The organism is Caballeronia sp. EK (assembly GCF_014384845.1).
Taxonomy (GTDB): Bacteria; Pseudomonadota; Gammaproteobacteria; order Burkholderiales; family Burkholderiaceae; genus Caballeronia; species Caballeronia jiangsuensis.
Window position 1 is genome coordinate 55,581 of record NZ_JACSUE010000017.1, and the last position, 56,586, is coordinate 112,166.

At 63.4% G+C, this 56,586-nt stretch carries 52 protein-coding genes, 2 tRNA genes and 1 pseudogene (2 of these 55 running past the window's edge); 33 read left to right on the forward strand and 22 right to left on the reverse strand.

What is annotated here, in order from left to right:
* Together IAG25_RS41695 and IAG25_RS34230 are read right to left on the reverse strand one after the other, a co-directional pair.
* Positions 1-242, reverse strand: partial view of a hypothetical protein gene (locus IAG25_RS41695; protein WP_074168913.1) — the 5' portion only. Its footprint begins 13 nt before the window's first position; 242 of the gene's 255 nt are visible here — the first part of the coding sequence; the start codon lies at positions 240-242; the stop codon falls past the left edge of the window.
* 268 nt (positions 243-510) lie between these two features.
* Positions 511-1,749, reverse strand: a complete 1,239-nt coding sequence (locus IAG25_RS34230; RefSeq protein ID WP_187608828.1) for a cupin domain-containing protein — start codon at positions 1,747-1,749, stop codon at positions 511-513.
* A 33-nt stretch (positions 1,750-1,782) separates the two neighbouring features.
* On the opposite strand from IAG25_RS34230, the gene IAG25_RS34235 reads away from it, so the two are divergent.
* A complete protein-coding gene (locus IAG25_RS34235) occupies positions 1,783-2,331 on the forward strand; it encodes an FKBP-type peptidyl-prolyl cis-trans isomerase (protein WP_187608829.1) in 549 nt (182 codons plus the stop codon).
* A gap of 47 nt (positions 2,332-2,378) precedes the next feature.
* Here the strand turns inward: IAG25_RS34235 and IAG25_RS34240 are convergent, their stop codons facing one another.
* The 5 genes from IAG25_RS34240 to IAG25_RS34260 all read right to left on the reverse strand — a co-directional run bounded on the left by IAG25_RS34240 (position 2,379) and on the right by IAG25_RS34260 (position 9,470).
* Positions 2,379-3,707, reverse strand: coding sequence for a hypothetical protein (locus IAG25_RS34240; RefSeq protein ID WP_187608830.1), 1,329 nt, complete (start codon positions 3,705-3,707; stop codon positions 2,379-2,381).
* Positions 3,670-6,378, reverse strand: a complete 2,709-nt coding sequence (mutS, locus tag IAG25_RS34245) for a DNA mismatch repair protein MutS (RefSeq protein WP_187608831.1) — start codon at positions 6,376-6,378, stop codon at positions 3,670-3,672. The genes IAG25_RS34240 and mutS overlap by 38 nt, the downstream gene beginning before the upstream one ends.
* Positions 6,379-6,637: 259 nt before the next feature.
* Entirely contained in the window at positions 6,638-7,006 is a 369-nt protein-coding gene (locus tag IAG25_RS34250) for a DUF883 family protein (protein ID WP_187608832.1), read from the reverse strand.
* Positions 7,007-7,205: 199 nt separating this feature from the next.
* Entirely contained in the window at positions 7,206-8,504 is a 1,299-nt protein-coding gene (gene lplT / locus IAG25_RS34255; RefSeq protein WP_187608833.1) for a lysophospholipid transporter LplT, read from the reverse strand.
* A gap of 162 nt (positions 8,505-8,666) precedes the next feature.
* On the reverse strand, positions 8,667-9,470 hold the full coding sequence (locus tag IAG25_RS34260) for an inositol monophosphatase family protein (RefSeq protein WP_187608834.1): 804 nt from the start codon (positions 9,468-9,470) through the stop codon (positions 8,667-8,669).
* A 128-nt stretch (positions 9,471-9,598) separates the two neighbouring features.
* Between IAG25_RS34260 and IAG25_RS34265 the strand changes: the two genes are divergently transcribed.
* Together IAG25_RS34265 and cysE are read left to right on the forward strand one after the other, a co-directional pair.
* A complete protein-coding gene (locus IAG25_RS34265) occupies positions 9,599-10,489 on the forward strand; it encodes an RNA methyltransferase (protein ID WP_255504149.1) in 891 nt (296 codons plus the stop codon).
* A gap of 188 nt (positions 10,490-10,677) precedes the next feature.
* Positions 10,678-11,472 (forward strand): serine O-acetyltransferase, encoded by a 795-nt coding sequence (gene cysE / locus IAG25_RS34270; protein WP_187608836.1) that lies wholly within the window; start codon positions 10,678-10,680, stop codon positions 11,470-11,472.
* On the opposite strand, the gene IAG25_RS34275 is transcribed toward cysE, so the two are convergent.
* From IAG25_RS34275 to IAG25_RS34290, 4 genes are all read right to left on the reverse strand, one after another.
* On the reverse strand, positions 11,469-12,269 hold the full coding sequence (locus IAG25_RS34275) for a UDP-2,3-diacylglucosamine diphosphatase (protein ID WP_187608837.1): 801 nt from the start codon (positions 12,267-12,269) through the stop codon (positions 11,469-11,471). The genes cysE and IAG25_RS34275 overlap by 4 nt on opposite strands.
* 13 nt (positions 12,270-12,282) lie before the next feature.
* Positions 12,283-12,774 (reverse strand): peptidylprolyl isomerase, encoded by a 492-nt coding sequence (locus tag IAG25_RS34280; RefSeq protein ID WP_187608838.1) that lies wholly within the window; start codon positions 12,772-12,774, stop codon positions 12,283-12,285.
* A gap of 75 nt (positions 12,775-12,849) precedes the next feature.
* Positions 12,850-13,431, reverse strand: a complete 582-nt coding sequence (locus tag IAG25_RS34285) for a peptidylprolyl isomerase (protein WP_035503040.1) — start codon at positions 13,429-13,431, stop codon at positions 12,850-12,852.
* Between the two features lie 51 nt (positions 13,432-13,482).
* Positions 13,483-14,160, reverse strand: a complete 678-nt coding sequence (locus IAG25_RS34290) for a tetratricopeptide repeat protein (RefSeq protein WP_187608877.1) — start codon at positions 14,158-14,160, stop codon at positions 13,483-13,485.
* Between the two features lie 559 nt (positions 14,161-14,719).
* Here IAG25_RS34290 and cysS point away from each other — a divergent pair.
* The 7 genes and pseudogenes from cysS to IAG25_RS34325 form a co-directional block, all read left to right on the forward strand.
* Positions 14,720-16,117 (forward strand): cysteine--tRNA ligase, encoded by a 1,398-nt coding sequence (gene cysS / locus IAG25_RS34295; protein ID WP_187608839.1) that lies wholly within the window; start codon positions 14,720-14,722, stop codon positions 16,115-16,117.
* 47 nt (positions 16,118-16,164) lie between these two features.
* Positions 16,165-17,178 carry a DNA-3-methyladenine glycosylase family protein gene (locus IAG25_RS34300; protein WP_187608840.1) on the forward strand — a complete coding sequence of 338 codons (1,014 nt, stop codon included), beginning with the start codon at positions 16,165-16,167 and terminating at the stop codon, positions 17,176-17,178.
* A gap of 129 nt (positions 17,179-17,307) precedes the next feature.
* Positions 17,308-18,279, forward strand: a complete 972-nt coding sequence (locus IAG25_RS34305; RefSeq protein ID WP_035503035.1) for an acetyl-CoA carboxylase carboxyltransferase subunit alpha — start codon at positions 17,308-17,310, stop codon at positions 18,277-18,279.
* A 38-nt stretch (positions 18,280-18,317) separates the two neighbouring features.
* A complete protein-coding gene (gene tilS, locus IAG25_RS34310; protein WP_187608841.1) occupies positions 18,318-19,745 on the forward strand; it encodes a tRNA lysidine(34) synthetase TilS in 1,428 nt (475 codons plus the stop codon).
* Between the two features lie 324 nt (positions 19,746-20,069).
* The gene (locus IAG25_RS34315) at positions 20,070-21,320 is read left to right on the forward strand and encodes an aspartate kinase (RefSeq protein ID WP_035503032.1); all 1,251 of its coding nucleotides are present in this window, start codon (positions 20,070-20,072) and stop codon (positions 21,318-21,320) included.
* A gap of 162 nt (positions 21,321-21,482) precedes the next feature.
* Positions 21,483-21,575: transfer RNA gene (locus IAG25_RS34320), tRNA-Ser, on the forward strand.
* 303 nt (positions 21,576-21,878) lie between these two features.
* Positions 21,879-22,310, forward strand: a pseudogene (locus IAG25_RS34325) (outer membrane beta-barrel protein); the annotation flags it as partial.
* A 160-nt stretch (positions 22,311-22,470) separates the two neighbouring features.
* Here the strand turns inward: IAG25_RS34325 and IAG25_RS34330 are convergent.
* The 9 genes from IAG25_RS34330 to IAG25_RS34370 form a co-directional block, all read right to left on the reverse strand.
* The gene (locus tag IAG25_RS34330) at positions 22,471-23,229 is read right to left on the reverse strand and encodes a M48 family metallopeptidase (protein WP_304502698.1); all 759 of its coding nucleotides are present in this window, start codon (positions 23,227-23,229) and stop codon (positions 22,471-22,473) included.
* A 169-nt stretch (positions 23,230-23,398) separates the two neighbouring features.
* On the reverse strand, positions 23,399-24,334 hold the full coding sequence (gene mdcH, locus IAG25_RS34335; RefSeq protein ID WP_187608842.1) for a malonate decarboxylase subunit epsilon: 936 nt from the start codon (positions 24,332-24,334) through the stop codon (positions 23,399-23,401).
* A complete protein-coding gene (locus IAG25_RS34340; protein ID WP_222946772.1) occupies positions 24,331-24,972 on the reverse strand; it encodes a malonate decarboxylase holo-ACP synthase in 642 nt (213 codons plus the stop codon). The genes mdcH and IAG25_RS34340 overlap by 4 nt, the downstream gene beginning before the upstream one ends.
* Positions 24,972-25,787 carry a biotin-independent malonate decarboxylase subunit gamma gene (gene mdcE, locus IAG25_RS34345; protein ID WP_187608844.1) on the reverse strand — a complete coding sequence of 272 codons (816 nt, stop codon included), beginning with the start codon at positions 25,785-25,787 and terminating at the stop codon, positions 24,972-24,974. The genes IAG25_RS34340 and mdcE overlap by 1 nt, the downstream gene beginning before the upstream one ends.
* Positions 25,784-26,626 (reverse strand): biotin-independent malonate decarboxylase subunit beta, encoded by an 843-nt coding sequence (locus IAG25_RS34350; protein ID WP_187608845.1) that lies wholly within the window; start codon positions 26,624-26,626, stop codon positions 25,784-25,786. The genes mdcE and IAG25_RS34350 overlap by 4 nt, the downstream gene beginning before the upstream one ends.
* A complete protein-coding gene (locus tag IAG25_RS34355) occupies positions 26,623-26,925 on the reverse strand; it encodes a malonate decarboxylase subunit delta (protein WP_187608846.1) in 303 nt (100 codons plus the stop codon). The genes IAG25_RS34350 and IAG25_RS34355 overlap by 4 nt, the downstream gene beginning before the upstream one ends.
* Positions 26,926-26,948: 23 nt before the next feature.
* A complete protein-coding gene (locus IAG25_RS34360) occupies positions 26,949-27,815 on the reverse strand; it encodes a triphosphoribosyl-dephospho-CoA synthase (RefSeq protein WP_187608847.1) in 867 nt (288 codons plus the stop codon).
* Between the two features lie 5 nt (positions 27,816-27,820).
* On the reverse strand, positions 27,821-29,497 hold the full coding sequence (mdcA, locus tag IAG25_RS34365) for a malonate decarboxylase subunit alpha (RefSeq protein ID WP_187608848.1): 1,677 nt from the start codon (positions 29,495-29,497) through the stop codon (positions 27,821-27,823).
* The gene (locus tag IAG25_RS34370; RefSeq protein ID WP_187608849.1) at positions 29,494-30,294 is read right to left on the reverse strand and encodes a GntR family transcriptional regulator; all 801 of its coding nucleotides are present in this window, start codon (positions 30,292-30,294) and stop codon (positions 29,494-29,496) included. Before IAG25_RS34370 ends, mdcA begins: the two co-directional genes overlap by 4 nt.
* Positions 30,295-30,438: 144 nt before the next feature.
* On the opposite strand from IAG25_RS34370, the gene IAG25_RS34375 reads away from it, so the two are divergent.
* The 3 genes from IAG25_RS34375 to IAG25_RS34385 all read left to right on the forward strand — a co-directional run bounded on the left by IAG25_RS34375 (position 30,439) and on the right by IAG25_RS34385 (position 32,936).
* Positions 30,439-31,752, forward strand: coding sequence for an MFS transporter (locus IAG25_RS34375; protein ID WP_187608850.1), 1,314 nt, complete (start codon positions 30,439-30,441; stop codon positions 31,750-31,752).
* Between the two features lie 186 nt (positions 31,753-31,938).
* Positions 31,939-32,292 carry a hypothetical protein gene (locus tag IAG25_RS34380; RefSeq protein ID WP_187608851.1) on the forward strand — a complete coding sequence of 118 codons (354 nt, stop codon included), beginning with the start codon at positions 31,939-31,941 and terminating at the stop codon, positions 32,290-32,292.
* Positions 32,293-32,561: 269 nt separating this feature from the next.
* Positions 32,562-32,936, forward strand: a complete 375-nt coding sequence (locus tag IAG25_RS34385; protein WP_187608852.1) for a hypothetical protein — start codon at positions 32,562-32,564, stop codon at positions 32,934-32,936.
* A gap of 90 nt (positions 32,937-33,026) precedes the next feature.
* Here the strand turns inward: IAG25_RS34385 and fabI are convergent, their stop codons facing one another.
* The gene (gene fabI / locus IAG25_RS34390) at positions 33,027-33,824 is read right to left on the reverse strand and encodes an enoyl-ACP reductase FabI (protein ID WP_187608853.1); all 798 of its coding nucleotides are present in this window, start codon (positions 33,822-33,824) and stop codon (positions 33,027-33,029) included.
* Between the two features lie 147 nt (positions 33,825-33,971).
* Here fabI and IAG25_RS34395 point away from each other — a divergent pair, with 147 nt between their 5' ends.
* The 6 genes from IAG25_RS34395 (at position 33,972) to IAG25_RS34420 (ending at position 42,431) form a co-directional block, all read left to right on the forward strand.
* Positions 33,972-35,927 (forward strand): extracellular solute-binding protein, encoded by a 1,956-nt coding sequence (locus IAG25_RS34395; RefSeq protein WP_375336555.1) that lies wholly within the window; start codon positions 33,972-33,974, stop codon positions 35,925-35,927.
* 13 nt (positions 35,928-35,940) lie between these two features.
* A complete protein-coding gene (locus tag IAG25_RS34400; RefSeq protein ID WP_187608855.1) occupies positions 35,941-36,981 on the forward strand; it encodes a microcin C ABC transporter permease YejB in 1,041 nt (346 codons plus the stop codon).
* Position 36,982: 1 nt separating this feature from the next.
* On the forward strand, positions 36,983-38,104 hold the full coding sequence (locus IAG25_RS34405; RefSeq protein ID WP_375336556.1) for an ABC transporter permease: 1,122 nt from the start codon (positions 36,983-36,985) through the stop codon (positions 38,102-38,104).
* On the forward strand, positions 38,101-39,699 hold the full coding sequence (locus IAG25_RS34410) for an ABC transporter ATP-binding protein (protein ID WP_035503015.1): 1,599 nt from the start codon (positions 38,101-38,103) through the stop codon (positions 39,697-39,699). Before IAG25_RS34405 ends, IAG25_RS34410 begins: the two co-directional genes overlap by 4 nt.
* A gap of 147 nt (positions 39,700-39,846) precedes the next feature.
* Positions 39,847-40,506 (forward strand): C40 family peptidase, encoded by a 660-nt coding sequence (locus IAG25_RS34415; protein ID WP_035503013.1) that lies wholly within the window; start codon positions 39,847-39,849, stop codon positions 40,504-40,506.
* Between the two features lie 380 nt (positions 40,507-40,886).
* Positions 40,887-42,431, forward strand: a complete 1,545-nt coding sequence (locus IAG25_RS34420) for a 2-isopropylmalate synthase (RefSeq protein ID WP_187608856.1) — start codon at positions 40,887-40,889, stop codon at positions 42,429-42,431.
* A 75-nt stretch (positions 42,432-42,506) separates the two neighbouring features.
* On the opposite strand, the gene IAG25_RS34425 is transcribed toward IAG25_RS34420, so the two are convergent.
* On the reverse strand, positions 42,507-43,022 hold the full coding sequence (locus IAG25_RS34425) for a hypothetical protein (protein ID WP_187608857.1): 516 nt from the start codon (positions 43,020-43,022) through the stop codon (positions 42,507-42,509).
* Between the two features lie 195 nt (positions 43,023-43,217).
* Between IAG25_RS34425 and IAG25_RS34430 the strand changes: the two genes are divergently transcribed.
* The 14 genes from IAG25_RS34430 to nuoG form a co-directional block, all read left to right on the forward strand.
* Positions 43,218-44,507 carry a branched-chain amino acid ABC transporter substrate-binding protein gene (locus tag IAG25_RS34430; RefSeq protein ID WP_187608858.1) on the forward strand — a complete coding sequence of 430 codons (1,290 nt, stop codon included), beginning with the start codon at positions 43,218-43,220 and terminating at the stop codon, positions 44,505-44,507.
* 159 nt (positions 44,508-44,666) lie between these two features.
* Entirely contained in the window at positions 44,667-44,936 is a 270-nt protein-coding gene (gene rpsO / locus IAG25_RS34435) for a 30S ribosomal protein S15 (RefSeq protein WP_035503009.1), read from the forward strand.
* A gap of 353 nt (positions 44,937-45,289) precedes the next feature.
* Positions 45,290-47,413 (forward strand): polyribonucleotide nucleotidyltransferase, encoded by a 2,124-nt coding sequence (pnp, locus tag IAG25_RS34440; protein WP_187608859.1) that lies wholly within the window; start codon positions 45,290-45,292, stop codon positions 47,411-47,413.
* A gap of 186 nt (positions 47,414-47,599) precedes the next feature.
* Positions 47,600-48,616, forward strand: a complete 1,017-nt coding sequence (locus IAG25_RS34445; RefSeq protein WP_187608860.1) for an NAD(P)H-quinone oxidoreductase — start codon at positions 47,600-47,602, stop codon at positions 48,614-48,616.
* Between the two features lie 165 nt (positions 48,617-48,781).
* Positions 48,782-49,555 carry a triose-phosphate isomerase gene (gene tpiA, locus IAG25_RS34450; protein WP_035503004.1) on the forward strand — a complete coding sequence of 258 codons (774 nt, stop codon included), beginning with the start codon at positions 48,782-48,784 and terminating at the stop codon, positions 49,553-49,555.
* A gap of 88 nt (positions 49,556-49,643) precedes the next feature.
* The gene (gene secG, locus IAG25_RS34455) at positions 49,644-50,018 is read left to right on the forward strand and encodes a preprotein translocase subunit SecG (RefSeq protein ID WP_187608861.1); all 375 of its coding nucleotides are present in this window, start codon (positions 49,644-49,646) and stop codon (positions 50,016-50,018) included.
* A gap of 127 nt (positions 50,019-50,145) precedes the next feature.
* Positions 50,146-50,230: transfer RNA gene (locus IAG25_RS34460), tRNA-Leu, on the forward strand.
* 214 nt (positions 50,231-50,444) lie between these two features.
* Positions 50,445-50,804, forward strand: a complete 360-nt coding sequence (locus IAG25_RS34465; protein ID WP_187608862.1) for an NADH-quinone oxidoreductase subunit A — start codon at positions 50,445-50,447, stop codon at positions 50,802-50,804.
* 61 nt (positions 50,805-50,865) lie between these two features.
* Positions 50,866-51,345, forward strand: a complete 480-nt coding sequence (locus IAG25_RS34470; RefSeq protein WP_006052903.1) for a NuoB/complex I 20 kDa subunit family protein — start codon at positions 50,866-50,868, stop codon at positions 51,343-51,345.
* Positions 51,346-51,366: 21 nt separating this feature from the next.
* Positions 51,367-51,969 carry an NADH-quinone oxidoreductase subunit C gene (locus tag IAG25_RS34475; RefSeq protein WP_187608863.1) on the forward strand — a complete coding sequence of 201 codons (603 nt, stop codon included), beginning with the start codon at positions 51,367-51,369 and terminating at the stop codon, positions 51,967-51,969.
* A gap of 9 nt (positions 51,970-51,978) precedes the next feature.
* The gene (locus IAG25_RS34480) at positions 51,979-53,232 is read left to right on the forward strand and encodes an NADH-quinone oxidoreductase subunit D (protein ID WP_187608864.1); all 1,254 of its coding nucleotides are present in this window, start codon (positions 51,979-51,981) and stop codon (positions 53,230-53,232) included.
* A gap of 151 nt (positions 53,233-53,383) precedes the next feature.
* Positions 53,384-53,869, forward strand: coding sequence for an NADH-quinone oxidoreductase subunit NuoE (nuoE, locus tag IAG25_RS34485; RefSeq protein WP_187608865.1), 486 nt, complete (start codon positions 53,384-53,386; stop codon positions 53,867-53,869).
* The gene (gene nuoF / locus IAG25_RS34490) at positions 53,866-55,188 is read left to right on the forward strand and encodes an NADH-quinone oxidoreductase subunit NuoF (protein ID WP_035502995.1); all 1,323 of its coding nucleotides are present in this window, start codon (positions 53,866-53,868) and stop codon (positions 55,186-55,188) included. The genes nuoE and nuoF overlap by 4 nt, the downstream gene beginning before the upstream one ends.
* A 51-nt stretch (positions 55,189-55,239) precedes the next feature.
* Positions 55,240-56,586, forward strand: the 5' portion of a protein-coding gene (gene nuoG / locus IAG25_RS34495; protein ID WP_187608866.1) for an NADH-quinone oxidoreductase subunit NuoG. It continues 993 nt past the right edge of the window; only the first 1,347 of its 2,340 coding nucleotides appear in the window; it begins with the start codon at positions 55,240-55,242; the stop codon falls past the right edge of the window.

Here is a 56,586-nt window from a genome sequence, read left to right on the forward strand (position 1 = left end):
CCCGATGCCGGAGCAGCAGCCGAAGCGGCAGCGTCCGAAGCTGCGCCAGCAGCCGAAGCTGCATCGCTTGCAGCGGCCGAAGCGCTCGATGCAGCAGCGTTTGCGTCCGAAGCAGCAGCAGCCGGAGCCGAAGCAGCCGACGTATCGCTTGCAGCGCTCGGAGCAGCCGTTTCGCTAGACTTGTTGCATGCAGCCAGAGCAACAGCAGCCAACAGGGATGCTACGAGGAGGGATTTCTTCATGATCACGTCCTTTTATGGTTAAAGGTAAGCAACAGCGCAAAGTACCGGTAATGTGTGCTCCAACACCGACCTGGGCCGCTGTGGAGACTCACAATTCTTTTTTGTGTGAGACTTCCTACGGCTTGGCCGGAAATTATAGGCACTTTCGTAACGACCGTCGATAAATCGGGGGACGATACGTTGTCTTTCTCATACAAACTTTCATATTGCGGAACAGCAAAATTCTAACATCCGCCGCGTGTCAGGAAGTCTCGTAAAGTCAAGCCTGTCAAGGCAAAGCACCCGTCCGAAGCCAGCCCGCACAATACCATTCGTGCAGCAGCGCTGTCATTGACGATTCGTCTGTAAGTGTTACAAAGCGTTTCGCCTGCAGACAGCGAGTATCCGCCAATTCAGGGAGCCACTTTTTCAGCTTTGACGACAACAGTTCGGCTTCACCATTTACGAAAAATGACCTCGCGTCATAGAGCAAAATAGTCTTTCTATCTAGCCTGACGCCCGTTTTTTTCGCTCGCTCTACAAATTTTTGCTCATTCAACACGCGCTCGGGCGGGTCGAATACGACATTCGCTTTCGGCTCGCTCAAATACGTGCCCAGAAACGCCGCAATGTCCTTTTCATTCCAGTTGACGTTCGCAAGGATCGCGCCAACACGGTCGATGAGTAGCGGCGGCAGCGCCGCCGGACTCGACACGGGTTGCTGCGCCGGATCGCGATAGCGGGCGTTGCCTTTGGGACCATCGGATGCGTCGCTCATGCGCTCGGCGAGATGATAAAGGAACTGCGCCGTGAGCTCGTGCGCGGAGGGCGCGCGAAAGCCGATCGACGCCGTCATGCATTCGCCCTCCGCGATGCCGTCATGTGCGATATGCGGCGGCAGATAGAGCATGTCGCCGGGCTCCAGCACCCATTCTTCCGCGGGCTCGAAGTGCTGTAAAACTTTCAACGGCAGTCCGGGTTTTAGCGAAAGATCGCGCTGTGCGCCAAAGCGCCAGCGGCGCTTTCCATGAACCTGGAGCAGAAACACGTCATAAGAGTCGAAGTGCGGTCCGACACCGCCGCCATCGGTCGCATACGAGATCATCAGGTCGTCGAGACGCGCGTCCGGAATGAAGCGGAACCGGTTCATCAATGCGTGCGCGCGATCGTCATGCAGATTCGCGCCCTGCACGAGCAGCGTCCATTCGCGTTTCTTCGACGAAGGCAATTCGTCGGGCGCGAACGGACCGTGCTCCAGATTCCATGTATTGCGAAAATGTGTGATGAGACGCGACTCGACGTCGTCGAGATCGGCAAGTTCGAACAACGCGTCGCGCGAGAGCGGAGCCGCGATATCGGGAATGGCTTGCCGGATCAGCAGCGGTTTTTTCTGCCAGTAACGTCGCATGAACTGTCGCGGCGTACGGTTGCCCAACAAGGGTGTGGGTTCGTCCGGCAAAGGCGCGCCACTATGCGCGAGAAGGCCGGAAACCGGGGATGGGGTTGCGTCAGAGGGCCGCTTGGGCATCGTATAATCGAGGCTTGTATCTTGGAGGATCCAATGAAAATTGCGAAAGACACTGTCGTTTCGGTCGCTTACAAGCTATCGGATGCGCAAGGCAATCTGATCGAGGAGAGCGACGAGCCGATGGTCTATCTGCACGGCGGCTATGATGGCACGTTCCCCAAGATCGAGGAAGCGCTCGACGGTCAGGAGGCGGGCTATGAAACGCTCATTCAGCTCGAACCGCAGGATGCGTTCGGCGAATACGATCCCGAACTCGTGAAGGTCGAGGAGCGCAGCCGTTTTCCCGAGCCGCTCGAAGTCGGCATGCAGTTTGAAGGCACGCCCGAAGATGGCGATGACGACATCGACTCGCTCATCTACACCGTAACCGACGTCGCCGAGGACAAAGTCGTGCTCGACGGCAATCATCCGCTCGCGGGCATGGCGCTGCGTTTCGCGCTGTCGGTGCAGGAAGTGCGCACGGCCACGGATGACGAGATCCAGCATCAGCACGCGCATGGCGCGGACGGCCTGCACGTCGTCGACGAAGACGATGACGATGACGACGAACCGCGCAAGGACGCAGGTCCGACGCTGCATTGAACGCGTCGGCCGATAGATAAGGAAAGCGCAGCTTCGGCTGCGCTTTTTTATTGCCCGCTCACGCCGTTCTGCACGCCCGATGCAGGCACCGGATAGATCGGCGGCAAGGACTGCGGCGGCGTGAGGATAGGCGGCAGCTCGGAGGCGGGCGAGGGCATCGAAGGCGGCGGGGGCAGCGACTCCGGCAGATCGTTGCGCGGCAGCGCAGGCGGCGTGGATGCCGGTGCGGGATAAGGCGCATAAGGCTCGCTCGACTGCGCCGGCGCTTCAGGCGGCGGCGCGCTCGATTCTTTCGTATGGGATTCCTTCACATCGCGCACGCGCAGTCGAAACGGCGGATGCCATTGTGCATCGCTTTGCACTTCGAGCCATTGCGATTGCGGCTTTTTGAACGCGATCGCCACGCGCGTGAGATTCGTGACGATCAAGCCCTTGTCGTTGCGCAAAGGCTGATCGATATGAAAGCCGTTGGGCTCGGGCGCATCGGTGCCGTGAATCACGACGACCGGACCGCGAAAGATTTCCGCCGCCTTCACAAGGCTGCGCTTCAGTTCGAGGAAGCCATCGCGCGGCTGGTTCGAGCGCGAGAAGTGCAGCCATGCGAAGCGATCGCGCCGCTCGTAGCGAGAGAAGTCGGGATCGGCCTGAAGCATGATCACGAGCGCGCGCATCTCGGAGCGTCGCGCCGATTCGGCCGCATGTTCGAGCCAGAAGGTCGTCGCGACGGCGCGGTCTTCGAACTCGCCGTTGCGTCCGCCCGCGGTCAGATAGTGATTGTTCGGGCTCGGCGCATTCAGCCCGATGAACGCGATGCCTTGCGCCTGCCAGCGCACGATTTCCCGGAACGTGCGAAAGCGCGCGACGTCGCTTTCGCGCGAGAGTGTGAGCGGATTTTGTCCGAGCGAGCTGGCATCGGCGAAGAAGAGCTGACGCACGAAATCGAGCCGTTCGACGGGATCGTAAGTGCCCCCGTGCGCGAGGGTGCAATCGGCCCAGTCGTGCTGACCGAGCAGCATCACGAGCGGCGTGCGCGACGCGTCCAAGAGGTCGTGACGCGACTGATAGATGCTGTCGCGACACGGCTCGGTGGCGCCCTTGAAATTGCCGTCGTAGACAATGAACGCGATGCTGCCGTCGCGCGCGATCGCATCGAGCATGCGGCGCACGGGCGCTTCGTCGGCGGGGCGGGTCAGCGCGTCGGAGATCACGGCGAACGCAAGCGGCGCGTTGCCCTCGGCGCGCGCATGGGCGATCGCGCCGCACACGAGCGCGACCGCGATCGTCACCGCGCTCGTCAGGCGCGCGGCGACAGCGCGCTCGACGCGCGGCGCGTCACGCTCAACGCGATGCATCCGGCGGACGATTCGCCAGTTCATGCAGTTCGTAGAGCAGATCGAGTGCTTCGCGCGGACGCAGATCGTTCGGGTCGAGCGCGCGCAGCTTGTCCATCACCGGATGTTCCGGCGCGTCGGCCGTCTCCTGATCATCGTGCGGCGGATCGTCTTCATAGGGCGCATACGGCTGGCTCGCGAACAGATCGAACTGTGCGGCGGGCTGGCTGACCGACTGCTGCTCCAGATGCACGAGATGCTTGCGCGCCGCGCGAATCACCGCGGCCGGCACGCCCGCGAGTTGCGCGACCTGCAGACCGTAGCTCTGATTCGCCGGGCCTTCGCTCACCGCGTGCAGGAACACGATGCCATGATCGTGCTCGACCGCCGAAAGGTGCACGTTCGCCGCCTGCGCGAACTCCGCGGGCAATTGCGTGAGCTCGAAGTAGTGCGTCGCGAAGAGCGTGTAGCAGCCGTTGTGCGTGAGCAGATGCCGCGCGATGGCCCACGCGAGCGCGAGGCCGTCGAACGTCGAGGTGCCGCGCCCGATCTCGTCCATCAGCACGAGGCTCGATGCGCTCGCGTCGTTGAGAATCGCCGCGGCTTCAGTCATCTCGACCATGAAGGTCGAGCGGCCGCCGGCGAGATCGTCGGCCGCGCCGATGCGCGTGAAGATGCGGTCGAGCGCACCGAAACGCGCGCGTTTCGCGGGTACGTAACTGCCGACATACGCCATCAGCGCGATCAGCGCGGTTTGACGCATGAAGGTGGACTTGCCGCCCATGTTCGGGCCGGTGATGAGCAGAAGCTTGCGGTCGTGGCTCAGACAGCAATCGTTGGCGATGAACTGCTCGACCTGCGCCTCGACGACCGGATGCCGTCCCTGTTCGATATCGATGCCCGCGTCGGCGGTGAATTCCGGCGCGACCCAGTCGAGCGCGCGGGCGCGTTCGGCGAACCCGCACAGGAGATCGAGTTCCGCGAGCGCGCTTGCGACGCGCTGGCAATCCGCGATGAAAGGCAGCAGATTCTGCAGCAGCGCATCGTACAGCGCGCGTTCGCGGGCGAGGGCGCGTTCCTGCGCGGACAGCGCCTTGTCCTCGAAGGTCTTCAGTTCCGGCGTGATGTAGCGCTCGGCGTTCTTCAGCGTCTGACGGCGGCGATAGTCGTCGGGAACCTTGTCGGTCTGCCCGCGCGTGACTTCGATATAAAAGCCGTGCACCTTGTTGTATTCGACACGCAGATTCGCGATGCCCGTGCGCGTGCGCTCGCGTGCTTCGAGATCGATCAGGAACTGATCGCAGTTCTCCGAAATATCGCGCAGTTCGTCGAGATCGGGATCGTAGCCGCGCGCGATCACGCCGCCGTCGCGAATCAGCGCGGCGGGCTCGGTCGCGATGGCGTTCGTCAGGAGATCGAGACACTCGTGCGGCGGCTCCAGCGCGGCGCTGATGCGCTCCAGCGCCGGCGTATGCGCGGCGACGTTCGCGACGAGCGTACGCAGGTCGGGCAGCGCGGCGAAGGTGTCGCGCAGGCTCGACAAATCGCGCGGCCGCGCCGACAGCAACGCGAGGCGGCCCGTGATGCGCTCGATGTCGGAGATCTTGCGCAACGCGCCGCGCAGGGTGTCGAGGCCGCCGCTGGCAGGCGCGTCGAGCAATGCGCCGATCGCTTGCTGGCGCGCCTGCGCAATCGCTGCGTCGCGCGGCGGATGATGCAGCCAGTGGCGCAGAAGCCGGCTGCCCATCGTCGTGCAGCAGGTGTCGAGCAGCGAGAAGAGCGTGGGCGATTCGGTGCCGCGCAGCGTCTCGGTGAGTTCGAGATTGCGCCGCGTGGCGGGATCGAGCCCGATGTATTCCGATTCGTATTCGACCTTCAGGCTGCGCACGTGGCGCAACTGCTGGCCTTGCGTCGCGGCGGCGTAGAGCAGCAGCGCGCCGGCCGCGCCGCACGCGCAGGTGAGCGTTTGCGCGCCGAAGCCGTCGAGGCTCGCGACATCGAGTTGCTCGCGCAGGCGCTGCGTGCCCGAGCCGACATCGAAATGCCATGCCGGAACGCGCGTGGTCGCGCCGGGATTCGTCACGCCGAGCGATGACGGGACGTCGGTGATCGAATCCGCGATGAGCGTTTCCGCCGGACGAATGCGCTCGAGCGCGGCGCTCACTTGTCCCGGTGCGACTTCCGCGAGGCGCAACGCGCCGCTCGCGAGATTGAGCCACGCGAGACCGACGCTCGTCACCACGCCGCGACGGTTGTGCGCGGGGCAGAGCGCGAGCAGATAGACATCGCTTTTGTCGGAGAGCAGGGCCGCGTCGGTCAGCGTGCCCGGCGTGACGACGCGCACGACCTTGCGCTCGACCGGCCCCTTCGATGTCGCCGGATCGCCGATCTGCTCGCAAATCGCAACCGACTCGCCGAGCTTCACCAGCTTCGCGAGATATTGCTCGCATGCGTGATGCGGCACGCCCGCCATCCTGATCGGATTGCCGCCCGATGCACCGCGCTGCGTGAGCGTGAGATCGAGCAGGCGCGCGGCCTTCTCGGCGTCGTCGAAGAAAAGCTCGTAGAAGTCGCCCATCCGGTAGAAAACGAGCGTGCCAGGATGCTCCGCCTTGATGCGCAGATACTGCTGCATCATGGGCGTGTGCTGCGACAGGTCCGCGAGCGGCGCGGCGGTGTCGGGGGAAGTGTCGGGGAGTGCCGTGTGATTGCCCATCTTGCGTGCTGTGAAAGCCGGAACGACCAGACGGCCGGACGCGACGTGCGCCGGCCGCCAATCAGCCGATAGGGCATGAGTTTAACCTGTCGCGGGATGACGGCGGAGTCGGCCGAACGGCCAATGAAATGTCGCTAGCGGACGGAGATCGTGAGGGCACGCGTGCATCGCGCCCTCGCGGCTGTCGCGAGGGCGGAGCACGCAGCCGGAACGCGCGCGATGGCGTTCCGGCGGCAAGTTTCGATGATGCCGAAGCGCCTCACGCGCGCCCGGCGAGATAACCGACGAGCAACGCGAGACCGGCCACCGCGCCGAGCGTATGCCACGGCCTGTCATGGACGAAGTCGTCGGCGTAACCGGCGGCATCGTTCAGCCTGCCCGCCAGCGCGCCGTTCGCGCCATTCAACTGCGAACGCGCGGTTTTCAGTTTCGACTGCAACTCCTTGCGCAGCTTGTCCGTATCGATGTCCTTCGCGTTCTGGATAGAGCTTTCCAGATCGTCGAGCAGACTTCGCAACTGGCCGCTGGCCGAATCGACGGCGTCACTCGCACCGCGCACCGCGCGCTGGCCGAGATCGGCTGCGCCATTGATCTTGCTGTCGAGCGTCGAACGTGTGAACAATCCCATTTCCTTGCTCCTTTATTGACGTTGCCGAGTAATGATTATGGCCGGGTCCGCTTCGCATTCGTCACTGTAATCACAGCTCGCGCAGCAATCCCGGCGCGCGCCTACAGCGTTACGACTTCGCCCCGCCGCCTGCGTTCCATCCCTCTTCCTCGTCCGCCGGCGTCGGGGTATGAACCCAGAATACACCGTGGAGCAAGCTTCATTCCTCGACTAGCGCGCCGAGATCCGTTTCACGCTCGTTTTGCGTGTGGCGGCGCATGGCGAGCGCCATCATCAGGCACACGAAAAGGCCGAATACGACGATGATCCACTGCACCGGCACCTTGGTCGTCAGAAGCAGCGCGTAAGCGCCGAGCATCGCGAGCACGGCGAGATTCTGGTTGAAGTTCTGCACCGCGATGGAGTGCCCGGCGGAAAGCAGCGTCGCGCCGCGATGCTGGAGGATCGCGTTCATCGGCACGATGAAGAAACCGGATAAACCGCCCAGCGCAATCATCAGCGGATACGCCATCAGGATGTACGCGGGCGCGAACAACGGACCGATCTGCACGCCCGAGCCCGCCGGGAACAAATCCTTGTTGTAGAACGCCATCGCGACCGATACGGCGCCGATGAGCACGCCCACCGGCAGCACCTTGAGCGACTGGCGCAGCACGATCCACGCGGACGCCGCCGCCGCGCCGAGCGCGATGCCGATGCCCGTTACGCCCTGCAGCACGGCGGCCTTCGAGAGCGTCAGGCCGAGGTTCGCATCGGCCCATTTGAGCACGAGCAACTGGAGCGTGACGGCCGCGCCCCAGAGCAGCGTCGTGACCCACAGCGCGATCTGCGCGAGCTTGTCCTTCCACAGCACCTTGAAGCAATGCGAGAAATCGTGGACGAGCCGGGTCGGCTGGTTCAAGAGATTCGGGTAGCGCGCGCCGGTGTCCGGAATGAACACGTTGATGACGGCCGCCGACGCATAGATCACCATCACGGCGAACAGCGCGGCGTGCGCGGCGGTGTTCACGAGCGGCAGATGCGCATGTGTGGCCCAGCGCCCGACGACCTGACTCACGAGCGCGCCGCCGATCACGGTGCCGAGAATCGTCGAGCCGACCGTGGCGGATTCGAGCCACGCGTTCGCGGCGATCAGCTTCTGCGGCGGCAGGAGCTCGGTGAGAATGCCGTACTTCGCGGGCGAATACGCGGCCGCGCCCAGACCGACGACGCCGTACGCGAGCATCGGATGGACGCCTGCGATCATCATCGCGCAGCCGGCCGCCTTGAGCGCGTTCGAGACGAACATGACGTGGCGCTTCTGAATGGCATCGGCGAATGCGCCCACGAATGGTGCGAGCACCACATACGAAATCGTGAAGAAGATTTGCAAAAGCGGCGTGACCCACGGCGCCGAATGCACGACGGCGAGCATGGCGATCGCGGCGATCAAGAGCGCATTGTCGGCGAGCGACGAAACGAACTGCGCAGCGATGATCGTGTAGAAGCCTTTCTTCATGAGCAGGGGTGACGTGTGGCGCGGCGCGCGCCGCAGGAGCGGACAGACGGGGGAAAAGCTTGCACTGTAGCGGAGCCCCGCATTCGTTGCAGAGCAGGCAGCGCGCCCGAAGCGCGAGGGAAGAGAAACGACGGAGCGCAGGGCGCGCTCCGTCGATGCGGCTTATTCGCCGGTCAGACGCGTGCGCGAGTACATGTCGAGAATCTTGATCATCTGCGCGTACACCTTCGGATTGGCCGCGACGATCTCGTTCTTGAAGAGGAAATCGGATTCGCCGGTGTAGTTGCCGACGAGCCCGCCCGCTTCCGTGATCATCAGGCTGCCCGCCGCCACGTCCCACGGATGGATGCCTTGCTCGAAGAAGCCGTCGAGACGCCCGGCCGCGACGTTCGCGAGATCGAGCGCGGCGGCGCCCGGACGGCGCAGGCCCGCGCACGACAGCGTCATTTCGCTGAAGAGGCGCATGTAGCCGTTCAGGCCCTGGCCGTCGCGGAACGGGAAGCCCGTACCGATGAGCGCATCCGACAGACGATCCAGTTTGCCGACGCGGATGCGCCGTTCGTTCAGATACGCGCCGCGGCCGCGCGATGCGGTGAAGAGGTCGTTGCGCGTCGGATCGTAGATGACGGCCTGCTGCACGACGCCCTTGTGCGCGAGCGCGATCGACACGCAGTAGTACGGGAAGCCGTGGATGAAGTTGGTCGTGCCGTCAAGCGGATCGATGATCCACTGGAACTCCGACTCGCGATCCGTTTCGCCGGATTCTTCGGCGAGGATGGAGTGATCGGGATAGGCGGTGTGCAGCGTCTCGATGATGGCGGCTTCGGACGCTTTGTCGACTTCCGTCACGAAGTCGTTGTGCTGTTTCTTGCTGACCTGGATGCGGTCCAGATCGAGCGACGCGCGATTGATGATCTGTCCGGCGCGGCGTGCGGCCTTGACAGCGATGTTGAGCATCGGATGCATGAGCGAAATCCTCTGACGGCCGGCGCTCACGTGAAATGAATGCGCGGACGGAAAAGTTGGCGACAACGACTATGTCGACGAAAGACGAATTGAATAAGAGCGGTGCGTCCGCGCGAAGGTTCGACTGAATGAAAAAACCGTTCGCGGCGCGCGAAGGGGCCATTTTACCCGAAAGTGGCCGCGCGTTTTCGCCGCTTCGGCAAAGCGCGTTAACATATCGGCTTCGCACATTCAGCACATATCGCGCCTTGGAACCCAACGAACTTTCCGCGCCCGCAGGCGGCTTCACCTCCACGCGCTTCATCCTCGTCGAGCCGAGTCATCCCGGCAATGTCGGCGCGGCCGCACGCGCGTTGAAGACGATGGGCTTCGCGCGCCTCGTCCTCGTCGCGCCGCGACTGGCCGACGTCAAGAACGAGCCCGAAGCCATCGCGATGGCCTCCGGCGCCGATGACGTCCTCGCGTCCGCCCATGTCGTCGATTCCCTCGCCGATGCCCTCGTGGGCGTGCACTGGTCGGTCGCGCTCACGGCGCGCATGCGCGAATACGGTCCGCCGCAGATGCCGCCGCGCGCGCTCGCCGAACGCGCGCACGAATTCGTGCGTCACGGCGACATCGCGCTCGTATTCGGCAACGAGCGCACGGGGCTGTCGAACGCGGATGTCGAGCGCTGCAGCGCGCTCGCGCATATTCCCGCCAACCCCGCCTACAGCTCGCTCAATCTCGCGCAGGCCGTCCAGGTGCTCGCCTACGAACTGCGGCTCGCGTTTCAGACGCCCGCGAATGCGCTTGCCGTCGTCGAATCGGCGGGGCAGAGCGCGTCGAGCGAAGAAATAGAAGGCATGTACGCGCATCTCGAAGACGCGCTCGTCGCGCTGGATTTCCTCGATCCGGCCAATCCGAAGAAGCTGATGTCGCGCGTGCGGCGGCTCTTCGCGCGATCGGGACTGGAGCGCGAAGAAGTGAATATCCTCCGCGGAATGGCGAAGCACATCCTGCTGCACACCAAGAAAGACTAGAACGCGCGTGCCCTCGCTTGCCCGATGGCGACGACCGCGCTGCCGTCGGGGGCATCGAGCGAACTCTTCGCGCTCGTCCTACAATCGGCGAAAAACGGCGACAGCCGATATAAGCTTTGCGCGTTCCGTGCTTTAGGTTTTCATTGCACGGACGCCTGCACGCCCCTTCCCACAATCGAGATACCGCCATGTTCGACCGACTTCGCGAAGACATCGCCGCCATCCGCGAGCGCGATCCCGCCGCCCGCAGCGCCTGGGAAGTCGTCACCTGTTATCCCGGGCTGCACGCGATCGTCCTGCATCGCGTGGCGAACGCGTGCTGGCGCGGGCAATGGCGCTGGCTCGCGCGGTTCGTGTCGCAGATCGCGCGCTTTCTCACGGGCATCGAGATTCATCCGGGCGCGACGCTCGGGCGGCGCGTGTTCATCGATCACGGCATGGGCGTGGTGATCGGCGAGACGGCGGAAATCGGCGACGACTGCACCATCTATCAGGGCGTGACGCTCGGCGGCACGTCGCTCACGCGCGGGGCGAAGCGCCATCCGACGCTCGAACGCGGCGTGATCGTCGGCGCGGGCGCGAAGGTGCTCGGCGGCTTTACTGTCGGCGCGGAAGCGAAGATCGGTTCGAACGCGGTGGTCGTGAAGCCGGTGCCGGCGGGCGGCACGGCCGTAGGCAATCCAGCGCGCATCGTGATGCCGGCGGTTTCGAAGCCGAAGGAAACGAAGAGCGAAGGCTTCTGCGCCTACGGCATCACGCCGAACGCTGACGATCCGGTGTCGCTCGCGATCCACGGCCTGATCGATCACGCGTCGACGCAGACACAGCGCATCGACGACATCGTAGCGGCGCTGGAGCGGCTCGGCGCGCGCGTCGAAGCGCTCAATGCCGTCGATGGCGCCGCGCTCGTCGATCTCAAGCGCCTGTGCACGTCGATGGACGGCAAGGCCACGGAAGAGCGGGTCGCGTCGCTCGAACGCTAGAGCGGCAGCGCGCGCACGCCTTCGTCATCGAGGCGCAGATAGCCGCCGCGCGGCGTGTTCGCATCCAGTTCCCAGTCGGGCAGGACCCAGCGCACGCCCGCGACTTCGCGATGCATCGCCGGACGATGCGTGTGGCCGTGAATCAGCGTATTCGTGTGGCTGTGGATGAAAAGCTCGGACACGGCCTTCTTCGTGACATCGTATTTCGCCTTGTCGCCCATCACGCGCGAGCCTTCGCTTTTCGTGCGCATGCGCTGGCCGATCCCGAGGCGCGTGTCGAGCGGCAACGCCAGAAAAAGACGCTGCGCGAAGCGGTTGCGCGCGAACTTGCGGAAGCCCTGATACGCGCGATCCGCCGTGCACAGGCCATCGCCGTGCGCGAGCACGACGCGCCTGCCGAACGCGGTGATCACGAACGGGTCGGGCAGCGGCATTGCGCCCGCGTCTTTCATGAAGCGCTTGCCCAGCAGGAAATCGCGATTGCCGTGCATCACGTAGAGACCGATGCCGCGTTCGGAGAGCGTGTGCATGAGGCGCGTCATGCGGCGCGCGAAGCTGGCGCGCGCGTCGTTCGCGGGACCATCGAGAACGTCGTCGCCGATCCAGAACTCGAACAGGTCGCCGAGAATGAAAACGGAGTCCGCATCGTTCGCCGTGACCTCGATGAAATGCTCGAAAGCCGCGACCGTTTTCGGAATCGCTTCCGAGAGATGCAGATCGGCAATGAAAAACAGCGGGCGCGCGTTGTTCGCTGCACCCGCTGCTTCGCGATCGAATGAAGTCTTCGTATCGATCATGCAATGACCAGGATCAGACCACGACGGCCTTCTCGATCACCACGTCGTCGACCGGCACGTCCTGATGGAAGCCCTTCGAACCGGTCTTGACCTTCTTGATCTTCTCGACGACATCCATGCCTTCGACCACCTTGCCGAACACCGTGTAGCCCCAGCCTTGCGGCGTCGGCGACGAATGGTTCAGGAAGTCGTTGTCTTTCACGTTGATGAAGAACTGCGCGGTCGCCGAATGCGGATCGTTCGTGCGCGCCATCGCGACCGTGCCGGCGTCGTTCTTGAGACCGTTGTTCGCTTCGTTGTTGACCGGCGCATCCGTCGGCTTCTGGTTCATGCCCGGCTCGAAGCCGCCGCCCTGGATCATGAAGCCGTCGATCACGCGGTGGAACACGGTGTTGTCGTAGTGACCCTTCTTCACGTAGTTGAGGAAGTTCTCGACGGTCTTCGGCGCCTTGTCCGCGTCCAGTTCCAGCTTGATGACGCCGTGGTTGGTATGTAGTTCGACCATGATGATGTTCACTCCATTGAGTTTGATTGAGCGCTGGCGCGGCGCGCGCGCCAGGTTAGCGACAGGCGCTTCGGATTACTGCGAGACCACGGTGGCCGACTCGATCACGGTCGGCTTTTGCGGCACGTCCTGCATCGGCCCGCGCGTGGTGGTCGGGCTGCCTTCGATCTTCTTCACGACGTCCATGCCCGCGACGACCTTGCCGAACACGGCATAGCCGTTGCCGTCCGGGCTCGGATAGTCGAGACCCGCATTATCGACCGTATTGATGAAGAACTGGGCGGTGGCCGAGTTCGGGTCGCTCGTGCGCGCCATCGCGAGCGTGCCCGTGGCGTTCTTCAGACCGTTCCTGCTTTCGAGCGGGATCGGCGCGCGCGTCGGCTTCTCGGCGAAGCTCGTGCTGAAACCGCCGCCCTGGATCATGAAGCCCGGAATCACGCGATGGAAGATCGTGCCGCTGTACTGACCGGACTTCACATAGTCAAGAAAGTTCGCAACGGTCTTCGGCGCTTTCTCGGGATACAACTCGACCTTGATGTCGCCTTGCGTGGTCTTGATGAGCACGGTGGGGTGCGCGGCCTGCGCATTCGGCTGGGCGAACGCCGGCGCGCTCGCAATCAGGGCCGCGCTCGAAAGCGCCAACATCAGGAATTTCATGAAGGATCGATCCTCGTGTGGTGAATGCGGACAGTCGGCAGCGAAGGGCGCTTACGGCTGCGCCTTCGGTGCGACATAGGGCGTGGTCGGCAGCGGGCCGGTCGGGCCGCCGAACGGCGAGAACTCGTCGGGCGCGGGCATGGCCGGCGACACCGGGCCGGACGCGGGCGCCCATTCATCGGCGGCCGTGCGCGGCGCGATGGCCGCGCCCGCTCCGGATGCGCCGTCGGCTGTCCCCGCGCGCTTCTTCGGCGGCGTGTAGATGTTCTGGATAGCCGTGATGCGCTGGCTCGTGAGCGGGCTCTTCGAGCCGAGCGACTGCGCGCGCTTGTACGACTCGCTCGCGAGACGAAGATAAAGATCGCCCAGGTTGTCGTAGGCGAGCGCATAGCCGGGGTTCGCCTTGACCGCCGTTTCGAGCGCGGCGCGCGCGTCTTCGTAGCGGCCCTTCTTCGCGTAGAGCGCGGCGAGGTTGTTGTACGGCTCGGGCAGTTCGGGATAGGCCTGCGTGATTTCGGTGAAGGCGGCGATGGCGTCGTCGTCGCGGTTCAGTCGCGCGAGCACGGTGGCGCGCTTGAACTTCGCCTGCACGTCGCGCGGATTGCTCGCGATGCGCGCATCGAGTTGCGTGAGCGCGGCGTTCCAGTCTTTGTTCGCGATGGCCGAGTCGATTTGCGGCGTGTCATCGCGCGTGGCGGTCGAGGTCTGCGCGAGCGCGGCCCCGGACATGCCGACGCATGCGGCGAACGCGAAGGTGGCGATGGCGAGCGTCCGGGAAGCGAACCGGCAAGAGAGTTGCAGAGACGTGCGCGCTTTGCGATGAGTCACTTGGAATCGAGTCAAAGAATGATGCAGCGAAAGAAGCCACGAAAGCGGCGAAAGAGACCGCGAGCGCGTGGATGCGTGAACGATCGCGACGATCGATGTGCGAGCAGAAATGCCCGATGCGGCACACCGTCCGGCAAGGCTTTCAGCCTGGCCCGGAGCGCGGCTCGTAAAGCCCGCCGCGCGGCCGCTTCGACATTTCATAGGCTCAAGTCCCGGTGTTATACTCCGACCCATTCTAACAAAAGGTCTGCACGTCCCGCGCACGTGTCTTGCGCCTGGTTCTCCAGGCACGCGTATCGCGCCGGCGCCAGACTGTCTTTTGCCACTCGTGGCCGCTTCCGTCCTGGTCGCATGACCGTCGTGTTCGTGCTCGCGTGTGGGTCTCGTTCGCTCCCGCACGCATCGACCACGCCGCCTGCTGCCCTGCACACGGTTGACTCCGGTCTATGCTTCGCCTTCTATGAACTCGCTGCGCATCTACAACACGCTCGCCCGTGACAAGCAACCCTTCACGCCGCTCAAAGCCGGCGAGGTACGCATGTATGTCTGCGGAATGACGGTGTATGACTATTGTCACATCGGCCATGCGCGCGTGATGGTGGTGTTCGATATTGTGCAACGATGGCTGCGCACGATCGGCTACAAGGTCACGTTCGTGCAGAACATCACGGACATCGACGACAAGATCATCCGCCGCGCGGTCGAGAACAACGAGCCGATCAAGTCGCTCACGCATCGCTTCATCACGGCGATGCATGAAGATGCCGACGCGCTCGGCGTCCAGCGCCCGAACATCGAGCCGCGCGCGACCGACTTCATCCCGCAGATGCTCGGCATGATCGATGCGTTGCAGGCGAACGGCTACGCATATCAGGCGAAGGACGGCGACGTGAACTACGCGGTGCGCAAGTTCGCCGACTACGGCAAGCTCTCGGGCAAGTCGCTCGAAGACCTGCGCGCGGGCGAGCGCGTCGCCGCGAACGACGCGAAGGAAGATCCGCTCGACTTCGTGCTGTGGAAGCAGGCGAAGCCCAACGAACCCGCCGACTCCGGCTGGGATTCGAAGTGGGGCCGCGGACGTCCGGGCTGGCACATCGAATGTTCGGCGATGGGCTGCACGCTGCTCGGCGATCAGTTCGACATCCACGGCGGCGGGCAGGACCTGCAGTTTCCGCATCACGAGAACGAGATCGCGCAGAGCGAAGGCGCGACCGGCAAGCGGTTCGTGAACTACTGGATGCACAACGGCTATGTGCAGATCGACAACGAGAAGATGTCGAAGTCGCTCGGCAACTTCTTCACGATCCGCGAAGTCCTTGAAAAATTTGATGCTGAAGTCGTGCGCTTCTTTATTGCGCGGGCACACTATCGTTCGCCGCTGAATTACAGCGACGTGCATATCGACGATGCGAAGAACGCATTGACGCGCCTATATACGGCGTTGAAGGATGTCGAGCCGGACAATCAGCAACTTGACTGGAACGAGGCGAGCGCGCAGCGTTTCCAGTCTGCGATGAACGACGACTTCAACACGCCCGTGGCCGTGTCGGTGCTGTTCGATCTCGCGAGCGAAGTGAATCGTACGCGCGATCCCGCGCTCGCTCGCCAGCTCAAGGGTCTCGCGGGCGTGCTCGGTCTGCTCGGGCGCGAACCGCGTGCGTTCCTGCAGCAGGCGAGCGGCACGGGTTCGGAGCAAGGACTCTCGCCGCAAGAGATCGAAGCGAAGATCGCCGCGCGCATCGCCGCGAAGCAAGCGAAGAACTATGCCGAAGCAGACCGGATTCGCGCCGAATTGCTCGAAGCCGGTATTGCGCTTGAAGACAAACCGGGTGGGTCGACCGAATGGCGCCGCGTTTGAACGCGGCCCTTCGTACCCTCTGATCGACTCACCAGGCAGGAGGCAAGATGGCAACGGCCAGGAAGACGCCGGTCAAACGACCCGCGTCTGTTAGCGATGCGTCGGGCGCGGCAAAGCGCACGCGCGGCGCGCAAACGAAAGCGAACACGCAGAAGATCGATGGCGCAGGTGCAACGGTCGGCCGCAAGACGGCCAGAAGCGCTGCACTCAAGGCGGCGAAGCCCGGGACGGCGGCGCGCCTGAACGGCGCCGCGCGGCCATCGAAGGCGGGTACGGAAGAAGCCGAAGCGTCGCCCGCGAAGGGCAACGGCCGCGCTGTCGCCGGCGATGGCGCGAACGCGCAGGCGCTCGTCGCGGAGCGTGGCGAGGTCGTGCGCAAGTCGCGCGTCGTCACGTCCGATGCGGCGGTACCGGTGCAGATCGGCGGGCTCACGCGCGAGATCGTTCGTCCCGACTACTGGGATCGCGCATGCGCCGATCTCATGAAGCGTGACCGCATCCTCAAGAAGCTGATCCCGAAGTTCGGCGAGATCCATCTCGTCAATCTCGGCGATCCGTTTTCGACGCTCGCGCGCTCGGTGGCCGGTCAGCAGATTTCCGTGAAGGCCGCGCAAGCAATCTGGGAACGCGTGAAAGGCGCGTGTCCCGAGGTTCACCCCGCGCATTTCATCCGGCTCGGCCACGAGAAGCTGCAGGCGTGCGGCTTGTCCCGACGCAAGGCCGAATACATTCTCGATCTCGCGCAGCATTTCGAATCCGGTGCGCTGCATGTCGATGCATGGACATCGATGGACGACGAAGCCGTCATCGCCGAGCTTACGCAGATTCGCGGCATCGGCCGATGGACCGCCGAGATGTTCCTCATCTTCAATCTGTCGCGGCCGGACGTTTTGCCGCTCGACGATCTCGGGCTGATTCAGGCCATCAGCGTCAACTACTTCAGCGGGGAGCCGGTGACGCGCAGCGAGGCGCGCGAAGTGGCAGCGAACTGGGAGCCATGGCGTACGGTCGCGACGTGGTACATGTGGCGCAGTCTCAATCCGATTCCGGCGGATCATTAAAATACACACGCGCAGGACGCGCGAATTTCGCGGGCTATCGTTGATTTATAATCGATAGTTCCCGCGCGAATTTTTGAGGGACGGACGCGGTTAGAATACGCGCTGCCCGCTGTTCTAGGACTCGAACATATGAAGACCACGTTTCTGGATTTCGAGCAGCCGATCGCTGAACTCGAAGCGAAGATCGAAGAACTCCGCTTCGTTCAGGACGATTCCGCTGTCGATATTTCGGAAGAAATCGAGCGGCTGTCGAAAAAGAGCCAGCAGCTCACGAAGGATCTCTACGCGAACCTGTCACCGTGGCAGGTTTCGCAAATCGCGCGTCACCCGCAGCGCCCGTACACGCTCGACTATGTGAGCGAGCTTTTCACCGATTTCCACGAACTGCATGGCGATCGCGCCTATGCGGACGACCTCGCGATCGTCGGCGGCTTTGCGCGCTTCAACGGTCAGCCGTGCATGATCATCGGTCATCAGAAGGGCCGCGACACGAAGGAACGCGCGCTGCGCAACTTCGGCATGCCGCGCCCCGAGGGTTATCGCAAGGCCGAGCGTCTGATGCGCACGGCGGAGAAGTTCAGCCTGCCGATCTTCACGTTCGTCGATACGCCGGGCGCGTATCCGGGCATCGGCGCGGAAGAGCGCGGACAGTCCGAAGCCATCGGACGCAATCTGTATGTGATGGCCGAGCTCAAGACGCCGATCATCACGACGATCATCGGCGAAGGCGGCTCGGGCGGTGCACTCGCGATCGCCGTCGCCGACACCGTGATGATGCTGCAGTTCTCCACCTACTCAGTGATCTCGCCCGAAGGCTGCGCGTCGATTCTGTGGAAGAGCGCGGCGAAGGCGCCGGAAGCGGCCGAAGCGCTCGGCCTCACCGCGCATCGCCTGAAGGCGCTCGGTCTCATCGACAAGATCGTGAACGAGCCGCTCGGCGGCGCGCATCGCGATGCGAAGGGCATGGCCGCGCTCCTGCGTCGCGCGCTCGCCGATTCGCTGCGTCAGTTCCAGGGCATGAGCGTCAACGACTTGCGCGAGCGCCGCTTCGAGAAGCTGATGGCGTACGGCAAGTACAAGGAATCGCTGCCGGGCGCGTAAGCCCGCCAACTTCGGCAACTCATCTTTCACGAACTCTCGTGACTTCCGATAACGAAACCCCAGCCGGCCGCCTCGTCTTCGAGGCGGTGCGCGCGACGGTTTCGGACGCGGATCTTTCCTCCGATGCACTTCTCGCGGTGGCATTGAGCGGCGGACTCGACTCCACCGTGCTGCTCGATGCGGCCGTGCGCTGCTTCGGCGCGCGGCGGGTCGTCGCGTTCCACATTCATCACGGCCTGAGCCCCAACGCGAACGCGTGGGCCGCGCATTGCGAAAGCTTTGCGGCATCGCTCGACGTGCGTTACGCCGCCCGTCATGTCGATGTCGCGCGCGCGGGCGGCGAGAGCCTCGAAGCGGCGGCGCGCGACGCGCGTTACCGTGCGCTCGACGACCTCTGCGACGAGCACGGCGCGAACGCACTGCTGATCGCGCATCACGCCGACGATCAGGCCGAAACCGTGCTGCTGCAACTGCTGCGCGGCGCGGGCGTCGCGGGTCTCGCGGCGATGGCGCCGCAGCGCGCGGACGGAGCGGTGCCGCGTCTGCGTCCGCTGCTGCGATTGCTGCGCGCGCAGCTCGAGCAATACGCGCACGAACATGATCTGAGCTGGATCGACGACGAATCCAACGGCGACACGCGCTATTCGCGCAACGCGCTGCGGCATGACGTGCTGCCTGTGCTCGCCGTGCATTTTCCCGGTTTTCGCGACGCGCTTGCGCGCACGGCATCGCATGCGGCGTCGGCGCAGCGGCTTCTGGACCAGCTCGCGCGCATCGATCTGGCGCACGTGCAGAGCGCGGGCGAAGAGGGCGCGCTGATGCTCGACGCGTTCCTCGCCCTCGACGACGACCGCGCGATCAACCTCATGCGTTTCTGGATGCGCTCGCGCGGCTTGCTGGCGGCATCGACGGCGCGTATCGCCGACATGCTGCGCCAGTTGCGCGATGCGGCCGCCGCGCGCGATGGCCATGCGCTGCGCGTTGATCATGCCGGGCATAGCCTGCGTGTTTATCGCAATGTGTTGTTCTGGGAGCCGGGCGACAGCGGCGATGCGCCCGATCTCGACGAAGGCGCGCCCGCGTTCAAAGCCGCGCAGGAACTGCAATGGCAGGGCGAAGAGGTATGGCGTCTGCCGCAGTGGCGCGGCTCGTTCGTGTTCGAACCCGTCGATGAACCCGCCGATAACGTCGTCGGCGACGGCGTGCTGCGTGCCGCGCCGCTCGTCGCGCGCTCGCGTGCCGGCGGCGAGCGCATGCGCGTCGCGTCCGAAGCGCCGAGCCGCACGCTCAAGAATCTGTTCCAGGAGCGCGGCGTGCCCGCCTGGAAGCGCGATGTGCCGCTGCTTTTCGTCGGCGACGCGTTGCTGTTCGTGCCGCATGTGGGCGTGAATCGCGACGCGGCGCCTAGCGCGGCGCTCGGGTCGCTGCGCCGCATTTCGTGGCGGCCGGATTTGCTGCTGGCGTAGGGTGCTTTTCAGCAGCCGTTGTGCCGAAGCCGGTAAAATCGGCGTCACCGGCGCTCCATCTTGTAATTTCAGCCTCGATCGGGTACGGTAACTCGTTTCGCCCAGGCGCGTTTTTGCGCGGCATCTCCGTTCAAAAGACTCGATTTCGCCCGCATCGACGCATCCGTGCGCCGCGTACAACATTCGTGCGAGCGCGCGACGGGCGTGCGGCAGCGCCCGCTGTTCGTAGGCTTCGACATCCCCTGAAGCAAATCGAGCGCGAGTCTCAAGCGCTCTCGCGCCAACGCGCGTGAAGCGCGGTTTTCCCTCCAGTTCAAAACGACAATGGCACTCATCGTACACAAATACGGCGGCACTTCGATGGGCTCGGTCGAGCGCATCAAGAACGTCGCCAAGCGCGTCGCCAAATGGCACAAGGCAGGCCACAAGATGGTCGTCGTGCCCTCGGCGATGTCCGGCGAAACCAATCGCCTGCTCGGCCTCGCACGCGACATCAAGGCCGACCCGGACCCGCGCGAACTCGACATGATTGCCTCCACCGGCGAGCAGGTGAGCGTGGGGCTTCTCGCCATCGCGCTGCACGCCGAAGGCCTCGACGCCGTGAGTTATGCCGGCTGGCAAGTGCCGATCAAGACGGACAGCGCGTTCACGAAGGCGCGCATCAGCGAAATCGACGGCGAGCGCGTGCTGAAGGATCTCGACGCGGGCAAGGTCGTGGTCATCACGGGCTTCCAGGGCGTCGATCCGGAAGGTCATATCGCGACGCTCGGCCGCGGCGGCTCGGACACGTCGGCCGTGGCCATTGCGGCGGCCATGAAGGCGGACGAGTGCCTGATCTACACCGACGTCGACGGCGTCTACACGACCGATCCGCGCGTCGTCGAAGAAGCGCGCCGGCTCGACCGCGTGACCTTCGAGGAAATGCTGGAAATGGCGAGCTTGGGCTCGAAGGTGCTGCAGATCCGCTCGGTGGAATTCGCCGGCAAGTATCAGGTGAAGACGCGCGTGCTCTCCAGCCTGACCGATCCGCTGATGCCGCTCGAAGCCGAAATGCACTCCGGCACCCTGATTACTTTTGAAGAAGACGAGAACATGGAAAAAGCAGTGATTTCTGGCATCGCGTTCCAGCGCGACGAAGCGCGCATCGCGGTCATGGGCGTGCCCGACAAGCCGGGCGTCGCGTATCAGATTCTCGGACCGGTCGCCGATGCGAACATCGACATCGACATGATCATTCAGAACCAGAGCGTGAACGGCAAGACCGACTTCACGTTCACGGTCGGCCGCGGCGATTACCACCGCGCGCTCGAAATCCTGAACAACCAGGTGAAGGGCCACGTGCAGGCGGAAACCGTGCTGGGCGACCCGAAGGTGTCGAAGGTGTCGGTGGTGGGCGTTGGCATGCGCTCGCATGTGGGCATCGCGAGCACGATGTTCCGCACGCTGTCGGAAGAGGGCATCAACATCCAGATGATCTCCACATCGGAAATCAAGATTTCGGTGCTGATCGACGAGAAGTACACCGAACTCGCCGTGCGCGCGCTGCACAAGGCGTTCGAGCTCGACCGCGCGTAAATAGCGCGGGTTTGAATCCTGCGCTCCGTTGCGGTTTGCGGAGCAGGGCCTTTCGGTATTGATCGTTTTGAAAAAAATAATCACGCCAGTTTGACCCGCGCCTGCGAACACGTTATTATCTCGATCTCGTTGCACTGCACTCCCGGTGCGACGAAAAGTTTGGGAGACGTGGCCGAGAGGTCGAAGGCACTCCCCTGCTAAGGGAGCATCTGGCTAAAAACTGGATCGAGGGTTCGAATCCCTCCGTCTCCGCCAGTTGTCGTAGAAAGGCCCCGCAAGCTTAAAAACTTGCGGGGCTTTTTCTTTTTGCGCGGCGATCGGCTTTCGTGCCAGCGAATTGGTTCGTTATCCTGCGCGAAGTTCATACGACAACACGCCGCCTCGCTTTAGGACATTTCCGCTTTCTATGCTGACCGGAGCTAACTAACCTCGCGGGTTGCTTGCCGTCAGGCAAGCAAGAGTGCAACGCAACGCGTACGTTCGTTGTCCCGATTACGGTATTGCCCGAATGCGCCGACGCCATCGGGCAACACCTTTTTCAAGGTTGGCAGTTCAGTCATGGCAGTTATCAGCAAGCTCATTGCTCCAGCGCTCTTGTCGCTGCTCTGCGCGGCACAGGCGCATTCGGAAGCGCTCGATCCGACTCTTCTCAAGCTGATGGGCGTACAAGGCCCGCATAGCCAGTTCGCCGGTCCTTATGTCGGTGCGAAGTTCGGTGTCGACTGGTCGGACATTACCGGCCCGGACCCGAAGTCCACGCAGACGACGTACTTCCCCGGTCTCGTGGCCGGCGTGAATTACGACGTCGGCCAGTTCGTGATCGGCTTCGAAGGATTCATGGATTTTCACGACGGCTCGACGACCGGGAAAGACGGTGGCATCGACCTGAAGTTCGGCATGCCCGTCGACGGAAACATCATGCCGTACGGACGTATCGGCTTCACGGGCACGTGGCCCGATACGCGTCTGCATTACGGCGGCGGCGTCGAATACAAGCTCGAGAAAAACTGGAGCGTGGCAGCCGAATATACCGGCGACACGTCGAGCTACCAGGGCGGTCATCGCCGCAACGATAGCCTGACCGTGGCGTGCACTACTACTTCTTCTGATTGTTCTTTGCCAACGCGCGCGCGTTGCGCTCAACTACGCGTTACTTCCCCGACGCGATCCGATCCTGAATATGCTTCGCTCGTGCCGGCGACGACGGATGCGAATCGAGCATGCTCGACTTGCCGCCATCGATCGATGCGAGCTTCTGGAACGCGGTCACGAGTCCCGCCGGGTTGTATCCCTTCTTCTTTTGCGTGTCGAACGAGTAGTCGTCGGCGGCGCTTTCCTGCGATTGCGAGAACTGCGCGTTCACGAACTTCTCCGACAGATCGCCGAGCTGCGATGCCGACAGATTCCCGACGACCCCGCCCGCCGATGCCGCCACCGAGCGCGCCGCCGACGTCGCATACGCGACCTGCATCGCCTTCTTGGTGTGGCCGAGCGCCACGTGACCCATTTCGTGCCCGACGACGCCGCGCACTTCGTCGTCGTTCATCAGGTCCATGAGGCCGCTGTAGACGCGCACGCAACCGTTCGCCATCGCCCACGCGTTGACGTCCTTCGTCATGTAGACCTTGTAGTTGACGGGCACGCCGTTGATGTTGTCGCCGAGCTGCTTCGAAATCTTGTTCAGGCGCTGCGTGTACGGACTGTTGGCCGGCGCAATCTGGTTTTCCTTGTCGAGTTGGACGCAGGATTTATCGGACAGCGTGCGGACGTCGGAATCGCTGAGCGACAATGCCTGCGTCGCCAGTTGCCCGGATTGCATCAGTTGATTCGGATCCATGCTGGTCATGCTGCTGCACGACGCGAGGGTGAACACGGCGGATGCCGCAAGCGCGATGCGGAAGATCGTCATAGTTTTACCTTTGGAATGTCATTTTGGTTGTCGTTGCGCAGAAATGCGCGGACGCCGGCGCAATGCTAATGACAGTCGACTTGTAAGCTACACGAAAATTCCGATTTTGTAGGCAGAAAGGATAAAAACGCCAGCGCGAAGCGCGCATCAGTCGCGCACGGGAAGCGAATCAATCGTTCGCGCGGTTTCGTGCGATCCGCACGCGCGCGGCAATCGATCCGATCGGCGCGGCGTCCATCGCGTAGGCGGGCGCGCCGGGCAGGGCGTCGGCGAGAAGGGAGGTCAGCGTTTGTCCCGGCGGCATCTCGACGAAAATTTTCGCGCCGAGCTCGGAAAGCGCGATGGTCGAATCGTGCCAGCGCACCGGATAGCGCAGATTGGTGGCGAGGTCTTCGCGGATGGCATCGGCATGGCGCAGCACGCGCGCGCCACGATTGCCGACATACGCGATACGCGGCGTGTCGATGCGCACGTCGCGCGCCGCGTCGATCAGACTTTCGGCTGCTTTTTCGAGCAGCACGCAATGCGACGGCACGCTCACGCAGAGCCGTTCGGCCTTGCGCGCGCCGCGCGACAGCGCGATCTCGCGGACCTGCGCGAGCGCGGCATCGCTGCCCGACACGACGATCTGGCGCGGCGCATTCAGATTGCCGATGTAGGCATCGGCGCCGCTGTCGGCGATAGCGCGGGCGATCTCGCGCTCGTTCAGACCGAGCACCGCGAGCATGCCGTAACCGCGCGGATAGGCGTCCTGCATCAAGCTGGCGCGCAGGCGCACGAGCTTCAGCGCGTCGTCGAAGGCGATCGCGCCGCAGACGACCGCCGCGCCATACGCGCCGACCGACAGGCCCGCGACGGCTTCCGGCTCGATGCCTTCCTCCGCGAGCGCACGCGCCGCCGCGACGCCCGCGACGACGAGCGCGACCTGCACGGCGACCGTCGACGCGAGGGCATCGGCGGTGTCGAGCGCGAGCACGTCTTCGCCGAGCACGGCGGACGCTTCCGCGAGCGTGCGGACGATCGCCGGATGCGGTGCGTCGCCGCCGAGACGATGCAGAAAGCCGGGCGTCTGCGCGCCTTGTCCGGGAAAGAGATACGCGATCATGCCGCCGCCCACGGATCGTCGACGAGCCGTGGGCCGTCCGCATGCCGCAGCATCACGCGCAGGCCTCGATGCTGATTCGCGCGCGCGAATTCGGCGAGCGAGAACGCCGCGTCGGATGTTTCGATCTGCACGTCGATGCGCGTGCCCGCTGCCTGCGCGGCGCGCGAGAGCGCGTCGAAGAGCGACGATGCGTCGGCGCGCGGCAAAGGCTCCGGCGCACGCACGACGATATCGAGGTCGCTGTCGCGCGTGATCGTCGGCATCGCGCTCGCGAGTTCGAAACCGGCGCTGCCAGTCGGGCCCCAGTCGAGGTTGCATCGATCGATGATCGAAGGCACAGCGCGCAGCAACGCGAACGCGGGCAGCGCGGCGCGCGCTGAATCGGGTTCGCGCGTGCGCAGATCCTCCGGCGTGAGGATCGCTTCGATCCAGCGCGGCTCGATCCACGTGCCGAAGCGTTCGCCGCGCGTCGCGCCTCGCACGCCGACCGCGATCGCATCGCCGATACGCGGCGCACGCCGCACGACGACGAACGGCGCGCGCACGAGCGACGCAGCGACCCAGTCCGGCGCTTCGTCCAACATCATCGCGCCGGGCGCGAGCCGCAGCAGATCGTGCGGACGCGGCGTCCGGTTCATCACGCGCTCCACTGCTCGCGCATGCGCCTGCGCACTTCGATCGACGCCGCGCGCGTGCGTTTCGCATCGTCGGACGCGAGCCGCACCGACAGGTCGCGCGGACCGTTGCGCGCGTCCTTCACCGCTGCCGCGAGCGATGCTTTCACGCGCTCGATATCGACGGAAGAGGGCGCATCGGCATCGACGCCTTCGATCAGTTCGTGCAGCAAGCCGAGCTTCGCGTACGCGCTCATCTTGTACGACATCGGCAGGACGGTATCGCCGAGCGCGTCGAGACTTTCGACGCTGCGTCGCGTGACGCGTGCGGCGGCTTCCTTGCCCATTGCGTGCACGGCCGTGCCGGGTGCGTCGAGCGCGACGATGCGGTTCGCCTGATAGCCATGCGCGAGGTACGCGCCCGACATCGCCGGCCCGACGATCAGCGCGATCACCGGATGACCCGCGAGCCGCGCGCTCGCGTAGGCATCGACGGCGGCCGCGCACGCGAGATGGATGCCGAGCAGTTCCTCGCGGCGTCCGTACGCCTGGCTTTTCACATCGACGACCGCGACGATCGGGCGCTTCACGCCGGCATCGCGATCGGCGTCGATGGCTTCGCGCACGGCGCGCGCGAGCAGCCAGCCTTGTTCGAGTCCGACGACGTTATCGGTCGCGCGGGGAAAGCGGTTTTCCGGATCGGGCACGACGGCGAAGAAGCTCGCGCGTTCGCCATCGAGCTGGCCGTCGCGGGCGCGGATCGGGCCGCTCTCGGTTCGCGTGGACGGAGAAGTCAGCGCGTCGAGCCAGCGTTCGCCGCGGGAAAGTGCGTCGGTCATGATGTGCCCCAGAGTGTGCGCAGCGTGTCGGGATCGATCGCGTCCGGGTTCACTTGCGCGAGCCGCGCGATGAAGCCGTCGATATTTTCGGTGCGATGCTGCTTCGGCACGCCTCGCTTGAACGCGGCGAGCACGGCGTCGCGGACCTGGTCGGTATCGTCTTCGACGAGTCCATCCGCAAGCCCGACTGCGACGCGTTCCTCGCCGCCGATCATCGACCAGATCAGGCGCCGGTCGCCGGAATCGAGTTCTTCGATGCCCGCTTCCTGTTCGATCACTTCCGGCCCGTTCATGCCGAGCCGCGCCTGACGCGTCATCACGAGTTCGGTGCAGAGCGCGGCCGCGAGCGACATGCCGCCGAAGCAGCCGACCATCCCGCCGATCACGCCGACCACCGGCACATGAGCGCGCAGCGCGACGATCGCCGCCTGGATTTCCGCGATGGCCGCAAGCCCGAGATTCGCTTCCTGCAAGCGCACGCCGCCGGTTTCGAACAGCACGACGGGGCGGATCGCGCGTCCGGCTTCGAATTCGCCCAGAGCCAGTTCGAGCGCGGCGGCGATCTTCGCACCCGACACTTCGCCGATGCTGCCGCCCTGAAACGCAGGCTCGATCGCGGCGATCAACGCGGGCTCGCCACCAAGCATGCCGCGCGCGATGACCGCGCCGTCGTCGGCCTGGCAGACGATATTCTGCATCGCGAGCCACGGCGATTCGATCCGGTCGAACGGACCGAGCAGTTCGCGGAACGTGCCTTTGTCGAGCAACGCCCGGATGCGTTCGCGTGCCGTCAGTTCGATGAAGCTGTGCCGCGCGAGAAACATGTCGTGCGCGTTCATGGCGTGTCTCCTTCGCTCGCTTCGACGGCTTCGTTCAGTCTCAGCATGACGACGCCGGGTGTCGCGCCGAAGTCGTTCAGCTCGATCTTCGCGGCGCCGTCGTAGCGCTGAAAGAAGCGGTCGAGCACGCTCTTCCACACGTGGCCATAGCCATCGACGCTCGTGCGGATCACCACTTCCGCGTTCGCATTTTGCGACGGCGAGAGCAGCACTTCGAGATCGCCCGAGCCGACCACGCCGACATGCGCGCGGCGCGCGACGGGTCGTTTGGCGGGATATTCGTATCGCATGTTTTCCATCGTTCGTTCCTCTTCGATGCGCCTTAAATGAGACGCCTGAGACTGTCGAGAAAGAGTGTCGCCGCGAGCAGATCGGCGGCGCCGCCGGGCGATGCGTTCAGCGCCAGCAAGTCGGCGTCGAGTCGCACGAGCGCGGCGCGTCCTTCCTGCGTGGCCACGCCGCCATGATTCATCACGCGCTTCGCGCCGCGTTGCGCCGCATCGAGCGCGATCATTCCGCCGCGATGCAGGAGACACGTATCGTCCAACGACGCGATGATCGCGATGAGCGCATCGAGTCGCGCGCCGGATTCGTCGAGACCGCGTGCGCGTGCAGTGTCGAGCGCGGGCAGGCCGATGAGCCGCGCATGCGGAAAAGCATCGCGCGCTTCGCCCCGCGCGCCCGCGACCCGATAACGTTCGCTCACGCGCGCGCCGTGGCTCGCCGTGACGGATACCGGCGCATAACGGTCGTCGTAGCGCGCGATCGCAGCAGCCGACGCGCAGATCGCGTCGGCATCGTCCGGTGCGTGCATCGCCGCGCCCGCGCATAGGAGTCCGACGATCCAGATCGCGCCGCGATGGGCGTTGCTGCCGCTCGTCGCGCGCATCATCGCGGCTTCGCCTTCACGGCCGATGCGCGCCAGTTGCTCGCGCAGCGTCTGCGATGGACGCGCGCCATGCGCCGCGCGCGCCATCGCGAGGAACGTCGGTTGCAGCGCACGCGCGGAACGCAGCATCGTGTCGAGATCGAGATCGCGATGCGCACCGCTGCCGCGTTCATCGACGAGCGCGGGCTTGGGCGTGAGACGCGCCTCGGCGATGAGCGCATCGACGGCATGTGTCGCGATGATCAGCGGCGACGTCGCAACTTCGCAGACGTCCTCGCGCAACAAGGGAAGGGCATTCATCGCGATCACCAGCTTCTGAAGCGCGCGGGCGGCGCGTAGAGGCCGCCCGACCACGCGACGAGATCGTCGATGCTGCGCGCCGCGAGCAGCGAGCGTTTCGCTTCGCCGCGCCGTACGCCCAGATCTTCCGGATATGCGACGATGCCGCGCCGTCTCAACTCGGCGGTTCTGGCAGGATCGGCGCGCATGCCGATGGGCGTCACGCCCGCGATGGCCGCGAGCGCGGCGCGGCGCTCATCGACGCCTTCGGCCGCATGCAGATACGCGATGCCTTCCTCGGTCACGACGTGCGTGACGTCGTCGCCGTAGATCATGACGGGCGCGATCGGCATGCCGCTCTTCTCGCCGACGGCGATCGCATCGAGCGCATCGACGATGGTCGGCTCGCCGCCTTTCTTGTACGTCTCGGCGGTCTGCACGACGAGCTTGTGACCACGCGCGATTTTCGGATTCGGGCCATCGTTCTTCAGCAGCTTGAGCCACGCTTCGCTCGAATGACGGCGGCCGCGCGGATCGTGTCCCATGTTCGGCGCGCCGCCGAAACCCGCGAGCCGTCCGAGCGTGACCGTCGACGAGTTCGCGTCGGCGTCCATCTGCAGCGTCGAGCCGATGAAGAGATCGACGCCGTATTGCCCCGCGAGCTGGCAGAACACGCGATTCGAGCGCAGGCTGCCGTCGCGTCCCGTGAAGAACACGTCGGAGCGCGCGGCGATGTAGTCCTCCATGCCGACTTCGCTGCCGAAGCAATGCACGCTCTGCACCCAGCCGGATTCGATCGCGGGAATCAGCGTGGGATGTGGATTGAGCGCCCAGTTCGTGCAGATTTTCCCTTTCAGTCCGAGCGATTCGCCGTACGTCGGCAGCAGCAGTTCGATCGCGGCGGTATCGAAGCCGATGCCGTGATTGAGCGCCGTCACGCCATAACGCTCGTAGATGCCGCGGATCGTCATCATCGCCATCAGGATCTGCAACTCGCCGATGTGGCGCGGATCGCGCGTAAAGAGCGGCTCGACGGCGAACGGGCGGTCCGCCTCCACGACGACATCGACCCACGAGCCGGGAATATCGACGCGCGGCAGTTCATCGACGATTTCGTTCACCTGCGCGACCACGATGCCGTGGCGGAACGCGGTGGCTTCGACGATCGTCGGCGTGTCCTCGGTATTCGCGCCCGTATAGAGGTTGCCGTGACGATCGGCCTGCACGGCGCACACGAGCGCGACCTGCGGCGTGAGATCGATGAACATGCGCGCATAGAGTTCGATATACGTGTAGATCGCGCCGATCTCCAACTGGCCGTCTTCGAGCAGTTGCGCGACGCGCAGGCTCTGCGGCCCGGCGAACGCGAAATCGACCTTATGCGCGATGCCTTGCTCGAAGAGCGCGAGATGCTCGGGCCGGCTGATGCTCGAGATGAGCAGATGGATGTCGCGCACCCGCTGCGGATCGAGCTTCGCGAACGCACGCGAGAGGAAGTCGGCCTGCTTCTGGTTGTTGCCTTCGAGCGCGACGCGATCGCCGGTGACGATCAGCGCGCTCAGCGCATCGACGATGCGCGCGGGATCGAGCACCGAGCCATCGAGCCACGGTTCGATCAGCTTCAGGCGCCGCGCTTTTTCCTGCGCGCGCGTGTTCCAGTTCCGGCTTGCGGTGAGGGCGTCGGCGGGTGTGGACGAGTTCATCGGTCTGTCTCTGGAGAAGTCGTTTGGGTCGTTTGGATCGTGCGGGAAGATGCCGAAGCGCGCGGGCGGCGTTTCTTCTTGACGTGGCTCGATTGAGCGAGCGATTGGGCATCGGCGAGAAAGCGGTAGATCAAATCGCCCGTCGAGAGCAGGTGGCGCGCGACGAGCATTTGCGCCTGCTCGATATCGCGCGCGACGAGTGCATCGAAGATCGCGCGATGCTCGGCATCGGATGCATCTTTGTGGATCGGAAGCCCGAGCTTAAGGCGCAGATAGCGCTCGCCTCGCCGATGCATCTGGCCGATCAGTTCCATCAAACGCGGGCGATCCGCGGGCGCGTAGAGGCTCATATGGAACTGCTCGTTGCGCACGACGTAAAGCGCGGGATCAGGCTCGTTTTCTGCGGCTTCGAGCAGGCGCTTCACGTGGGCGAGCGTGTCGGGCGTGTGATGTCCGATCGCGATGCCGATAGCCAGGCTTTCGAGCGACGCGCGGATCTCGTAGATCTCGCGCGCTTCGTCGGCCGATTGCAGGCTGACGGCCGCGCCCCGGTTCGGCTCGGTCGTCACCCAGCCTTCGCTTTCGAGCTGGCGAAACGCTTCGCGCACCGGAATGGCGCTGACGGAAAACTGCCGCGCGATCGCGTCCTGGCGCAGCGGCTCGCCCGGCAGCAGCGAGCCATCGACGATCGCGGCGCGCAGCGCATCCGCGATGAACCGCGACGTGCTCTGACGCGGCTCGAACTGCGCATCGCGAAAGGAAGCCGGAGGCGACACGGCTAAAAGATCTGTCGGCATGGATAGGTGAAAGTGCGGAGTTGTCGCGGGTTACTGTTCAAATATTATATATAAAAGTGCATACGAAACCCCGGTGCTTTCCCTAGACGCCAGAACAAACACTTTTAACTCGCGCGTCGTTAATTTCGTTGGAGAGACATGGCCATGCCGACAACGCTAGATCGAGAGGTAAGCGCCACCCGCGCCACGAAGACGCCGCTCAACCGGTCGCAGATCACCGGCTTCTGGGGCGCATGGGCCGGCTGGACGCTCGACGGAATGGATTCGTTCATCTACGCGCTCGTGCTTGCGCCGGCGCTCACCGAACTGTTGCCGCGCTCGGGCTACGAAGCGACGCCGGCGAATGTCGGGCTCGCCGGCTCGATACTCTTCGCGCTGTTTCTGGTGGGGTGGGGACTCTCGTTCATCTGGGGTCCGCTCGCCGACCGCTTCGGGCGTACCAAGGTGCTGGCCGCGACCATCTTCACGTTCGCCATCTTCACCGGCCTCGCTGCGACCGCGCATACGGTGTGGGAGCTCGGCATCTATCGCTTCTTGGCGGGCGTGGGTATCGGCGGCGAATGGGCGCTGGCCGGGACGTATGTCGCGGAGGCGTGGCCGGAAGATCGCCGGAAAATGGGCGCGGGTTATTTGCAGACCGGCTATTACGCGGGCTTCTTTCTTGCCGCGGCGTTGAACTACACGATCGGCGCGACCTTCGGCTGGCGTGCGATGTTCCTGGTCGGCCTGTTTCCGGTCGTCGTGTCGATCATGGTGCTCTTGCGCGTGAAGGAAACCGACAAGTGGGAGCGCGCCGAAACCGTTCATCCGCACGTCAGGCACGAAAGCTCGCTCAAGACGATCTTCAATGCGCAATATCGCAAACGCACGATCGTCGCGGCCGTGCTGTTGACGGTGGCGATCATCGGGCTGTGGGCGGGCGCGGTGTACGAGCCGTCCGCGGTCGTCCAGCTCGCGACGAAGGCCGGCATGGACAAGCACGACGCCGCGCGCATGGCGTCGATCGCGACCGGGCTGCTTTCGATCGGCACGATCATCGGCTGTCTTGCGCTGCCGCCGATGGCCGAGAAGATCGGCCGCAGAAAGACGCTCGCGGTGTACTTCGTCGGCATGGCGGCGTCGATCGCGCTCGCGTTCGGCTGGGCGTTCTATCTGCCGAACGGGCTGGTGCCGTTCATCGCGCTGCTCGTCGTGCTTGGGTTCTTCGGCGGCAACTTCGCGCTGTTCTCGTTGTGGCTGCCCGAGCAGTTCGAAACCCGCGTGCGTGCGACGGCGTTCGCGTTCTGCACGTCGATTGGGCGCTTTTTCGGCGCGATCGTGAACTTCGGCATCGGCGCGATGGTGCTCCACATGAAGACGCTCGGCGTGCCGATCGCGATCACCGCGGTTGCGTTCCTCATCGGCCTCGCGGTGATTCCGCTCGCGCCGGAGACGAAGGGGCAGGAACTGCCGAACTGAGCGGAAGAAAGCCTTTCGTGGACGGCGGCCTTCGTGATGCGAAGGCCGCCTTTTTCATGCGTGCGAGCTTACTTTTCGTAAGTTTTTCCGCGGTAATAGCAGGTTACGAAGTCGAACACTTGAGGGGGCATCCGTCCGATATAGTCCCGTCAACACAACAAACAACCCATCGAGGTGGGGCATCACATGAACAAGGTATCGAAGGCTTCCGTGCTGGCTGGCGCCGTGATGATCGGCGGTTTGATGGCCTCCGGCGCGGCCAGTGCGGGAGTGTCCGTGGGCGTCAACATCGGGGTGCCCGCGCCCGTGTATGTCGCGCCCGCGCCGGTTTATGCGCCGCCTCCGCCGCCCGTCGTGTACGCGCCGCCGCCCCCGCCGATGTACGCGCAGCCGGTCGTCGTGGTCGGCTGGCATGGCGATCGTTACTGGGATGGCCGTCGCTACTGGAATCGCGACGACTACTATCGCCATTACGATCATGGTCATGACCACGATCACGGTCACGGACATGACAACGGCCATCACAACGGCTGGCATTGAGCGTCGCGCATTGCCGTTGTGGGGCACCGAGAGCCACCCGTTCGCAGCGGGTGGCTTTTTTGTTGCGGCTTTATCGGCAGAGGACGGATTCGCCGCTAAAACAACACTCGCAGGGATTTCCGACCTGAGCCCAATGTAACAAAAGGTAAGCTTTCTCCTGACATTTAGCTGAAGCGCGCGAAAACTTACAAAGCTGAAATAATGCGATGAAAGCTTTCCGTTATATTTCGTGCCAAGCGAACAGGCAGAAAAGCGAGGTCGGATTGCGTATGAAGAAGAATCTTTCGGGACGAATCGTGGCGGGTGTGCTCGTGATCGCAGCGCTGAGCGCGACGGCCGCCGCGCGCGCCGATGTGCACGTAGGCGTGAACATCGGCATTCCGGCGCCGGTGTATGTCGCGCCGACGCCGGTCTACGCGCCGCCGCCTCCGCCGGTCGTCTATCAGCCCGCGCCGATGTACGCGCCGCCGGTGTTCATCGGCTGGCACGGCAACCGGTATTGGGACGGTCGGCGCTACTGGAGCCGCAACGACTGGAATCGCCATCACGGGCATGGGCACGGGCCGTATCATGGTCCGCCGCCGGGACACGGGCATGGGCATGGACACGGTAACGGTCATGGCGGCCCGCATGGACATCGGTGAACGCGGCATTTGAACGACCGCAGGCAGCAAAAAAGCGCCGCTCACGTGAAAGTGAGCGGCGCTTTTTTTTTGAAGCAGAAAACGAGCGGGTTATTCCGCCTCGCCGCCCATTCCGCCGACGACCGCGTGGAACCCTGCATCGACGTGAACGACTTCCGCGCTCACGCCACCCGACAGATCCGACAGCAGGAACGCCGCGACATTGCCCACTTGCTCGATCGTCACGTTGCGCTTGAGCGGCGCGTTCTCTGCGACGAAGTTCAGGATCTTGCCGAAGCCCTTGATGCCGCTCGCCGCGAGCGTCTTGATCGGGCCGGCCGAGATGGCGTTGACGCGCACGCCCTTGCCGCCGAGCGACGGCGCTGCCGCCATGTACCGCACGCTCGCTTCCAGCGATGCCTTCGCGAGACCCATCGTGTTGTAGTTCGGCAGCGCGCGCTCGGCGCCGAGATACGAGAGCGTGAGCAGCGACGAGCCGTCTTTCAGCAGCGGCAGCGCGGCCTTCGCGAGCGCGGGGAAGCTGTATGCAGAGATGTCGTGCGCGACGCGGAAGTTTTCGCGCGTCATGCCGTCGAGGAAGTCGCCCGCGATCGCCTCGCGCGGCGCGAAGCCGATGGAATGCACGAGGCCGTCGAGCGAGTCCCAGCGTTCTTCCAGCGACGCGAAGAGCCCTTCGATCTGCGCATCGTCGGCGACGTCGCAGGGATAGACCATGTCGCTGCCGAACTCGGTCGCGAATTCGGTGATGCGCTCCTTGAATCGCTCGCCGACATACGTGAACGCCAGTTCCGCGCCTTCGCGCTTGCAGGCCGCCGCGATGCCGTAAGCGATCGAGCGGTTCGACAGCAGGCCCGTCAGCAGAATTCGTTTTCCAGCGAGAAAGCCCATGAATGCTCCTTCTTTGATGTCAGTGTCGCGCGCGGATCATGAAGCGGATACCGCGCGTAGCGTGCGTGGCGCAATCGGCCTAAATGCAAACCCGTAGGCCGCGAGCCGTATGGCGCGTGATTTTGGGTAGAATTCTCTCACAATGCAATGCCCCGCCCAGGATTCCCGCGCCGCTCGTTTCGGACTCTGCCCGGGTCATTCAACGCTTCATCACACATCGCGCCAAAGAGGCACATGACGACTCGCACGACGATCCGCTCATTCAGCGCCTCATGCAGATTCATCGCGCTTGCACTGGCCGGATCGATCGCGTGGCTCGCGACCCCGGCCCATGCGGTTCACGCGATCGCGCAATACGGCGAGCCGAAATATCCGGCGGATTTCAAGCATTTCGATTACGTCAATCCCGATGCCCCGCGCGACGGCACGCTCGTGCTCGCGAATCCGAACCGGCTGACGAGCTTCGACAAGTTCAATCCGTTCACCTTGCGCGGCAACCCGGCGCCCGGTCTTTCGCTGATGTTCGAGAGCCTGACGACAGGCAGTTCCGACGAAGTAGCGACCGCGTACGGCCTGCTCGCCGACGATATCGCGGTCGCGCCCGACGGCATGTCGACGACGTTTCACATCAACCCGAAAGCGCGCTTCTCCAACGGCGATCCGGTGACGGCCGAGGACGTCAAGTTCTCGTTCGAGACGCTCAAGAGTCCGCTGGCCGCGCCGCAGTTCTCGGTGTACTTCGGGCAGATCGCGCGCGCGGTCGTCGTCGATCCGCTCACGATCCGCTTCGAATTCAAGTCCGCGACGCGCGAGATGCCGCTGCTCGCGGGCGGCGTTCCGGTGTTCTCGCGCAAGTGGGGGATGAAGCCGGACGGAACGCGCATTCCGTTCGATCAGATCGCGTTTCAGAAGCCCGTCGGCAGCGGGCCGTATCTGATCGACCGGTTCGACAACGGCCGCACGATCTCGTACAGGCGCAATCCGGATTACTGGGGCGCGTCGCTGCCGGTGCGCGCGGGCATGTTCAATTTCGCGCACATCGACTACAAGCTTTACGGCGATTCCACCGCGCGTCTCGAAGCCTTCAAGGCGGGCGAGTACGACGTGCTCGTCGAATATATCGCGCGAAGCTGGGTCCGGCGCGATATCGGCAAGCGCTTCGACAGTGGAGAGCTCATCAAGCGCGAGTTCCCGCAGCACAACGGCACGGGCATGCAGGGTTTTTTCATCAACACGCGCAAGCCGCTTTTCAAGGACGTGCGCGTGCGTCAGGCGCTCGATCTCGCGCTCGATTTCGAGTGGCTCAACCGGCAGTTGTTCTTCAATCAGTACAGGCGCATCGACAGCTTTTTCGTCAATACCGACCTGCAGGCGAAGGGCAAGCCGGGCGAAGGCGAACTCGCGATACTGAACCCGCTCAAGAGCGAACTCGATCCCGCCGTGTTCGGCGAGATGCCGCGCCAGCCGGACACCGATCCGCCCGGGTCGCTGCGCGCGAATCTCATCAAGGCGCGCGAATTGCTCCGGGAAGCCGGCTGGACGTATCGCGACGGCGCGCTGCGCAACGCGAAGGGCGAGCCGTTCGCGTTCGAGATTCTCGACGACACGGGCGGCGGCGCGTCGATGGAGCCGGTCGCGGCCGCGTTCGGGCGTAATCTGCAGAAGCTCGGCATCTCGATGAACTTCCGCACCGTGGACTACGCGCTCATCCAGAAGCGTCTCGATGCGTTCGATTTCGACGTGACGAGCGTGCGCATGCCCGACGTGCAGGTGCCGGGCACCGAGCAGGTCTCGCGCTTCGGCAGCAAGTCCGCCGACGAGCAGGGCTCGGACAATCTCGCGGGCGTGAAGTCGCCCGCCGTCGATGCGATCCTGCAGAAAGTGATTTCCGCGCAGACGCGCGAGCAACTCGTCGACGCGACGCACGCGCTCGATCGCGTGCTGATGAACGGCTACTATGTGGTGCCGCACTGGTACTCGGCGACGCATCGCGTGGCGTATCGCAATACGCTCGGCTTTCCGTCGACATTGCCGCTGTATTACGGCGCCGAGGAATGGATCATATCGACGTGGTGGGCCAAAGCCGCACCCGCGGCGAAATAAAGGACGGTGCGCCATGTGGAGCTACATCCTTAAACGCATACTCTTGATGATCCCGACGCTCATCGGCGTATTGACGCTCACGTTCGTCGTGATCCAGTTCGTGCCGGGCGGTCCCGTCGAGCAGGCTGTTCACGATCTGCGGCGCGGTCAGTCCGAAGGCGGCGGCGGCTTCGGCCTGCGCACGCATTCGGGCGTCGATGCGCAACAGGTCGAGCAGCTCAAGAAGCTCTACGGCTTCGATAAACCGCCGCTGCAACGCTATGTCCTGATGCTCGGCAAGTTCGCGCGCTTCGATCTCGGCGAGAGCTACTTCAGGCATCAGAGCGTGTGGTCGCTGATCGTGTCGAAGCTGCCGGTGTCGATCAGCATCGGCTTGTGGACCTTCTTCATCACGTATCTGATATCGGTGCCGCTCGGCATCGCGAAGGCCGTCAGGAACGGCTCGAAGTTCGATGTCGCGACGAGTCTCGTCGTGCTCGTCGGCTTCGCGATTCCGGGCTTCGTGCTGGGCGTGCTGCTGCTCGTGCTCTTCGGCGGCGGATCGTTCTGGCAACTGTTCCCGCTGCGCAATCTCACGTCCGACAACTGGGCGACGCTTTCCTTGGGCGGCAAGATTCTCGACTACCTGTGGCATATCACCTTGCCTGTGCTGGCGTCGGTGGTCGGCAGCTTCGCCATCATCACGATGCTCACGAAGAACGCGTTCCTCGACGAGATCCGCAAGCAATACGTGCTGACCGCGCGCGCGAAAGGTCTGAGCGAGCGCCGGGTGCTGTGGAAGCATGTGTTTCGCAATGCGCTCCTGCCGCTGATCGTCGGTTTTCCGGCGGCGTTCATCGGCGCGTTCTTCACGGGCAGCCTGCTGATCGAGACGCTGTTCTCGCTCGACGGGCTCGGCCTGCTTTCGTACGAATCCGTCGTGCGGCGCGACTATCCGGTCGTGCTCGGCACGCTCTATCTCTTCACGCTGATCGGCCTCGCGACGAAGCTCATCTCGGATCTTTGTTACGTCTGGGTCGATCCGCGCATTCAATTCGAACAACTGGAGCGCTGATTTGAATCGAGCCGCTTCATCGGAATCGTCACGGCGCAAGGCCAACGGCAGCGACGCGCAACCGCTGCGCGGCGAGGCATCGGTGCCGCCGGGGCGGCGCGTCTGGCTGCGCTTCAAGCGCAATCGCCTGGGGTACTGGAGCCTCGTCGTGTTCGTCGTGGCGTTCGTCATCAGCCTCGCGGGCCCGCTCTGGTCGAACGACAAGCCGCTCGTCGTGCGCTACCAGGGGCATATGTACTTTCCGCTCGTGAAGACCTATGCGGAGACGACCTTCGGCGGCGATTTCCCGACCCCCGCCGATTATCTCGATCCCTTCGTGCGCGACCGTTTCAGCGCGCCCGGCAACTTCGCGATCTATCCGCCGAATCACTACTACTACGACACGCTCAACTATTTCTCGAAAGGCTCGAACCCTGCGCCGCCGTCGCGCGAAAACTGGCTCGGCACCGACGATCGCGGCCGCGACGTGTTCGCGCGACTGGTGTACGGCTTTCGCGTGTCGGTGCTGTTCGCGCTCGTGCTGACGGCGATCGGCACAGTACTCGGCGTCGTCGCGGGCGCGGTTCAGGGGTATTTCGGCGGCAGGATCGATATCACCGGGCAGCGGCTGATCGAGATATGGAGCGCGCTGCCGGAGCTGTATCTGCTCATCATCTTCGCGTCGATCTTCGAGCCGAGCCTGATCCTGCTGATCATCCTGCTGTCGCTGTTCGGATGGATCGGCCTGTCGGATTACGTGCGCGCGGAGTTTCTGCGCAATCGCACGCAGGACTATGTGCGCGCGGCCCGCGCGATGGGGCTGTCGAACTGGCAGACCATCTGGCGGCACGTGCTGCCCAACAGCCTGACGCCCGTCATCACGTTCCTGCCGTTTCGCATGAGCGGCGCGATTCTCGCGCTGACGAGCCTCGATTTCCTCGGCCTCGGCGTGCCGTCGCCGACGCCGTCGCTCGGCGAACTGCTCGCGCAGGGCAAGGCCAATCTCGACGCCTGGTGGATTTCGCTGTCGACGTTCGGCGTGCTCGTCGCGACGCTGCTGTTGCTGACCTTCATGGGCGACGCCCTGCGCAACGCGCTGGACACGCGCATCGCCGATGCGGTGAAAGCGGGAGGCGGGCAGTGAGCGAGCCGCTTCTTTCGATTCAGGATCTGCGCGTGCGCTTCGGTGACACGCTCGCCGTCGACGGCGCGAATCTCGATATCCGCGCGGGCGAGCGTGTGGCGCTCGTCGGCGAATCGGGTTCGGGCAAGAGTGTGACGGCGCTGTCGATCCTGCGCCTCGTGCGCGACGCCGAAGTGACCGGCTCGATCCGCTTCGCCGGCGAGGAATTGCTCTCGAAAAGCGAGCACGCGATGCGCGGCTTGCGCGGCTCCGACATCGCGATGATCTTCCAGGAGCCGATGACGGCGCTCAATCCGCTCTATACGGTCGGCGACCAGATCGGCGAGACGATCCAGCTACACGACGGCACGAGTCCGCGCGAGGCGCGCCAACGCGCGATCGCGCTGCTCGCGCGCACCGGCATCACCGAGCCGGAAAGACGCGTGGACAGTTATCCGCATCAGCTTTCGGGCGGGCAGCGCCAGCGCGTGATGATCGCGATGGCGCTCGCCTGCCGGCCGCGGCTTCTGCTCGCCGACGAGCCGACCACGGCGCTCGACGTGACGATTCGCGCGCAGATCGTCGAACTGCTGCTGGAGCTTCAGCGCGATGAAGCCGAGAAGCGCGGCATGGCCGTGCTGCTCATCACGCACGACCTGAACCTCGTGCGGCGCTTCGCGGAGCGCGTCGCGGTGATGGAGAAGGGCGTGCTTGTCGAAAGCGCTGCCGTGGAGGAGATTTTCACGTCGCCGCAGCATCCGTACACCAAGCGCCTGATGCAGAGCAAGCCGAAGCGCAATGTGCTGCCCGTGCTGCCGATCGCGCCGGTGCTGCTCGACGCGAAGGATGTCTCCGTCGACTACGCGACGCGCCTGCCGGGTTTCGCGGGCTGGTTCCGGCGCGGCCGCTTCAAGGCCGTCGACGACGTCACGCTGACGGTGCGGCAGGGCGAGACGCTCGGCATCGTCGGGGAATCGGGTTCGGGCAAGTCCACGCTCGCGATGGCGCTGCTCGGCCTGCAGCGCACCTCGACGGGCACGGTGCAGTTTCAGGGTCGCGCGATCGGCGATTTTCGCGGACGCGAAAAGGCGGTGCTGCGCTCGAACCTGCAAGTGGTGTTTCAGGACCCGTTCAGTTCGCTGTCGCCGCGGCAGACGGTGGAGAGGATCGTCGGGGAAGGGCTCGCGCTGCATCGTCCGGAACTCGATGCAGCCGCGCGGCGCGCGAAGGTGATCGCGGTACTGCGCGAAGTCGGCATGGAGCGCGCGGCGCTCGATCGTTATCCGCACGAATTCTCCGGAGGACAGCGGCAGCGTATCGCGATTGCCCGCGCACTCGTGCTCGAACCGAGCATCCTGATCCTCGACGAACCGACGAGCGCACTCGATGTTTCCATTCAGACTCAAGTACTTGCGCTGCTGGCCGACATTCAGAAGAAGCACAATCTCGGTTACGTTTTCATTAGCCACGACCTGCAGGTGATCGGTGCGATGGCGCATCGCGTGGCGGTGATGCGAAATGGTTTTGTCGTGGAGTCGGGCGAAGTAGAGAAGATTTTTGCGAACCCTTCCGACGAATACACACGAAAGCTTCTGACCGCAGCACTGAATTCCTAAAAATCTTTCTTTTTCACCAATTGGGTGCCCATCTCAATTGTATTTTTCTATTTCTTTTGACAGTTAAATACTTTGTGGCTAGTATCCCTCCAAACTTTCACGTATCTCCCTGATTTCGCAGCTTTTAATTGTAAAACCTACCGACCGATGCAACCACTAACGTTGACTCAAACATGCGCGCGCGCCGCCGCGGGTATGTTAATCGGCCTTCTGATGACAACAACTTCCGGCGCGTTCGCCGATGAAGTCAGCAGTAGCAGCCAAAATGCCAACAACGGCATTTTCTCCTCCAGCAAATCCTCTGACGCAACGAGCGCAGACGCCGCCAGCAGTTCGGGCGGCGCGAAGTCGTTTCTGTCGGGCGTGGCGAGCAAGGCGGGCGACGTCGTCGTCGGCGCGCTCAACATGATCGGCGTGCGTTATCGCTGGGGCGGCAACACGCCGGATTCCGGCCTCGACTGCAGCGGCTTCGTGCGCTACGTCTTCCAGGACACGCTCGGCATGACCTTGCCGCGCCGCGCCGAGGAAATGAGCCGTGTGGGCGAGAAGGTGACCGTTTCCGATCTCAAGCCGGGCGATCTCGTGTTTTTCAACACGATGCGCCGCTCGTTCTCGCACGTCGGCATCTATATCGGCGACAACAAGTTCGTGCATTCGCCTTCCACCGGCAGCACGATCCGTGTCGACGACATGGAAGACGGCTACTGGGAAAAGCGCTTCCAGGGCGCGCGCCGCATCGAGAACGCGCCGGTCGGCGATGGCTCGGAACTGCGCCAGCGCGTGAGCGCGTCGATCGGCGGTTACTGATCGGCTGTCCGGCATCGAAAAAGCCTGCCTCCTTCCGGGACGCAGGCTTTTTTGTTTTTCAGCTGGCTTCGGCAAACAGGCGCGGCGAATGAGCTTCAATCGGCGCGATCGGAAAGCCTCATTGCACGCGCCTCTAAAAGCCGTTATAGTTTTTGAATGAACTTTTTTCCGTTCCCCTTCTCGCTGTTCCCGGCTGGTGCGTCGCTATGCGCACTATCGCTGCTAGCGCGCCTACCGCGCTAATTCTTCTCGCCTCCCGTCTGCTCGTCCTTTCAGGTTTTCGACGCCAGCGGTGGCGCGAACACCCGAATTCCCTTTTGCCTTATCGTTTCGATCGCGATATTTCCAACAATCGATAAATCTCCCCACAGGAGCCCAACATGGCAGCAGACAAGTTGATCATCTTCGACACGACCTTGCGCGATGGCGAACAGTCCCCCGGCGCGTCGATGACGAAGGAAGAGAAAATCCGCATCGCGAAGCAACTGGAGCGCATGAAGGTCGACGTGATCGAGGCGGGCTTCGCCGCGAGTTCGAACGGCGATTTCGACGCGATCAACACCATCGCATCGCTCGTGAAGGACAGCACGGTCTGCTCGCTCGCCCGCGCGAACGACAAGGACATCCAGCGCGCCGCCGATGCGCTGAAGCCCGCGAATCAGTTCCGCATCCATACGTTCATCGCCACGTCGGCGCTGCACATGGAAAAGAAGCTGCGCATGACGCCGGAGCAGGTCTACCAGCAGGCGCGCCTCGCGGTGCGCTTCGCGCGCAAGTTCACCGATGACGTCGAGTTCTCGCCAGAAGACGGCAGCCGCTCGGATATTGATTTCCTCTGTCGCGTGCTCGAAGGCGTCATCGAAGAAGGCGCGCGCACGATCAACATCACGGATACGGTCGGCTACGGGATTCCTGAGCATTACGGCAATCTCGTGAAGACGCTGCGCGAGCGCGTGCCCAATTCCGACAAGGCCGTCTGGTCGGTTCACTGCCATGACGACCTCGGCCTGGCGGTCGCCAATTCGCTCGCGGGCGTGCAGATCGGCGGCGCGCGTCAGGTCGAATGCACGATCAACGGTCTCGGCGAGCGCGCGGGCAACACGTCGCTCGAAGAAATCGTAATGGCTGTGAAGACGCGCAAGGACTACTTCGGGCTCGATGTCGGCATCGACACGACGCAGATCGTCCCCACGTCGAAGCTCGTCTCGCAGATCACCGGATTCGTCGTGCAGCCGAACAAGGCGGTCGTTGGCGCGAATGCGTTCGCGCATGCGTCGGGCATTCACCAGGACGGCGTGCTGAAGGCGCGCGACACCTACGAAATCATGCGCGCGGAAGACGTGGGCTGGAGCGCGAACAAGATCGTGCTCGGCAAGCTGTCGGGCCGTAACGCGTTCAAGCAGCGTCTGGAAGAGCTCGGCGTGACGCTCGAATCCGAAGCTGACGTGAACGCCGCCTTCGCGCGTTTCAAGGATCTCGCCGATCGCAAGGCCGAAATCTTCGACGAAGACATCATGCAGATCGTCTCCGAGGAATCCGCCGAGGCGCAGGCGAAGGAACACTTCCGCTTCGTGTCGATGAAGCAGCATTCGGAAACCGGCGAGCAACCGCAGGCCAAGGTCGTGTTCGCGGTGGAAGGCAGCGAAGTCACGGGCGAAGCGGGCGGCAACGGTCCCGTCGATGCGACGCTGCACGCAATCGAATCGAAGGTCGAAAGCGGCGCGGAACTCGTGCTGTACTCGGTCAACGCGATCACGACCGGCACGCAGGCGCAAGGCGAAGTAACGGTGCGTCTGTCGAAGAGCGGGCGAATCGTGAACGGCGTCGGCACCGATCCGGACATCGTCGCTGCGTCGGCGAAGGCGTATATCGCCGCGTTGAACAAGCTGCACTCGAAGGTCGAGAAGCTCAATCCGCAGCTTTGATTGGCGGGCGCGGTCTCGACTGACAGCAAAAAGCCCTCGCGAGAGGGCTTTTTCAATGGCGCGGCGCTAACGTGCTCAGAACAGATTGCGCCGGTCGGGATCGTGAAGCGGGTCGGGCGTCTTCTGCGTCAGGCGCAGAACGCCCTGATCGTCGAAATAGAAGCTGTACATCATGTACCAGACGTTCGCTTCCATGTAGCGGTAGGTCCAGACTTCGCGTTTCATCAGCGGAAAGTATGACGTCTCCACCGGCCGCCCGAAGTTCACGAGCACGTCCTTCTTCGTCCACGTGCCGATCTGCGCCTTGTAGAACTCGTTCTCGTCGAGCACCTGCCTCACGCTGACGATCTTGCCGGATGCGTCGATGTCGGCGGCGGTGGTGAATTCGCCGAGCGGTTGCGTCGGCCACATCAGGCGCTTGCCGCCGTCGGGCAAATCGTAGACTTCGCGCGGCGGACCGAGCCGGGCGGTGACCGTCGATGCATCGGCGCCGGTCTGATAGTTCTGCCACGGCTGCGCGCAGGCGGACAGAAGGAGCGCGACGCCCGCGCACGCAAGCGACGCGCGCATGCGGTTGAGTTTGTGCAGCATTGAAGCCTCCACGTGCTTGCTCCTCGCGCCCGCGAGCAGCGTTTATGCGATGTTTCTCGTGATTTTGACATGCGCGCGCGGCAAAACATTCTCCGATACGCCGCACTATTCGAGCGGATGTGTCGGCAATGACGGACTTGCGCGGCGCGCCCGGTGCGGCCTATGATCCGCGCTTTCGGCGGATCGGCGGAACCCATGAAGAAAGGAATCGGCGTGCGCGGGGCGCGATGGCTGCTCACTGTGGCATCGACGTGCCTCGCATTGTCTTTGACGGCGAAAGCGGCCGATTTGCCGCCCATCAAGCTCGCGCTGATCGAAGGCATGTCCGGCCCGTTCGCGAATGCCGGCGCGATGGTCGAGCGCAATCTGCGCTTCGGCGTCGAGCGCGTGAACGCGCAGGGCGGCGTGAAGCTCGCGGACGGCATGCATCCGCTGCAACTCGTCGTGTTCGACGGCAAGGGCAGCAGCGAGGCGACGCTCGTGCAACTGCGCGCGGCGATCGACGACGGGATCGGCTTCGTGATGCAGGGGAACAGCTCGGCGGTGGCGGCGGCCCTCGTCGCGGCGATCGACAAGCAGAACGCGCGTGAACCGGACCGCCGCGTGCTTTTCCTGAACTATTCCGCCGACGATCCCGCGCTCACCAACGACGCGTGCAGTTTCTGGCACTTCCGCTTCGACGCGCACGCCGGGATGCGCATGGACGCGCTCGCCGACGCACTGAAAGACGATCGCGCGGTCAAAAGGGTTTATCTGCTGAATCAGGATTACAGCTTCGGCCACGACGTGAGCCGCGAAGCGCAGCGCGCGCTCAAGGAGCGGCGGCCGGATATCGCGATTGCCGGCGACGAGTTTCATCCGATCGGCCGTGTGAAGGATTTCGCGCCTTACATCGCCAAAATCCGTTCGAGCGGAGCGGACGCGGTGATCACCGGCAACTGGGGCAACGACCTGACGTTGCTGGTGAAAGCGGCGCGCGAGCAGGGGCTCGACACGAAGTTCTACACCTTCTACGGAAACAGTCTGGGCGCGCCGGCGGCGCTCGGCGACGCCGGCGTGAAGCGCGTGATCGCGGTGGCGGACTGGCATCCGAACGTCGGCGGTGCGGCGTCGGATGCTTACTATCGCGCGTTTCGCGCACGCTACCCGGCCGCCGCGGACGATTACCTCGTCGCGCGCATGCCGCTGATGATCGAAATGCTCGCCTCGGCGATGACCCGCGCGGGCAGCGCGAACCCGCTCGCGGTGGCACGCGCGCTCGAAGGGATGAAATTCGACGGCGAAGGCTTCCACGCGATGGCGATGCGCGCCGACGATCATCAGGTGATCCAGCCCCTTTACGTCATGGAAATGGACAAGGCGGGAGCGAAGGGCGTGGCGCTCGATAACGAAGGCTCCGGTTACGGCTTTCGCACGCTGCTTGCCGTGCCGGCGCAGAAAACCGCCCCGGAGACGACCTGCAAAATGACGCGTCCGGCACGCTAGGCGTCGCCTGCGCCCGCCGGAACCCTGTCTTCGGCGGGCCGCAGTGTGATATACTCCGCGCTTCGTCTTGGAGTTTTGACTAAGGCGAAATCCGAAATTGGCAAACCCACGGCACGGCCTTTCTTCCGTGACCGCCTGTCTGAATCAAAGGAAAAGCAAATGTCCGTAGCAGAAGTCAAGAAGTCCGACATCGTCGCAGAATATGCGCGCGGCACCAACGACACCGGCTCCCCTGAAGTGCAAGTCGCACTCCTCACGAGCCGCATCAACGAACTCACCGTCCACTTCAAGTCGCACTCGAAGGATCATCACAGCCGCCGCGGTCTGCTGCGCATGGTGAGCCGTCGTCGCAAGCTGCTCGACTACCTGAAGGGCAAGGATGCGGATCGTTATCGCTCGTTGATCGAGAAGCTGGGTCTGCGCAAGTAATTGGCGTCAAACGGCCGCCGTTAGAACGAAGTGCCTGTGTCAGTCCGCTGATACAGGCACTTTGTTTTTGTACGTTCCGGCCGTGAAGTGGTGCGCGATCGCGTTTTCATCGGTCGGCACCGCGTAGTTGGTACTTCAGCAGTTCATCGCTTTACCCGGATTACCCGGATGCATCATCCGGTTCGACACCCGGTCCGGCCTCGCGGCAGAGCTTTGTGTCATTCCAGCGCGGCGTCTTCGCGCACGTCGGGCAGGCCCCGCGCTGGAATGGCATAACACACCTCTCAAGCGTGGCTCGCGACCGCCCCAGTCAGCGCCAGACGACCGGCGCGGCCAACGTAGAAGGAGTCACAATGTTCAATAAAATCGTCAAAGAATTTAAGTGGGGACAACACAATGTCCGCCTGGAAACGGGTGAAATCGCTCGTCAGGCAAGCGGCGCGGTGATCGTCGATGTCGAAGATACCGTCGTGCTCGCGACCGTCGTCGGCGCGAAGACCGCCAAGCCGGGCCAGGACTTCTTCCCGCTGACCGTCGATTACCTCGAAAAGACCTACGCAGCCGGCAAGATCCCGGGCGGCTTCTTCCGCCGTGAAGGCCGTCCGTCGGAAGGCGAGACGCTGATTTCGCGCCTGATCGACCGTCCGCTGCGTCCGCTCTTCCCGGAAGGCTTCTATAACGAAGTGCAGGTCGTCATCCACGTCCTGTCGCTGAATCCGGACGTCCCGGCGGATATTCCCGCGCTGATCGGCGCATCGGCCGCGCTCGCCGTGTCGGGCCTGCCGTTCAACGGTCCGGTCGGCGCCGCGCGCGTCGCGTACATCAACAACGAGTACGTGCTGAACCCCACGCGTCCGCAAATGAAGGAATCGGCGCTCGACTTGATCGTCGCGGGCACCGAGCGCGCTGTGCTGATGGTGGAATCGGAAGCGCAGCAGTTGTCAGAAGAAGTGATGCTCGGCGGCGTGGTGTTCGGCCACGAGCAGATGCAGACGGCCATCGACGCAATCCATGAGCTCGTCCGCGAAGGCGGCAAGCCCGAGTGGGACTGGAAGCCCGCCGCGAAGAACGAAGCGCTCATTTCGCGCGTCACGGAAATCGCCAAGACGGAACTCGAAGCCGCTTACCAGTTGCGCAACAAGCAGGCGCGTTCGGCCAAGCTGAAGGAAGTCTACGCGGCGACCTCGGCGAAGCTCGCCGAGGAAGCAGTCGTTGCCGATGCGGCAACCATCGGCAACGTGTTGTTCGATATCGAAGCGAAGATCGTTCGCTCGCAGATCCTGAACGGCGAGCCGCGCATCGACGGCCGCGACACGCGCACGGTCCGCCCGATCGAAATCCGCACGGGCGTGTTGCCGCGCACGCACGGTTCGGCGCTCTTCACGCGTGGCGAAACGCAGGCGCTGGTCGTCGCGACGCTCGGCACGAAGGGCGACGAGCAGAACATCGACGCGCTCGAAGGCGAATATCGCGAGCGCTTCATGCTTCACTACAACATGCCCCCGTTCGCAACGGGCGAAACCGGCCGCGTCGGTTCGCCGAAGCGTCGTGAAATCGGTCACGGCCGACTGGCCAAGCGCGCGCTGGTCGCGTGCCTGCCGGGCCCCGACGAATTCGGCTATTCCATCCGCGTCGTGTCGGAAATCACGGAATCGAATGGCTCGTCGTCGATGGCGTCGGTTTGCGGCGGCTGCCTCGCGCTGATGGACGCCGGCGTGCCGATGAAGGCGCACGTCGCAGGCATCGCGATGGGCCTGATCCTCGAAGGAAACAAGTTCGCGGTTCTGACCGACATCCTGGGCGACGAAGATCACCTCGGCGACATGGACTTCAAGGTGGCCGGCACGGCACAAGGCGTGACGGCGCTGCAGATGGACATCAAGATCCAGGGCATCACGAAGGAAATCATGCAGGTCGCGCTCGCACAGGCGAAGGAAGGCCGCATGCACATCCTCGGCAAGATGACGGCTGCGGTTCCGCACACGAATACGGAACTGTCCGACTACGCGCCGCGCATGATCACCATCAAGATCAATCCGGAGAAGATCCGCGACGTGATCGGCAAGGGCGGCTCGGTGATCCGCGCGCTGACGGAGGAGACCGGCACGACCATCGACATTTCGGACGACGGCGTCGTGACGATCGCGAGCACGAGCGCGGAAGGCATGGCCGACGCGAAGAAGCGTATCGAGAACATCACGGCTGAAGTGGAAGTCGGCCAGATCTACGAAGGCCCGGTGCTCAAGCTGCTCGACTTCGGCGCGATCGTGAACATCCTGCCGGGCAAGGACGGTCTGCTGCACATCTCGGAGATCGTCAACGAGCGCGTGAAGGACATCAACGACTATCTGAAGGAAGGCCAGATCGTGAAGGTCAAGGTCATCCAGACGGACGAAAAGGGTCGTGTGCGTCTGTCGGCGAAGGCGCTTCTGAACGAAGCCGCACAGCAGGCGGAACCCACGCATCCGCAGTCGTAATGCGGTAATGTGTAGACGGCCGGCCGCTGATGCGAGCCGGCCGTTTTCATGTATGACGCTTCGGACGCTATGCATTGTCCGACGCGTCATCGGACTCGATGGCAGTGTGCAGCGTGATTGCTACAGGCGCGCGCAGTGCCATCCGGTTCGAATGCACACTGACGCTGGTCGGCACAGGGAGAGGATATGAAGGCCATCGAAATCACTGAGTTTGGCGCACCCGAAGTCCTGAAACTGGGCGAACGTCCGACACCTGCGCCGGGCAAATGCGAGGTGTTGATCAAGGTTGCCGCTTCCGGCGTCAACCGGCCGGACGTGTTCCAGCGCAAGGGCGCGTACGCGCCGCCGCCGGGGGCATCCGATCTGCCGGGGCTGGAAGTGGCCGGTGAAATCGTCGATGGCGATTTCGATCCCAAACACAACCCGTTCGGTCTGAAAAAAGGCGATCGCGTGTGCGCGCTGCTCGCGGGCGGCGGTTACGCCGAATATGCGGTCGCGCCGCTCGAACAGTGTCTGCCGGTGCCGAAGGGGCTGTCGGAGATCGAGGCCGCATCGTTGCCGGAGACCTTCTTCACCGTCTGGAGCAACGTGTTCGAGCGTGGTCAGCTGGGCGCGGGCGAGAACGGCGCGGAAGAGACGCTGCTCGTGCAGGGCGGATCGAGCGGCATCGGCGTGACGGCGATCCAGATCGCGAAGGCGCTCGGCTTTCGCGTCTTCGCCACGGCCGGCACCGACGAAAAATGCCGCGCGTGCGAAGCGCTCGGCGCCGAGCGCGCGATCAACTACAAGACGGAAGATTTCGTCGAAGTAGTGAAGTCGCTGACGAATGACCGCGGCGTCGACGTGATTCTCGACATGGTCGCCGGCGACTATCTGGCGCGCGAGCTCAAGGCGCTGGCCGATGGCGGGCGCATCTGCGTGATCGCGCTGCTGGGCGGCGCCAAGGCGGAGATCAATCTGAACGACGTGCTGCGTCGGCGCCTCGTCATCACCGGTTCGACACTGCGTCCGCGTCCGGTCGCGTTCAAGGCGAAGCTCGCGGCGAAGCTGAAGGAGCGTGTCTGGCCGGAAATCGAGGCGGGGCGCATCAAGCCGGTGATCCACCAGGTTTTCCCGGCGCACGATGCCGCCGCAGCGCACACGCTGATGGAAAGCAGCACGCACGTCGGCAAGATCGTGCTCGACTGGCGTGAGGGCGCGTGACATTTCCATGCGAAATCCGGCGTTTCACGTTGCGGCGCTTTTGACGGTTTGACCGGTTTCGTCGTAACACAGTAAAATCGCCTGTTTTGCAAGCAGTTTGCGGTTCGTAGCGGTTCATTTTTATAACAGGCGGTTCTTGCAAGCCGCCGCCGACTGACGAGACATATGTCCAGAGAACGAGCGAAACTGGTGGTGGGCAACTGGAAGATGCACGGTCGCATCAGTGACAACGCGACCCTGCTGACCGAAGTCGCCGCAGGGGCATCGGCTTTGCAAAAGGGTGTGCGTGTCGGCGTGTGCGTTCCGTGTCCTTACCTTGCGCAATCGCAGGCGCTTCTGAGCGGTTCGGTCGTGCAATGGGGCATCCAGGATGTGTCGGCGCATTCGGGCGGCGCGTTCACGGGCGAAGTCGCGGCAGAGATGGCGGCGGACTTTGGCGTCACGTATGCCATCGTCGGGCATTCGGAGCGACGCGCGTATCATCGCGAAAGCCCGGAACTCGTTGCGTCGAAGGCGCAGCGCGCGATCGAAGCGGGGCTCACGCCCATCGTGTGCGTCGGCGAGACGCTCGAAGAGCGCCAGGCGGGTACGACCGAGCAGATCATCGGCACGCAGCTCGATGCTGTATTGGCGATACTGACGGAAGAGCAGGCGGCAGGCATCGTGGTCGCGTACGAACCGGTCTGGGCGATCGGAACGGGCAAGACCGCGCGCCCGGGCCAGGCGCAGGACGTTCATGCGTTTCTGCGTCACAAGCTGCTGGAGAAAGGTGCATCGGTGGCGAGCGTGCCGCTTTTGTACGGCGGCAGCGTAAAGCCTGAAAATGCGGAAGAGCTGTTTGGGCAAAAGGACATCGACGGCGGGCTGATCGGCGGCGCATCGTTGAAGTCGAAGGATTTTCTGGCGATCTGCCGGGCGGCGCAAACCGTGACGCATTGAGCGTCGAACGGCAAGCGAGCAGGGCAGGCGAAAGAGCATAGTGCGACACGAAGGTGTCACGGAAACATCAGGGATCGGGTGAGTTGAAATGCTGTATTTGAAGACATTGATTATCGTTGTCCAGTTGCTGTCTGCGCTGGGCGTTATCGGCCTCGTGCTGCTTCAGCATGGCAAGGGCGCGGACATGGGTGCTGCGTTCGGCAGCGGCGCATCGGGCAGTCTGTTCGGTGCGACGGGTTCGGCCAACTTCCTGTCGCGTACTACCGCTGTTCTCGCCGCGGTCTTTTTCGTCACGACGCTGACGCTGACCTATCTCGGAAGCTACAAACCGCAAACGTCGGCGGGTGTGCTCGGTGGCGCCGCTCCCGTGCCGACATCGGCTTCGGCGGCAGCATCGGCGGCTTCCGCGCCTGCTTCCGCACCGGTCGCGTCGTCCGCGCCGGGCTCCGACGTGCCTAAATAACGACAGAACGAATTTTTCGCATAATCTGCATTTTGTGCGTTGAACAATTCGTAGGGCCCAGTTATAATTCAAGTCTTGAAGCGATTCGCGGCAATTTAGAAGTAGTTTTCCCGGATTGCAGTACAGTGCCGACGTGGTGAAATTGGTAGACACGCTATCTTGAGGGGGTAGTGGCGAAAGCTGTGCGAGTTCGAGTCTCGCCGTCGGCACCAAAGTTATCCAATGCCAGCCGCTTGCTTCGCTTCGGCTGGCATTGTCACTTCTGGAGTACCCTTACGGTTTCATGGCGGCATAGACAGCGTCAAAGCGGTTGTCACAGTGTGCTGATATCGTGAGCGGTCCCAAGTGCATTCTCCCGCCGGGTGGTCCGTCCCGGCTGAAGGTCCCAATCAATAACAGACCACATCTACCGATCAGAGGATAGCCTTGAACCTCGCACCCTATTACCCCGTCTTCTTGTTTCTCGTAGTGGGCCTAGGTTTAGGTATTGCGTTGATCAGCATCGGCAAGATTCTCGGTCCCAACAAGCCCGACACGGAGAAGAACGCGCCGTACGAGTGCGGCTTCGAAGCCTTCGAAGACGCGCGTATGAAGTTCGATGTGCGTTACTATCTCGTCGCGATTCTTTTCATCATTTTCGACCTTGAAACGGCGTTTCTGTTCCCGTGGGGTGTGTCCCTGCGCGATATCGGCTGGCCCGGCTTCATGGCGATGATGATTTTTCTGCTCGAATTTTTGCTCGGTTTCGCCTACATCTGGAGAAAGGGCGGGCTCGACTGGGAATGACAGTTAGATCACCGGATTCATGGGCGGCTTTGGCTGGCTGCTCATCTGGAGTGGAAAACAAATGAGTATCGAAGGGGTCTTGAAGGAAGGCTTTGTCACCACTACGGCTGACAAGCTCATCAACTGGACGCGCACCGGCTCCCTGTGGCCGATGACGTTCGGTCTCGCGTGCTGCGCGGTCGAGATGATGCACGCGGGCGCCGCCCGTTACGACCTGGACCGTTTCGGGGTGGTGTTTCGTCCGAGTCCGCGCCAGTCCGACGTGATGATCGTCGCCGGGACGCTGTGCAACAAGATGGCGCCCGCGCTTCGTAAGGTGTACGACCAGATGGCCGAGCCGCGCTGGGTCATTTCGATGGGTTCGTGCGCGAACGGCGGTGGCTACTACCACTATTCATATTCCGTCGTGCGCGGTTGCGACCGGATCGTGCCGGTCGACGTGTACGTTCCTGGTTGCCCTCCGACCGCCGAAGCCCTGGTCTACGGCGTGATCCAGTTGCAGGCGAAGATTCGCCGCACCAACACCATCGCCCGTCAGTAAGGGCCTGAGTCTCCCCAAACTATGGCAAGCAAACTCGAGACCCTCAAAGCGAACCTCGAGACGGCGTTTGGCGACCGTCTCCAGAGCATCACGGAGTCGCTGGGTCAGGTGACGGTCGTCGTCAAGGCGGCCAACTATCTGAACGTCTGCGAGCAGTTGCGCGATGACCCGTCGCTGCGCTTCGAGCAGCTCATGGATCTCGCCGGCGTCGACTATTCGACCTACGGCGACGGTGCCTACGACGGCCCGCGTTTTGCGGCGGTCAGCCATCTTCTCTCGATCACGAACAACTGGCGCGTGCGCGTGCGCGTATTCGCCCCGGACGACGAAGTACCCATCGTGCCTTCGGTGGTCGATATCTGGACATCGGCGAACTGGTACGAGCGTGAAGCGTTCGACCTCTACGGCATCGTGTTCGAAGGCCATCCCGACCTGCGCCGCATTCTCACGGACTACGGCTTCATCGGCCATCCGTTCCGCAAGGACTTCCCGGTTTCCGGCTATGTGGAAATGCGCTACGACCCGGAAGAGAAGCGCGTGGTCTATCAGCCCGTGACGATCGAACCGCGCGAAATCACGCCGCGCGTGATCCGCGAAGATCGCTATGGCGGTCTGAAACATTAAGAGAACGCCATGGCAGAGATCAAGAATTACACGCTGAACTTTGGCCCGCAGCACCCGGCAGCGCACGGCGTGCTGCGTCTCGTGCTGGAACTCGACGGCGAAGTGATCCAGCGCGCCGACCCGCACATCGGTCTGCTGCATCGCGCGACCGAGAAGCTGGCCGAGACCAAGACCTTCATCCAGTCGGTGCCGTACATGGACCGTCTCGACTACGTGTCGATGATGGTGAACGAGCACGGCTACGTGATGGCCATCGAGAAGCTGCTCGGCATCGACGTGCCGATTCGCGCGAAATACATCCGCGTGCTGTTCGATGAAATCACGCGCGTGCTGAATCACCTGATGTGGATCGGCTCGCACGCGCTCGACGTCGGCGCGATGGCGGTGTTTCTCTATGCGTTCCGCGAGCGCGAAGATCTTATGGACGTCTACGAGGCGGTGTCGGGCGCGCGCATGCACGCGGCGTACTATCGTCCCGGTGGCGTCTATCGCGATCTGCCGGACGCGATGCCGCAGTACAAGGCATCCAAGATCCGCAACGCGAAAGCGCTCGACAAGATGAACGAGAACCGTCAGGGTTCGTTGCTCGACTTCATCGAGGATTTCTTCAATCGTTTCCCGGGTTGTGTCGACGAGTACGAAACGCTGCTCACCGACAACCGCATCTGGAAGCAGCGTCTCGTGGGCATCGGCGTGGTGAGCCCGGAGCGCGCGTTGCAGATGGGCCTGTCCGGCGCGATGCTGCGTGGCTCGGGCATCGAGTGGGACTTGCGCAAGAAGCAGCCGTACGAAGTGTACGACCAGCTCGACTTCGATATCCCCGTCGGCGTGAATGGCGATTGCTACGACCGTTATCTGGTGCGCGTGGAAGAAATGCGCCAGTCGACCCGCATCGCCAAACAGTGCATTGCGTGGCTGCGCAAGAATCCCGGCCCTGTGATGGTCGATAATCACAAGGTTGCGCCGCCGTCGCGCGTCGGCATGAAGAGCAACATGGAAGAGCTGATTCACCATTTCAAGCTCTTCACCGAAGGCTTCCACGTGCCGGAAGGCGAAACGTACGCGGCGGTCGAACATCCGAAGGGCGAGTTTGGCATCTACCTGATTTCGGATGGCGCGAACAAGCCGTATCGCCTGAAGATTCGCGCGCCGGGCTATGCACACCTCGCATCGCTCGACGAAATGGCGCGAGGCCACATGATCGCCGACGCTGTGACGATCATCGGTACGCAAGACATCGTGTTCGGCGAGATCGATCGCTGATTTCATCGCCACCTGCACGGCGCGCGCATCGGGCGCCGTTCATGGAAATGCGAACGCAATAACAGGAATCCGCAGGAACGCCAGGTCTGCCGCAACATGAAGGGCGCGGCAGGTTTTCGTTCGGTAGGAATTGAAAGAGTCGTGTCTGAAAATGATCTCAGCTGAAGGCCTGAAAGAAATCGATCGCGCGGTCGCGAAATATCCCGCCGAGCAAAAGCAATCGGCGGTGATGGCGGCGCTCGCTGTCGCTCAGGAAGAGCATGGTTGGCTCTCGCCCGATCTCATGCAGTTCGTGGCCGATTACCTGAGCATGCCGCCGGTCGCGGTGCAGGAAGTCGCCACGTTCTACACGATGTACGAGCTGAAGCCGGTCGGCAAACACAAGATCACGCTGTGCACGAATCTGCCTTGCCAGCTCGGGCCGGACGGCGGTTCGGACAGCGCCGCCGAGTATCTCAAGCAGAAGCTTGGAATCGATTTCGGTGAGACCACCCCGGACGGCAAGTTCACGCTGAAAGAAGGCGAGTGCTTTGGCGCATGTGGCGACGCACCGGTGATGCTCGTGAACAACCACCGTATGTGCAGCTTCATGAGCCGCGAGAAGATCGACCAGTTGATCGAGGAACTTTCGAAATGACGTCACTCCACGATCGTCACATCAAGCCGCTGATCCTCGCTGGCCTTAACGGCGAGAACTGGCATCTCGAGGATTACGTTGCGCGCGGCGGCTACAAGCAGCTGCGCCGCATTCTCGAAGAAAAGATTCCGGCCGAGCAGGTGATCGCCGACGTCAAGGCGTCGGGTCTGCGCGGCCGCGGCGGTGCGGGCTTTCCGACCGGCCTGAAGTGGAGCTTCATGCCGCGTCAGTTTCCGGGGCAGAAATATCTCGTCTGCAACTCGGACGAAGGCGAGCCGGGCACGTTCAAGGATCGCGACATCCTGCGCTGGAATCCGCACGCGCTGATCGAAGGCATGGCCATCGGCGCGTACGCGATGGGCATCACCGTCGGCTACAACTACATCCACGGCGAGATTTTCGAAGTCTATCGGGTGTTCGAAGCGGCGCTCGAAGAAGCGCGCGCGGCCGGCTATCTCGGCGCGAACATTCTCGGTTCCGGCTTCTCGTTCGAGCTGTACGCGCATCATGGTTACGGCGCGTATATCTGCGGCGAAGAAACTGCGCTGCTCGAATCGCTGGAAGGCAAGAAGGGCCAGCCGCGCTTCAAGCCGCCGTTCCCGGCGAGCTTCGGCGTGTACGGCAAGCCGACCACCATCAACAACACCGAGACCTTCGCGGCCGTGCCGTTCCTGCTGGAAGTCGGCCCGCAGAATTATCTCGAGCTCGGCAAGCCGAACAACGGCGGCACCAAGATCTTCTCCGTGTCCGGCGACGTCAATCGTCCGGGCAATTACGAGGTTCCGCTCGGCACGCCGTTCTCGACGCTGATGGAACTGGCGGGCGGCGTGCGCGGCAAGTCGGTCAAGGCCGTGATTCCGGGCGGATCGTCCGCGCCGGTCGTGCCGGGCGACATGATGCTCGCGACCGACATGGACTACGATTCGATCGCGAAGGCCGGCTCGATGCTGGGTTCGGGCGCGGTCATCGTGATGAACGAAACGCGCTGCATGGTGCGTTCGCTGCTGCGCCTTTCGTACTTCTACTATGAAGAGTCGTGCGGTCAGTGCACGCCTTGCCGCGAAGGCACCGGCTGGCTATACCGCGTGGTGCACCGGATCGAGCATGGTCTTGGCCGCAAGGAAGATCTGGATCTGCTCAACTCGGTTGCCGAGAACATCATGGGCCGCACGATCTGCGCGCTCGGCGATGCGGCGGCGATGCCCGTGCGCGGCATGCTCAAGCACTTCTGGGACGAATTCGAATATCACGTCGAGCACAAGCATTGTCTCGTCGGCGGGCACGCGCATCACGCGAGCACCGAAGCGCTTACCGCGTAATCAGGCGCGCAGTCAGATGCGCGAGACAAGGGTTGAGGATCTCTATCCATCATGGTTGAACTAGAAATTGACGGCAAGACGGTCGAGGTGCCTGAAGGCAGCATGGTGATCCAGGCTGCGCACAAGGTCGATACTTACATTCCTCACTTCTGCTATCACAAGAAGCTTTCGATCGCGGCGAACTGCCGGATGTGCCTCGTCGAAGTCGAAAAGATGCCGAAGGCCGTCCCCGCCTGCGCGACGCCCGTGTCGGCCGGCATGATCGTGCGCACCACCTCCGACAAGGCCGTGAAGGCGCAACAGTCGGTGATGGAATTCCTGCTCATCAATCACCCGCTCGATTGCCCGATCTGCGATCAGGGCGGCGAGTGCCAGTTGCAGGATCTGGCTGTCGGTTACGGCAAGTCGCAGTCGCGCTATAGCGAAGAAAAGCGCGTGGTGTTTCACAAGAACGTGGGTCCGCTCATCTCGATGGAAGAGATGTCGCGCTGCATCCACTGCACGCGCTGCGTGCGCTTCGGCCAGGAAATCGCCGGCGTGATGGAACTCGGCATGCTGGGCCGCGGCGAGCATTCGGAAATCACGTCGTTCGTCGGAAAGACGGTGGATTCGGAACTGTCGGGCAACATGATCGATCTGTGCCCGGTCGGCGCCTTGACCAGCAAGCCGTTCCGCTACAGCGCGCGGACGTGGGAACTGTCGCGCCGCAAGTCGGTGAGCCCGCATGATTCCGTCGGCGCGAACCTCGTCGTGCAGGTGAAGAACAATCGTGTGATGCGCGTTCTGCCGATGGAGAACGAAGCCATCAACGAATGCTGGATCTCGGACAAGGACCGCTTCTCGTACGAAGGCCTCAACAGCGACGAGCGTCTCACCACGCCGATGCTCAAGCAAGGCGGCAACTGGATCGAAACCGACTGGCAGACCGCGCTCGAATACGTCGCGAAGGGTCTGAAGGGCATCAAGGCGGATCATGGCGCGAACGCCATCGCCGCTCTGGCCACGCCGCACGGCACGGTCGAAGAACTGCATCTGCTGAAGCAACTGGCTGAAGGCGTCGGCACGCCGAATATCGACTTCCGTCTGCGTCAGAGCGATTTCTCGGCGCCAGCCGGCATCGGTGCGCCCTGGCTCGGCACGAAGATCGCGGATCTGTCGACGATCGACACCGCGTTCGTGATCGGCTCGTTCCTGCGCCGCGATCATCCGCTGTTCGCCGCGCGTCTGCGTCAGGCCGCGAAGAACGGCGCGAAGATCACGTTCCTCAATGCCAGCAACGACGACTCGCTGATCCCGACCGCGCATCGTCTGGTCGCCGCGCCTTCCGCGTGGCTCGATCAGCTCGCGAGCATCGCGGCGGCGGTCGGCGAAGCGCGCGGCGTCGCAGTGCCGGACGCA

Bases quoted from the DNA above. Each gene is read 5' to 3' on its own strand.
- IAG25_RS34275 (WP_187608837.1), bottom strand. From the start codon at position 12,269: ATGATCGATACGAAGACTTCATTCGATCGCGAAGCAGCGGGTGCAGCG.
- pnp (WP_187608859.1), top strand. From the start codon at position 45,290: ATGTTCAATAAAATCGTCAAAGAATTTAAGTGGGGACAACACAATGTC.
- IAG25_RS34230 (WP_187608828.1), bottom strand. From the start codon at position 1,749: ATGCCCAAGCGGCCCTCTGACGCAACCCCATCCCCGGTTTCCGGCCTT.
- IAG25_RS34240 (WP_187608830.1), bottom strand. From the start codon at position 3,707: ATGAACTGGCGAATCGTCCGCCGGATGCATCGCGTTGAGCGTGACGCG.
- IAG25_RS34250 (WP_187608832.1), bottom strand. From the start codon at position 7,006: ATGGGATTGTTCACACGTTCGACGCTCGACAGCAAGATCAATGGCGCA.
- IAG25_RS34360 (WP_187608847.1), bottom strand. From the start codon at position 27,815: ATGAATGCCCTTCCCTTGTTGCGCGAGGACGTCTGCGAAGTTGCGACG.
- fabI (WP_187608853.1), bottom strand. From the start codon at position 33,824: ATGGGCTTTCTCGCTGGAAAACGAATTCTGCTGACGGGCCTGCTGTCG.
- nuoF (WP_035502995.1), top strand. From the start codon at position 53,866: ATGACGTCACTCCACGATCGTCACATCAAGCCGCTGATCCTCGCTGGC.
- cysE (WP_187608836.1), top strand. From the start codon at position 10,678: ATGTTCGACCGACTTCGCGAAGACATCGCCGCCATCCGCGAGCGCGAT.
- IAG25_RS34415 (WP_035503013.1), top strand. From the start codon at position 39,847: ATGCAACCACTAACGTTGACTCAAACATGCGCGCGCGCCGCCGCGGGT.
- IAG25_RS34340 (WP_222946772.1), bottom strand. From the start codon at position 24,972: ATGAACCGGACGCCGCGTCCGCACGATCTGCTGCGGCTCGCGCCCGGC.
- mdcE (WP_187608844.1), bottom strand. From the start codon at position 25,787: ATGACCGACGCACTTTCCCGCGGCGAACGCTGGCTCGACGCGCTGACT.
- IAG25_RS34380 (WP_187608851.1), top strand. From the start codon at position 31,939: ATGAACAAGGTATCGAAGGCTTCCGTGCTGGCTGGCGCCGTGATGATC.
- mdcH (WP_187608842.1), bottom strand. From the start codon at position 24,334: ATGATCGCGTATCTCTTTCCCGGACAAGGCGCGCAGACGCCCGGCTTT.
- IAG25_RS34445 (WP_187608860.1), top strand. From the start codon at position 47,600: ATGAAGGCCATCGAAATCACTGAGTTTGGCGCACCCGAAGTCCTGAAA.
- IAG25_RS34350 (WP_187608845.1), bottom strand. From the start codon at position 26,626: ATGAACGCGCACGACATGTTTCTCGCGCGGCACAGCTTCATCGAACTG.
- IAG25_RS34375 (WP_187608850.1), top strand. From the start codon at position 30,439: ATGCCGACAACGCTAGATCGAGAGGTAAGCGCCACCCGCGCCACGAAG.
- IAG25_RS34385 (WP_187608852.1), top strand. From the start codon at position 32,562: ATGAAGAAGAATCTTTCGGGACGAATCGTGGCGGGTGTGCTCGTGATC.
- IAG25_RS34430 (WP_187608858.1), top strand. From the start codon at position 43,218: ATGAAGAAAGGAATCGGCGTGCGCGGGGCGCGATGGCTGCTCACTGTG.
- IAG25_RS34355 (WP_187608846.1), bottom strand. From the start codon at position 26,925: ATGGAAAACATGCGATACGAATATCCCGCCAAACGACCCGTCGCGCGC.
- IAG25_RS34290 (WP_187608877.1), bottom strand. From the start codon at position 14,160: ATGTCCGGGGCCGCGCTCGCGCAGACCTCGACCGCCACGCGCGATGAC.
- nuoE (WP_187608865.1), top strand. From the start codon at position 53,384: ATGATCTCAGCTGAAGGCCTGAAAGAAATCGATCGCGCGGTCGCGAAA.
- IAG25_RS34470 (WP_006052903.1), top strand. From the start codon at position 50,866: ATGAGTATCGAAGGGGTCTTGAAGGAAGGCTTTGTCACCACTACGGCT.
- IAG25_RS34235 (WP_187608829.1), top strand. From the start codon at position 1,783: ATGAAAATTGCGAAAGACACTGTCGTTTCGGTCGCTTACAAGCTATCG.
- IAG25_RS34420 (WP_187608856.1), top strand. From the start codon at position 40,887: ATGGCAGCAGACAAGTTGATCATCTTCGACACGACCTTGCGCGATGGC.
- IAG25_RS34395 (WP_375336555.1), top strand. From the start codon at position 33,972: ATGCCCCGCCCAGGATTCCCGCGCCGCTCGTTTCGGACTCTGCCCGGG.
- rpsO (WP_035503009.1), top strand. From the start codon at position 44,667: ATGTCCGTAGCAGAAGTCAAGAAGTCCGACATCGTCGCAGAATATGCG.
- IAG25_RS34305 (WP_035503035.1), top strand. From the start codon at position 17,308: ATGAAGACCACGTTTCTGGATTTCGAGCAGCCGATCGCTGAACTCGAA.
- secG (WP_187608861.1), top strand. From the start codon at position 49,644: ATGCTGTATTTGAAGACATTGATTATCGTTGTCCAGTTGCTGTCTGCG.
- IAG25_RS34425 (WP_187608857.1), bottom strand. From the start codon at position 43,022: ATGCTGCACAAACTCAACCGCATGCGCGCGTCGCTTGCGTGCGCGGGC.
- IAG25_RS34285 (WP_035503040.1), bottom strand. From the start codon at position 13,431: ATGAAATTCCTGATGTTGGCGCTTTCGAGCGCGGCCCTGATTGCGAGC.
- cysS (WP_187608839.1), top strand. From the start codon at position 14,720: ATGAACTCGCTGCGCATCTACAACACGCTCGCCCGTGACAAGCAACCC.
- IAG25_RS34260 (WP_187608834.1), bottom strand. From the start codon at position 9,470: ATGCATCCGATGCTCAACATCGCTGTCAAGGCCGCACGCCGCGCCGGA.
- IAG25_RS34480 (WP_187608864.1), top strand. From the start codon at position 51,979: ATGGCAGAGATCAAGAATTACACGCTGAACTTTGGCCCGCAGCACCCG.
- IAG25_RS34475 (WP_187608863.1), top strand. From the start codon at position 51,367: ATGGCAAGCAAACTCGAGACCCTCAAAGCGAACCTCGAGACGGCGTTT.
- tpiA (WP_035503004.1), top strand. From the start codon at position 48,782: ATGTCCAGAGAACGAGCGAAACTGGTGGTGGGCAACTGGAAGATGCAC.
- IAG25_RS34265 (WP_255504149.1), top strand. From the start codon at position 9,599: ATGAAAAAACCGTTCGCGGCGCGCGAAGGGGCCATTTTACCCGAAAGT.
- IAG25_RS34315 (WP_035503032.1), top strand. From the start codon at position 20,070: ATGGCACTCATCGTACACAAATACGGCGGCACTTCGATGGGCTCGGTC.
- IAG25_RS34300 (WP_187608840.1), top strand. From the start codon at position 16,165: ATGGCAACGGCCAGGAAGACGCCGGTCAAACGACCCGCGTCTGTTAGC.
- IAG25_RS34280 (WP_187608838.1), bottom strand. From the start codon at position 12,774: ATGGTCGAACTACATACCAACCACGGCGTCATCAAGCTGGAACTGGAC.
- IAG25_RS34370 (WP_187608849.1), bottom strand. From the start codon at position 30,294: ATGCCGACAGATCTTTTAGCCGTGTCGCCTCCGGCTTCCTTTCGCGAT.
- IAG25_RS34330 (WP_304502698.1), bottom strand. From the start codon at position 23,229: ATGACGATCTTCCGCATCGCGCTTGCGGCATCCGCCGTGTTCACCCTC.
- IAG25_RS34400 (WP_187608855.1), top strand. From the start codon at position 35,941: ATGTGGAGCTACATCCTTAAACGCATACTCTTGATGATCCCGACGCTC.
- lplT (WP_187608833.1), bottom strand. From the start codon at position 8,504: ATGAAGAAAGGCTTCTACACGATCATCGCTGCGCAGTTCGTTTCGTCG.
- mdcA (WP_187608848.1), bottom strand. From the start codon at position 29,497: ATGAACTCGTCCACACCCGCCGACGCCCTCACCGCAAGCCGGAACTGG.
- mutS (WP_187608831.1), bottom strand. From the start codon at position 6,378: ATGGGCAATCACACGGCACTCCCCGACACTTCCCCCGACACCGCCGCG.